Here is a 41310-nt window from a genome sequence, read left to right as displayed (position 1 = left end):
GGTCGGGTACTGCTCGATCAACGCCTTGTCGAGGCTCTCCATCGCGGCCTTGTTCGGCACTTTGTAGAGGATGTTCTGCGCGGCCCAGGCGTGGTTCTTGGCATCGAGGATGAAGTTGATGAACTTCATCGCCGCGTCCTGCTTCTCCGAGCTTTTCAGGACCACTATCGTGTCGATCCAGAGGTCGGAGCCTTCCTTCGGCACGACGAACTTGATGTCCTTGTTCTCGGTGATGCCGTAATTGCACCAGCCGTCCCAGGCATGCACCAGCGATGCCTCGCCGGAAACGAGCTTGGAATAGAAGGTCGTGTCGTCATAGGCGAGCAGGGTTTTCTTCGCCTCGATGAGCAGGTTTTTCACCTCCTCGAGCTTGGCCGGATCCTTCTCGTTGACCGAATAGCCCTTGGCGAGTTCGCCCGCCGCCATCAGCCAGCGGTCGGTCGCCAGCATGGTCGTCTTGCCCTTGATGGCATCGGCCGGCTGGAGCAGGTTCAGCCAGCTGTCCGGCGTATCCTTGACGAGATCGGAGCGATAGCAAAGCCCCGTCGTGCCCCAGGTATAGGGCACCGAGAAAGTGTTGCCGGGATCGTAGGCGAGCGTCGTCGCCTCCGGGTAGAGATTGGCAAGGTTCGGCACGGCGGCCTTGTCGATCGGTGCGGCGAGCCCCTGCCCGTTCAGGATTTCGGCGAAGGGCGAGGAAACGAAGACGACGTCATAGCCCTTGCCGCCGCTCGCCATCAGCTTGCCCATGACCTCCTCGTTGGTGGCATGGTTGACCACCTCGATTTCCAGCCCCGTCGCAGCCTTGAACTGCTCCGCGATATCGGGCGCCATGTAGCCGGCCCAGTTCGAGATGACGAGATCGGCGGCGGATGCCGTACCCGCCGCAAGGCATGCGGCAGCCAGCGCCGCGGCCGCGCAGGTCGCAGTCAGTCGGTTCTTCACGGTCACGGAAGACTCCCTTGTTTTACGTTGTTCCAACCTCTTCGACGGGCGCGCCGGTTCTCCGGTCTCATCCCCTGTCGGCAGGCAGTATTATTTAGAAAAAAAATACGTCAATAGGCCAAATGCATTTTTGTAGCCCGCGTATTTCCAGACTTGCGAAACCACGGCTCAAAGGGCAGCATGCACGGCAATGGAAGGCAGATGCGAACAATGACCCCCGAGCCGAAACGCCCCAATTTCCGCCATGTCGAATTGGCGCAAAAAATACTGGATGTCGCAGGCGAGCGCGGCATGGCACCAGGGGAGCGGCTGGCCGAGCAGGCGCTGGCTTCGCTCTGCAAGGTTTCAAGAACGCCGATCCGCAAGGCTTTGCAGATACTTGCCGAGCGCGACATGGTAACCTCGGATAGCGAGGGCGGTTATCTCCTGGCGGTCGATCCGGCCGCGACGGCGCGGCTCGAAGACATCGCGGACGGAGACAGCGACAGCGAGATCTATGCCGCGATCCTGCGCGACCTCGCCGCCGGACGCATTGCCGAAAACCAGACCATCGCCGCGCTTCAGCGGCGCTATGACGTCTCACGCCAGACGGTACAAAATGCTCTGATGAAACTGGCGGAGGAAAACCTCGCCGAACGCGGCGCGGGCCAGCAATGGCTGCTGAAGCACTTCGCGATCAGCGGCGATGCGGCGGCGAAAAGCTACGAGTTCCGTCTCGCGACCGAGCCGCTGGCGCTGACTTTGCCGGATTTCAAGCGCGACATGCCGGCAATGACGGCGGTGCGCCAGTCCATGCTGATCCTGCGCAGCATGAACGAGACCAATTTCGACCGCAAGCTCTTCGACCGGACGGACTACGATTTCCACCTGCTGATCGCCCGCTCCTGCGGCAATCCCTTCATGGCGGAAGCGCTCGCCAACCACCATCGCCGCCGCCGCGCCAGCCCGTCGGCCGGCCATGTCAATGCCTACAGGCTGATGCAGTCCAACCTCGAACATATCCAGATCCTCGAGCAGATCGAACGCGGCCAGATGGAGCTTGCCGCCGATCTGATGCGTGTGCATATACAGCTTTCCCAATCGCAGCGCCCCCGGCTCGCTGGCCGCGGCGTCCCCCCCGCCTTCAAGCTTGTCGTGCGTTAGTCCTCCATGGCGCCAGCAAAGACCATCGCCCTCTTCCCGGAAGCGAGCTACGGCGCCGCGCTCAACTGCGTCGGCATCGCCCAGGAATTGCGGCGTATGGGCCATCGCCCCGTCTTCCTCTGTCATCCCGGCTTTTCCGGCGTCTTCGCCGAATACGGCTTTGCCGAGTATCAGCTGACCGAAGCGGATGCCGCGCCGACGGACTGGACGGATTTCATCGAGCGCCATCAGGATGCCTTCCGTCAGACACCGCTCGACCAGCTCGAAAGTTATGTCGGCCCAACCTGGGAAGCGATCGTCGATACCGCGATGCGCGTGGAGGAGCCGCTGCGAAAGCTTCTCGCCCGGTTGAAGCCGGATGCGATCGTGCTCGACAACGTCGTGATGTTCCCGGCAATCGCCAATGCCGGCGTGCCCTGGATCCGTGTCGTCTCCTGCGCCGAGACGGAAATTCCCGACGAGACCATCCCGCCCTATCTCTCCGGCTGCGGCGACAACGAGCGCGCGGCCTGGGCCGTCTTTGCCGCTCGCTACGAGAAGACCGTCGCCCCCGCCCACCGGCGCTTTTCCGCCTTCCTCGCCGAATGTGGCCTCAAGGCGCCCACAGCTCCAACGTTCCTCGATCTGTCGCCCTGGCTAAACCTGCTGCTCGCGCCGGAAATCATCCGCCATGTGCGCCGCGCGCCGCTCGATCCACAAAACGTCGTTTTCCTCGATGGCTGCGTGCGTCACGAGGCGCCCTATACGCCGCCGCGTTTCGCCAGCCACAACGATGCCCCCCTCGTGCTGACGAGTTTCGGCTCGCTCGGCGCGATGGATGTGGCGATGACGAAGCGCATGATCGCCGCCTTCGCAAGGCTGCCCTATCGCTTCCTCGTCAATGCCGGGCACTGGCGCGAAGACTATCGCGACGTGCCCGACAATGTCTTCATCGACAGCTGGTTCCCGCAGCCCTCGGTGGTCGAGCAGGCGAGCCTGTTCATCCATCACGGCGGCAACAATTCCTTCTGCGAGGCGCTCTATTACGGCGTGCCGTCGCTCGTCATGCCCTATTGCTGGGACGGTCACGACAATGCCGCCCGCGCCGCCGAAACCGGAGTCGGCCGGCGGCTCGACCGCTACGACTGGAGCGATGCCGACCTCACGGCCGCCATCGAAGGCCTGCTCGGCGATCAGGCCATGCACAAGCGCCTCAAGGCAAATGCGGTGAAAATGCACAAGGCAGCGGGCGTTGCCCGCGCTGCGGAGGAAATCGTCAGGGTGCTGAGCGAGAGCCCGATCCGACAGAGAGACCGGAATGCGTGACCGGCTCTCCATCGGGAGGGCCTGCTGTCGCCCGTCAAGAGTGGCACGTTCGAGGTAGTCGCACCCGCCGCCGAAAGAGACCGTGCACCACGCCCCGGCCGGAAGCGTGCAAAAATGCTGCGCCGCATTTCCGAGATCGTCCTTGCGCGCAAGCCGGCGGGCGCTTTGTCCTTCGCGGGTTGCGACGCCATGCGTTCTGGGCCATAAAACGCTCCCCACCTGTCGAAGGCCAGCCGTCATCATGAGTGTTGCGGGCCGTGCGTGATCTCTCACGCCACGGCAAATCCCCCCGCGCTCCGGCTTGGCCCCGGCATGGGAAACGACAATGCGGACCGACAAAAAGGAGAACGCATCATGGGACACCTTGGCACGGCCTGGCGCAAGCGCGACTACCATCGTCAATGGCTCTGGCGGGAAGCGAACCGCCTGTTCGATTTCTTCCAGAACCGGGCCTTCAATCCGCTCGGCGGCTTCCACGAACTCGACGTCGAGGGACGACCGCTCAACGCCGGCAATCCGATCCGCGGCATCCATTCCACCGCACGCATGGTGCATTGCTTTGCCATCGGCAGCCTGCTCGGCCGGCCCGGCTCCGACGATATCGTCGATCACGGCATGAAGTACCTCTGGGAAAAGCACCGCGACCATGAGCGCGGCGGCTATCACTGGTCGCTCGACAATTCCGGCCTGCTCGATGCGAGCAAGCAGGGCTACGGCCACGCCTTCGTGCTTCTGGCCTCTTCCAGCGCCAAGCTCGCCGGCCATCCGGATGCCGACCGCATGATCGCCGACGTTACCGAGGTGCTGGAAAACCGCTTCTGGGAAGAGGAGCACGGCGCCATCGCCGAGGAATTCGAGGCCGACTGGTCGCCGGTCCCCGGCTATCGCGGCCAGAACTCCAACATGCATCTGACCGAAGCCCTGATGGCCGCCTTCGAGGCAACCGGCGAGAAAAGCTATCTCGACAAGGCGACAAGCATCGCCGATCTCGTCATCCGCCGCCGCGCGGGCGAAAACGGTTTCCGCGTGCCCGAGCATTTCGACGAGAACTGGGTGCTCGACAAGGATTATCGCGGCAACGAGATGTTCCGCCCGTCCGGCACCACGCCCGGCCACTGGCTAGAATGGGCCCGTCTCATCCTCCAACTCTACGCGCTGGGCGGCAAGAAGCACGACTGGATGCCGGAGGCCGCCAAGGCACTCTTCGCGCAGTCCATCGCGCTCGGCTGGGACAAGGAGAAGGGCGGCTTCTTCTATACGCTCGACTGGAACGACGAACCCGCAAAGCGCAACAAGCTGTGGTGGCCGATGGCCGAGGGCGTCGGTGCGGCGGCGTTCCTTGCCGAACATCTGCCGAGCGATTTCCACGAGACCTGGTATCGCAAGATCTGGGACGGCATTTCCCGCCATTTTCTGGATCAGGACCGCGGCGGCTGGCATGAAGAACTGACGGAAGATCTCGTGCCGAGCTACACCCTTTTCGCCGGCAAGGGCGACATCTATCATGCGCTCCAAGCCTGCCTGATCCCGCTCTATCCGGCAACGGGCAGTGTGACCAAGGGCATCATCGAAGCAGGTGGCCGCTAGGCCGCCTCTTCTGCCGCAAGGCTGGTCGGGAGAGACATGATCGACATACCGGAGCAGATCTCGACCGTCTGGATCGCCGCCGCCTCGGTGGCGTTCCTCATCAAGCATTTCCTGGCGGATTTTCTGATGCAGACCGACTGGATGGCGGCGGGCAAGGACCGGCCGAAGGGCTGGCTCCTGCCGCTGGCCGCCCATGCCGGCGTGCATGGCGCGATGACTGCGGCGCTTTTTCTCATCGTCGCGCCGCCGCTGGCCTGGCTCGGCCTCGCCGACATGCTGATCCATGGCGTCATCGATCGCCTCAAAAGCATTTCAACGCGCCGAAGCGCGCTGACGCCGCGCCAGACAGCCTTCTGGTGGCTGTTTGGCCTCGACCAGAGCCTGCATCATCTCACGCATATCGGCCTTGCGATCGTGCTCGCCGCGGCCGGCGCCGCCGCTTAATCCAACGCCTCGCGCAGCAGGAGATCGGTCAGCGCGAACTGGTCGGCAAACCAACGATCGGCCGCATGCCACATCAGCGGCGTCAGCTTGATATCATGGCCGCCACGCGCATCAGTCTCGACAAGCCCGCCATCGCGCGCCGCCTCGACGATCCGGCGCACATGGGTGCGCGAAACGCCCGTCTGCGTCGCCAGCCGCTGATAGCCGGTCGTCACGACAAAACCGTCATTTTCCTGCGCACCGCGCAGGATGAGCAGCATGATCATATAGCCGCAGTCATGCGCAAAAAACGGCGCGAGCGGCAGATGCCGGCGGATGAGGCGGCTGATATCGGGCAGATGCGCGAGCGTCGCGCGGCGCATCCCCTTGTGCAGCGCCGCATCCGGCGTTCCCTTGCGCCCTTCGGTGGGCGAAAGACCGAATGACGACAGCCCCTCCATGAGCAGGCCGAGCACCCTGGCATCACGCGCGAGAAGCGCGTTGCTCGGCACGAGCAGGCGGACGCGCCGGTCGGACGCATGGGGCTGCTGGGAAAGAAAACCATATTTGCGCAGGCACGAGACCTGCGCCTCGACGCGGTTGCGGCTGGCGATGCCGAGGTCCGTCACTTCCCGCTGAAGCCGGCCGAGCGTCAGCCAGGTAGCGGGCTGCGTGATGTCCTGTCTGGCATGGATCGCCAGCACTGCGAGGTAGCACAAAAACCGCCCCTCCTCGAGGATCAGCCGGTTGAAGAGATGATTTCCCTCATAAAGCGCCAGCTTGCCGGCAATCAGCCCGTCGCGGGCTTCGGCAAAGCCGGGCGCGCTCAGGAATCGATAGGCCGGCACGCGAAACGCGACCGAGCAATCCTCGAATGTGACCTGGTCCATGCCTGTTCCCCAATGCGAACCGGCGCGATGTTCCATTTCGGCGCGCCCGCAGGTCTGAAATAGACCCATTATTTTCCATGGGCTTCGAGTGGGCGCGACCTGTCAATCGTGGCAATTGTCAGACGACACGATATGAGACGTGGCGACAAAAGAATGATACGCAGTGCCAAACCATTTAAATCCCGTAGCCTTTTGCCTTTTCAGGAACCTTCGTCCGCTTTGCGGACTTGAGGGGTGTATACCCGCAGTCAACAATCGTGAGTCGCAATGAGTCCTGCCGACAAGCTGCCCTCCAACTCCGTTACCGCTAAGGCTGGCGCGGATGTACGTAGGGCAAGCCAGTTGTTTGCCGAAACCCTCGATCCGGTGTTTCGCACGACCTTGCTGACGCCCGAAAGGCTGGACGATTTCCATGCCGAACTTTCGACCTATTTTATGGGTCCGGCCCTGTTCTTCGCCGCCGACATGACCGGCACGACCTACACATTCTCGCGCGACATGCGCCGGATCGCCCGCACCGGGCTCGATCTGATTTTCGTGCAGGCGACACTCGACGGTAGCGACCTGCGCACCGTCAACGGCGAGACGATCCTGGTCGAAGCCGGCGACATCTCGCTTTTCGACCTGTCGCGGCCCATGCAGGCGGAGACGCGGCACTGCCGCAACCTGACACTCGTGCTGCCGCGCCACATGCTGTTCAGCAAGGACGTGCAGAACGACGCGCTGCACGGTCTCGTCCTGAAACGCTCGACCAGCACGGCACGCCTGATCGGCAGCCATCTCCGCGCGCTCTTCGACGATCTCTCCGACATCACCCAGGCCGAGGCACCGGCGATCGTCGCCGCGACGGCAGACCTCGTCACCAACCTGGTCGGGCAGCAGGTCAGCAACCGCAGCCAGCCCGCCCCCACCGTGCGGGGCGCCGTCATTATGGAGGTCCGCCGCTATATCGAGCAGAACATGGCCCGGCAGGATCTCGGTCCGGACCATCTCTGCAAGATGTTCGGCCTGTCGCGCGCCACGCTCTACCGGCTTTTCGAACCGGTTGGCGGCGTGACGGACTATATCCGCACACGCCGCCTGCGCGCGGCCTTCGACCTGTTGACGAATGACGGCAAGCGCACGGTGGGCGAGGTCGCCTATGCCTGCGGTTTTCCTGACATTTCCGCCTTCTCCCGCGCTTTCCGCCACCAGTTCGGCATGAGCCCGAGCGAGGTGCGCGAGACGGGCGATCGCGGTCCGCGCGCGCTGACCGCCACCGAACGGCAGACCGCCGCGTCGGTACATGACTGGCTGCGCATCGTCGGGTCCCTGTAAGCATCTTGCCGTTTGACAGCTGGCATCACATCAAACAATATGTGATCACATTTCTTGAGTGAACCAGCTGGAGATCGGGATGGAGAGGGCGAACCTGGAGGCGCGTGCCCACGCGCTTGTCGAGGCGGAAGCGGAAGTTTTTCGCGCGAAGCGGCCGCGTTGCGCGGCGGCGCATGACGAGGCGACATCCGGCTTCTTCGACGGGGTACCGCAGCACTGGATGCTCGACTGGCCGACCCCCTTCCCGCTCGTCGTGGATCAGGCCAGCGGCGTGGAACTCGTTGATCTCGACGGCAACCGCATCGTCGATGTCTGCCTTGGCGATACCGGCGCCATGTTCGGCCACGGGCCGGCACCCGTGCTCGAAGCGCTGAAGAACGCCGGCACGCGCGGCCTGACCACCATGCTGCCCTCCTCGGATGCGCAGATCGTGGGCCGCCTGTTGGTCGAGCGCTTCGGCCTGCCGCGCTGGCAGTTGGGGGCAACCGCCAGCGATGCCAACCGTTTCGCCATTCGCGTCGCCCGCGCCGTCACCGGCCGCGCCAAGCTCCTGGTCTTCGACGGCTGCTACCATGGCGCCGTGGATGATACGCTGGTCGACCTCGTCGACGGCAAGACCATTTCGCGCCGCAACCTGCTCGGCCAGGTGCGCGACCTCGGAGAGCTCACCGTCTCCATTCCCTTCAACGACGAAGCCGCGCTGGAAAAGGCGCTTGCCGCACACGACATTGCCTGCGTGCTCGCCGAACCGGTCATGACCAATTGCGGCATGATCCCGCCCGCCCCCGGCTTCCACGACGCGCTGCGCCGCCTGACCCGCGCCGCCGGCACGCTGCTTTTGATCGATGAGACGCATACGATCTCCACCGGCCTTGGCGGCTATTCGATGGTGCATGGGCTGGAGCCCGACCTCGTCGTCATGGGCAAGCCGATCGGCGGCGGGGTGCCCGTCAGCGTCTGGGGCATGACCCAGGCGATTTCCGACAAGCTGCATGTCATCCGCCGTGAGCAAAGCGGCCATGGCCATTCCGGCATCGGCACGACGCTGTCCGGCAGCGCGCTGCAGCTCGCCTGCCTGCGCGCCTGCCTCGAACATGTCATGACCGAGGACGCCTATCGCAAGATGCAGGCCAATGCCGATCGCATTGAAGCGGGTTTCAAGGCCGCGATTGCTGCCGCCGGTCTCGACTGGACCGTTTCGCGCGTCGGCGCGCGGTTGGAGGTCGTCTTCTCGCCCGTTCCGGTCACCAACGCTGCAGAGGCCCGCGCCGCCGCCTCCGATGTCATCGAGGCCGCGCTGCACCTCTCCATGCTGAACCTCGGCTATCTCCTGACGCCGTTCCACAACATGGTGCTGGTCAGCCCCGCCCTTTCGGAAGACCAGGCGGACGGGCTCGTCAATGCCTTCGCGACCGTCATCGGCCGCCTCGCGGAACGGAGGGCCGCCGCGTGAGCCGTGACCTCGCCACCCGCCCGCCGCAGGCCGCCGACATTGCCGAAGCCGAGGCCTTCCTTGCCGCACATCCGGAGATCACATCCTTCGATCTCGTGCTGATCGACCTCAACGGCATCGCCCGCGGAAAGATCATCCGCCGGCATGAGCTTCTGCCGATCTTCCGCTCCGGCCGGCATCTGCCCGGCTCCATTCTCGGTCTCGACGTAACCGGCGAGGATGTCGAGGAAACCGGCCTCGTCTGGGCGGATGGCGATGCCGACCGCCGCGCTTGGCCGATACCGGGTTCGCTGGTTCCCCTGCCCTGGACCTCGCCGCCGCGCGGCGAAGTCCGCCTCGCGCTTTTCGAACTCGACGGCACGCCGATGGCGGCCGATCCGCGCCATGCGCTGGCGCGTCAGGTGCAGCTGCTGGAAACCGATGGTTTCCACCCGGTTCTTGCCTATGAGCTGGAATTCTACCTGCTCGACCGCGAACGCACCGCCGATGGAAATTTCCAGCCGCTGCGCCTGCCGCTCTCGGGCGAAAGGCCTGACGGCATCCAGGTCTATGGTGTCACCGAACTCGACCGGCTGGAACCCTTCATCGACGCCGTCTATCGCGGCGCGGAGGCACAGGGCCTGCCTGTCGAGACGATGATTTCGGAATATGCCCAGGGCCAGTTCGAGCTGACCCTGCGCCATGGCAGTGCGTTGCGAGCTGCGGATGACATCGCCATGCTGAAGCGCCTCATGCGGGCGCTCGCCGTGCGCCATGGCATGATGGCCTGTTTCATGGCCAAGCCCTTCGCCGGCCGCGCCGGTTCCGGCATGCATGTCCATGCGAGCCTTGCCGATGGTACAGGCAACAACCTCTTCGCGGACCAGGGCGAAGCGCTGTCGCCGCTCCTGAAACAGGCCATCGCGGGCCTGCTCGAAACCATGCACGAGTCCATGCTGGTCTTCGCACCGCATTTCAATTCCTGGCGCCGCTTCTCTGCGCAGAGCTACGCGCCGACCACGCCGACCTGGGGCACCAACAACCGCAGCGTCGCCGTACGTGTCCCCGCCGGCTCGCCTGGTGGCCGGCATCTCGAACAGCGCGCCGCCGGCATCGATTCCAACCCCTATCTCGTCGGCGCAACCGTGCTGGCCGGCATGCGCAAGGGCCTCCTCGCCAAGGCCGATCCCGGCCCGGAGACCACGGCCTATGCCGAGGCCTCGGGCGACGACCTGCCGCCCGACTGGCGCGGCGCCATCGAGACGGCAACCCGCTCCGCCTTCCTCAAGGAAGCGCTCGGCGAGAAGCTGCATCACGTCTTCCTCGCCCTCAAGCGCGCGGAATACCGCCGCTTCGCCAGCGAGGTGACCGCGTTGGAACGCACGCTCTACGGTGAGATCGTCTGACCATGAAAACCTTCTATACCGCCGATCACCACCTGCATCACAGCGGCATGGAGCTTTCCTTCGGCCGCATCGTCGAAACCTTCGAAAAGCCGGTGCGCGCCGAAATCGTGCTGAAGCGCGTAAAGGACGTCGGTCTCGGTCCGGTGATCGAGCCGGCTTCCTACGATCGCGCCGCGATCGAGCGCATCCACACGCCTGACTACCTGGATTTCCTGGAAAGCGTCTTCGCCGAATGGCGCGCGACCGGGCGTGACGGCGAGGTCTGGCCCTATAGCTGGCGCCACCGCTCGATGCCGATGATAGACGCCCCACCCTCCGGGCTCGACGCACGCCTCTCCTACTATTCCTTTGACATGGCCGGTTCGATCACGCAGACAACGTGGCAGGCCGCCAAACGCGCCGCCGACACGGCGCTTGCCGGCGCGGACGCCGTGCTTTCGGGCGAGCGCGCCGCCTTCTCGCTCTGCCGCCCGCCAGGCCATCACGCGGGCCGCGATTTCTTTGGCGGCTATTGCTACCTCAACAATGCCGCCATCGCCGCCCAGCGCTTCCTCGACAACGGTCACGCCCGCGTCGCGATCTTCGACGTCGATTACCACCACGGCAACGGCACGCAGGAAATTTTCTACGACCGCGACGACGTGCTCTTGGCCAGCCTGCACGGCGACCCGGATTTCGAGTTCCCCTTCCATCTCGGCTATGCCCGCGAACACGGTGCCGGCAAGGGCGCAGGCTATAACCTCAACTACCCGCTACCCTCAGGTACGCCCTGGAGCGAATGGCAGGCCGCCTTCGAGGACGCCCACGAAAAGATCCGCGCCTACGCGCCAACCGCACTCGTCATCTCGCTGGGCGTCGACACGTTCAAGGACGACCCGATCTCCCAGTTCAAGCTGGAGAGCGAGCACTTCCTGGCGATCGGCCGCCGCATCGCCGATTTCGGCCTGCCGACGCTCTTCGTGATGGAAGGCGGCTATGCCGTCGAGGCGCTGGGCGTCAATGCGGTGAATGTGCTGCAGGGGTTTGAGGGCGCCTGACAATCAGAACGTATCAGGCCACTCGCGCGCACCATGCTGCACGAAGAGCACTTCGACACGCGTATCGATGACACGATACGCTACGATATAGGGCGTACCAGGCACCACAAGTTCCCGGGTTCCCTCGATCTCCCCGATGCGGCCAATAAAGGGATTGCCTGATAGCAGCCGTTCCGTGCGCCCATGGATATTCGCAACGACTTTGCCGGCGGCAGCGGAATTGCGTTCAGCAATATAGTCGCCGATTGCCTGCAATTCGCGGAGATAACGGCGGGTCCAGACGACGGGCGTCATCGGCAATCAGCGCGATGCGTATCTGTTGAGGACGGCGGCAATCTCTTCCTCAGCAGCGAAATCGCCCCGGTCCGCATCCGCAAGCCCGGCCTCGACGCCCTCGATCCACTTTTCCTGCCAGGCGAGCGACCGGCCATGCGCGAGTGCATCTTCAATGATCTGGCCGCGCGTCAAGGACGACCGCGCGGCAAGCGCATCGATGCGACGGTCGAGGTCATCGGATATGTCGTTTCGCTTGTCCATGCCGCATTCTGGCATGAAGCGCCCGGCATCGCCAGCCCGTCTCAAACGTCCTTCAGCAGGTTGTTACGCGACAGGTTCTTTACGTCGCGCTCGCCGCAGAGCGCCAGGGTGATGTCGAGTTCCTTGCGGATGATTTCGAGCGTGCGGCGCACGCCGGCCTTGCCGCCGGCGCCGAGGCCATAGAGGAAGGGGCGGCCGATATAGGTGCCCTTAGCACCGTAGCACAGCGCCTTCAGCACGTCCTGGCCGGAGCGGATACCGCCATCGAGATGCACTTCCATCCGGTCGCCGACGGCATCGACGATGCGCGGCAGCATGCTGATCGAGGAGGCGGCACCGTCGAGTTGACGGCCGCCGTGGTTGGAGACGATGATCGCGTCCGCGCCGCTGTCGAGCGACATGCGCGCGTCCTCCTCGTCAAGGATACCCTTGAGAATGAGCTTGCCGCCCCAGCGCTCACGGATCCACGCAATATCCTTCCAGGACAGCTGTGGGTCGAACTGTTCCGAGGTCCAGGAGGAGAGCGAGGAAAGGTCGCCGACCCCTTTGGCGTGACCGACGATATTGCCGAACGTGCGGCGCTTGGTGCCGAGCATGTCGAGGCACCAGAAAGGCCGCGTCGCCATTTGCCAGAGATGTTTCGGCGTGAAGCGCGGCGGGGCGGACAGGCCGTTGCGCAGGTCCTTGTGGCGCTGGCCGAGAATCTGCAGGTCGAGCGTCAAAACCAGCGCGGAGCAGCCGGCGGCCTTGGCGCGGTCGATGAGGTTGAGAACGAAATCCCGGTCCTGCATCACATAGAGCTGGAACCAGAAGGGTTTCGACGTGACGGAGCGCACATCCTCTATCGAGCAGATGCTCATCGTCGAGAGCGTGAAGGGCACGCCGAATTCCTCGGCCGCCTGGGCGGCCAGCATTTCGCCATCGGCATGCTGCATGCCGGTGAAGCCGGTCGGCGCAATGGCGACCGGCATCGAAACCTTCTCGCCGATCATCTCGCTGGCCAGCGACCGGTTGGTCATGTCGACGAGCACACGCTGGCGCAGCTTGATCTTGTGGAAGTCCTCTTCATTGGCGCGGTAGGTGCCTTCGGTCCAGGCGCCCGAATCCGCATATTCGAAGAACATTTTTGGCACGCGACGACGTGCCTGCTCTTTAAGGTCGCCGATCGTCAGGGCCTGCTCTACGCTCATTTCATCCTCACAAGTCGGGCCGCGGCCACGACATTCCGTCCATCGGGGATGTGAAATCTTTAAGAGCAGGATGATGAGGCGGCAAGGGTGCGCACGCACAATCCGTGATGAATGATCTATTTATCAATAAAAATATTCGCCGCTATACGTGAACGACGCTCTAAAACGGAAACGCCCTCCCGGCAGGAACGGAAGGGCGTGGAACAATCTGCAATCACCTTCACTTCGTGGCGTAGAACTTCGCCATGTCGGGCAGGCGCTTGGTGCGGATACTGGAGGCCTTACCGGCGGTGCGGAAGGCTTCGAAACGCTCGCGGCAAACGTCCTGCATGCGGGCGGTGGCCGGCTTCAGATAGGTGCGCGGGTCGAAATTGTCGGGCTTTTCCTTAAAGTTCTTGCGGATGGTGCCGGTCATGGCGAGACGCAGGTCGGTATCGATATTGACCTTGCGCACGCCGAGCGGGATCGCCTTCTGGATTTCGGCGACCGGAACGCCCCAGGTCTGCTTCATCTCGCCGCCATAGGCGGTGAAGAGGTCCTGCAGATCCTGCGGAACCGACGACGAACCGTGCATGACGAGATGCGTGTTCGGCAGCTTCTTGTTGATCTTGGCGATCGTCTCGATCGACAGGATGTCGCCATCCGGCGCGCGGGTGAACTTATAGGCGCCATGGCTCGTGCCGATGGCGACGGCAAGCGCGTCGACGCCGGTCTTGGAGACGAAGTCGAGCGCCTGGTCCGGGTCGGTCAGCAATTCATCGCGCGTCAGCTTGCCTTCGAAGCCGTGGCCGTCTTCCTTTTCGCCGGCGCCCGTTTCCAGGTTGCCGAGACAGCCAAGCTCGCCTTCGACCGAAACGCCGGCCGCATGGGCGATCTTCACGACTTCCGCCGTGACGTCGACATTGTATTCGTAGCTGGCGATCGACTTGCCGTCAGCGAGCAGCGAACCGTCCATCATGACGGAGGTGAAGCCGTTGGTGATGGCCGAAATGCAGGTCGAAGGCTGGTCGCCGTGGTCGAGATGCAGGCAGACCGGAATGTGCGGATATTCTTCGGCCGCACCCAGAATGAGGTGACGCAGGAACGCATCGCCCGCATAGGAGCGCGCACCGCGGCTGGCCTGCAGGATCACCGGGGAGTCCGTCGCATCCGCAGCGCGCATGACCGCCTGGACATATTCCAGGTTGTTTACGTTGAAGGCCGGCAGTGCGTAATCGTTTTCCGCTGCGTGGTCGAGCAATTGCCGCATGGTGATCAATGCCATTCCTGTCCTCCTTTAGGATGCTGATTTCACGGGTTGGCGGCACTATTCACAGAACAGTCCGCCATATGCAACAGCCCTCAAAGACCACAGTGTAAGGCAAATCGATTAAATGGCATAAGCGAAATAAATTTCCCGTGTACAGGGTAAAAATCCGACCCGCTCGCGCGGGCCGGATCCGGAAAATCCATCCATTTCAAATAAGTAGGACAATTGCCCGGCGACCGGGCAATCGCTGTCGGAGAAAATCTCAGTCGTCCTCGGCCGGTTCCGGCGCCTGGCAGCTGCCGCGCTCGCCCGAGATGATCTCGCGTTTGCCGACATGGTTTGCAGGGCCGACGAGGCCTTCCTTCTCCATGCGCTCGACCAGAGACGCGGCGCGGTTGTAGCCGACGGCGAGGCGGCGCTGGATGTAGGAGGTCGAGCACTTGCGGTCGCGCAGCACGACCTTGACCGCCTTCTCGTAGAGATCGTCGCCGTCTTCGGCCGCGATATCGCCCTTGTCGAAGACGGCACCGCCGGCAGCCGGCTTTTCCTCTTCCTCTTCCTCCTCGTCGGCCGTCACCGTCTCCAGATATTCCGGACGACCCTGGGCCTTGAGATGCAGCACGACCTTCTCGACTTCCTCGTCGGAGACGAAAGGCCCATGGACGCGCGAGATACGCCCGCCGCCTGCCATGTGCAGCATGTCGCCCTGGCCAAGCAGCTGTTCAGCACCCTGTTCGCCCAGGATGGTGCGGCTGTCGATCTTCGAGGTGACCTGGAAAGAGATGCGCGTCGGGAAGTTCGCCTTGATCGTGCCGGTGATGACATCGACCGAGGGACGCTGCGTCGCCATGATCAGGTGAATACCGGCCGCACGCGCCATCTGGGCGAGACGCTGGATCGCGCCTTCGATCTCCTTGCCGGCCACCATCATCAGGTCGGCCATCTCGTCGACGATGACGACGATATAGGGCATCGGATCGAGCGAGAGTTCCTGCTCCTCGTTGATCGCCTCGCCGGTTCCCTTGTCGAAACCGGTCTGCACGCTGATCGAGATCGTCTCGCCCTTGTCGCGGGCGGCCGCGACGCGGCTGTTGTAGCCGTCGATATTGCGCACGCCGAGGCGCGACATCTTGCGATAGCGGTCCTCCATCTCGCGCACCGCCCATTTCAGCGCCATGACGGCCTTCTTGGGATCGGTGACGACGGGGGTGAGCAGGTGCGGGATGCCGTCATAGATCGACAGTTCCAGCATCTTGGGATCGACCATGATCAGGCGGCACTCTTCCGGGCGGAAGCGATAGAGCAGCGACAGGATCATGGTGTTGATGGCAACCGACTTGCCCGAGCCGGTGGTGCCGGCGACGAGCAGGTGCGGCATCTTCGCGAGTTCCGCGATGACGGGTTCGCCACCGATGGTCTTGCCTAGGCACAGCGGCAGCTTGAAGCCGGTGCGGGCAAAATCCTGGCTTTCGATCATCTCGCGGAAATAGACCGTCTCGCGCGTCTGGTTCGGCAGTTCGATGCCGATGACATTGCGGCCGGGCACGACCGCGACACGGGCCGAAAGCGCCGACATGGACCGGGCGATATCGTCGGCAAGGCCGATGACGCGCGAGGACTTTACGCCGGGAGCCGGCTCGAATTCATAGAGCGTGACGACCGGACCGGGGCGGACATGGATGATCTCGCCGCGAACGCCGAAATCCTCCAGAACGCTTTCGAGAAGGCCGGCATTCTGCTCCAGCTGTTCCTGCGTCAGCACGAAGCCGACGGTGCGCGGCGGCTCCTGCAACAGGTCGCGCGGCGGATATTCGTAGGTATCGCCGGCCGGCGTCGCCATGGTGACCTGGAACGGTTTGGCGCGCGAGAGCACCGAGGACGGCATTTCGCGCGCGGGCTCGGCGGACGGAACCGGCGACACGGCGGCGGCCGGCGCCGGCTTGAACTCGAAAACCGGCAGGACGACCTCAGCGACCGGCTCGACGACGGGCGCCGGGACGACTGCGACCGGCTCGACCTTCACCTCGGGCACGATAACGGCGGGTTCGGCGACGATGGTGCGGGCCGTTGCCGGACGGCATTCGACGACGCGGAAGAGCGACGCGATGGAGGACGGCTCAGCGCGTATCTCGGCGACGGGCAACGGCGCGGGCGGGACGACGACCGGCGCCGGTGTCGGCAACGGCATGCGCACGACGGTGGCGGCCACGGCAGGCTTTACCCGGACCTCGGCTGCATCCTCGTCGGGGACGAACGTTTCCCAGAAGGCATGATCCGAGAGATTGGCAAAACGGGCAATGGCAGCGCGGACATCCGCCTTTACGGCGGGTTTTGCAGCGGCCGCGACGGGTGCGGCCATGCGCGGGACGATCGGTGCGCTCGGCTTGAACACCACGGTGGCATCGGCGGGCGTGCCGCTCGTGCCGGTATCGACTACGGCCTGAACGAGCGGCGGGGCGGGTTCGGCCGGTGCGGGGGCAGCGGCAGCGGCCTCCGCCTGCTGCTCCTCGGAGCGGCGGCGGCGATCATCGAGGGCCGCGCGCAGGCGCTGGAGCAGTTCAGCCTGGCTGAGCTGCGGCGTCAGGATGGGCTGGGCGGCCTCGACAGGCTTCTCGACCGTTTCAGCGGCCGGCTGGGCCTGCTGCGCCTCTTCGGCGGCGGCCTCCTCGATCTTCGCGGCAACCTTGTCGGGCGTGCGGGTGAAACGCACGTTAGGGGCCATGTAGAAATGGCTCTCCCAGCTGCCGTCAGAAAACTGGCCTGGATCATAGCTGCGCAGCGCCGGCGAGCGGAACCGCGGATGATAGGCCTCGTCGTTCGCCACCGGCTCATCCGCAGCGTGCCAATCCTCGATTTCCGGCACCATTTCCGGCAAAGCATTGTTTTCATAGGAAGAGTACGCCGATTGCTCGTCGTTCTGCTCTTCGGTTTCGAGGACGGGGTAGAAGTTTGTTCTGGAAATACGCATGAACCTGCACACTCGACGATCATTGCCGATAGGGATGCGTAGATGGTTAGGAAATGAAGGTTAACAATGTCTTTGGACGCGACCGAAATCGTCTCCCGAATCCTGTCTCACTCCACTCGTTTGCCCTCGCCATCGAAGAGGTGAAGCCTGTCCTGCGGCAGGTCGACGCGCACGACAGGGCCGGGAGTGAGCATGCGGCGATCCTGTGTAAAAATTTTCATCGGGATGCCATGGATCGTTACATGCATGATGATTCCGAAGCCCGTCGGCTCGATGAGATCGACCGTGGCCTCCAGCACGCCGGTATCGGCAAGAATCACATGCTCCGGACGGATGCCGAGCGTCGCCGCCGAGCCTGATTCGAGACCGCCGCGTTTGCGGATGGGCAGCGTCGTGCCGCTCGGCAACCTGATATCCGCGTGGTCGCCGGAAACGAGATAACGCCCCTCGAAGAAATTCATGCCGGGCGAACCGATGAAGCCGGCGACGAAGAGATTTACCGGCCGGTCATAGAGCTCGAGCGGCGAGCCGACCTGCTGGACGATGCCGCCATGCATGGCGACGATGCGGTCCGCCAGCGTCATCGCCTCGATCTGGTCGTGCGTGACGTAGATGGAGGTCGCCCGAAGATCGCCGTGCAGCTTCTTGATTTCGGCGCGCATCTGCTCACGCAGGCGGGCGTCGAGGTTGGAGAGCGGCTCGTCGAAGAGAAAGGCCTTCGGCTGGCGCACGATGGCGCGGCCCATGGCGACACGCTGGCGCTGGCCGCCGGACAGCGCCTTGGGGCGACGTTCCAGCAGGGGCTCGAGGCCGAGTTTTGCGGCGGCACTGCCGACGGCACTTGCGATCTTCTCCTTGGCGGAGCGGCGCAGGCGCAGGCTATAGCTCATATTGTCGGCGACGCTCATATGCGGATAGAGCGCGTAGGACTGGAACACCATGGCGATGTCACGGTCTTTTGGCGCGAGATCGTTGACCCGTTTGCCGTCGATCTGGATGTCGCCGGACGTAACCTCCTCCAACCCCGCGATCATGCGCAGCAGGGTGGACTTACCGCAGCCGGAAGGGCCGACCAGCACGATGAATTCGCCGTCTTGAATGGTGAGGTCGACGCCGTGCAGGACCGGGAAGGCGCCGAAGCTTTTGCGGACACTCTGGATATCGATGGAAGCCATGGGAGAACCTTTCAGCCTTTGACCGCGCCGGCCGTCAGGCCCTGCACGAGATAGCGCTGGATGAGCAGGAAGAAGAGGCAGGCCGGAATGAGCGCGAGCACGCCCGCCGCCATCATCTGCCCGAAATCGACCGAGAATTTCGAAACGAAGGTGAGAAGCCCGACCGGGAAGGTGGAGGCATCGTTGCCCGAGATCAGCATCAGCGCGAAGAGCAGTTCGCTCCAGGCGGCAGTGAAGACGAAGCCGAGCGTGGCGGCGATGCCGGGGAGCGTCAGCGGCAGGATGATCTGGCGGAAGGCGACGAACTGCGTCGCCCCGTCGATCATCGCCGCCTCCTCCAGATCCTTCGGAATGCCGTCGAAAAAGGACTGCATGAGGAAGGTGGCGAAGGGCACGTTGAAGGCGGTGTAGACGAGGACGAGGCCGGTGAGGCTGTTCGTCAGGCCGAGCGGCGAGAGCATCTTGAAGATCGGCGCCACCAGCATGACCAGCGGGAACATCTGCGTGACCAGCATGAGCGCGACGATCCAGTACTTTGCCCGGAAATTGAAGCGCGACAGCGCATAGCCGGCAAGCGAAGCGAGGATCGTCACCGTCACGGCCGTCGAGCCGGCAACGATGAGGCTGTTCTTGAAGAAAGTCGGAAAGGCGCTGTGCGCGATGACGAACGAATAGTGCTCGAACGTCGTGCGCGACGGCCACATGCGAACACCCTCGCTGTAGAGCAGGTCGTTCGGCGTCACCGACACCTTCAGGAGCCAGAACAGCGGAAAGAGCGCGAAGACGACATAGGCGAAGATCGCCAGGCGATGCAGGATGGTGAGGACGGGTTTGTTTCTCATATCCTCACCCCTTGTTGAGCAGCGTCTGCCGCAGCAGCACGATCAGCAGCGAATAGACGAGCAGGAGCACGAGCAGCACGAGAGCAATGGCAGAGGCATAGCCGAAATCGAGACGCTTGAAGGCCTGCGTGAAGATGTAGCTGGCGACGATCTGGGTGCGGTCCGCCGGGCCGCCATTGGTCATGACGACGATGAGATCGGCGAAATTGGAGATCCAGACGGTGCGCAGCAGGATGGTGATGGCGATAGTCGGCGCCAGGAACGGCAGCGTGATCGATATAAAGCGCTGCACCGGCCCCGCGCCGTCGATGCTTGCGGCTTCATAGAGATCGCGCGGGATTGCCTGCAGGGCGGCCAGCAGCGTGATGGCGAAGAACGGGATGCCCCACCAGACATTGGCGGCGATCGGCCCCCACATGGCGAGCTGCGGGTCGGACAGGATGTTGTTGGGCGCATCCAGCAGGCCGAGCGCGTAGAGCCAGTGCGGCAGCGGGCCGATGACGGGATTGAACAGCCAGGCCCAGTTGAGGCCGGCAAGGAAGCTCGGCACCGCCCAGGGCAGGAAGACGAGCGCCTGCACGAGACCGCGGCCGGCAAAGGGCTTGTCGAGTAGGAGCGCCAGGATGAGACCGAAGACGAATTGCAGGAAGACGGAGGCACCCGTCCACCACAGCGTGTTCCGCAGCGCCCGGAAGAAGGCCTGATCCTGCCCGAGCGCGCGGAAATGATCGAGCCCGATGAAGCCGCCGGAGAATGGGTTGAGTAGCTGGATATCGCGGAAGGCATAGGAAATGCCGAGCACCAGCGGCACCAGCATGACGCCGACGATCAGGACCAGCGCGGGCGCGCTGTAGAGATAGGGTTCCGACGCATCGGCGATCCGCTTGCGGAACGGTTTTGCGGCGTGCGATTGGGCAGCAAGGGTCATCGTCTCGCTTCCGTTAGGACATGCAATTCCGGACGCAAAACCGCTGCGCACTTTTGCTGGAATTGCTTGAGGTGGCGGGGCGTTTCAAAAGGGTGATGGCTGCGGGCGGAGCCTCGTGTCTCCGCCCGCAGGTTCCTCAAGCCTATTTCTTGGCGAGGAACTTCTGCTGTGCCTTGGTCAGGTAGTCGGCCCACTGGTTGGCGAGCTCCTCCGGCGTGATGTCGCCAAGTAGCGCCTCCTGCGAGGTCTTGATGACGAGGGAATCCTTGAAGAACGCGAATTCCTCAAGATGCGTCGGCATCACGGTCGGCACGGCGTCCTTGTCCTCAAGCTCGGCGAACCAGCCCTTGAACTGCTCGCTGGCATAGAAGGGATCTTTTTCCGCAGACGTGTGGACCGGAAGCGCGCCGGTGCGCTTGTTCCACTCGATATTTCCCTCGGGGGCTTCGAGCGTTTCGATCAGCTTCCAGGAGAGGTCCTTGCTGGCGCTGGAGGCGAGCATCGACCAGCCGGCAAAGCCGATCGTCGGGAATGTCTTGCCGGCCGGGCCCTTCGGCATGGTCATGATGCCGTATTCATCCGCCTTCATGCGCTCGGCAATGGCGATGAGCGCGTCCGGATCCTGGTCGAGGAAGGCGCAGGTGCCGGAATAGAAACCAGCGACGATCTCGTTGAAGCCCCAGTTGACGCTGTCCTTCGGCGCATATCCGTTCTTGTAGAGATCGACCACCCAGGTCAGGCCCTTGACCCAGCCCTCGCTGTTGAAGGTAGACGTTCCGTCCTCATTGAAGAACTTGTTGTCGCCGGCCATGGAGGCGCCGAACATCACCCAGCCGTTGAGGCCGCCCGGACCGCCGCGCAGGCAGTAACCGTATTTGCCCGGAAGGGCCGAAATCTTCTTGGAGGCTTCGGCAAACTCATCCATCGTCTTCGGCGGTTCGGAAACGCCGGCTTCGGCAAGCAGTTTCTTGTTGTAGAACATCGCGCGCAGATAGAAGCCGTAGGGCAGCATATAGGCGGTATCCTTGACATCGCGGCCGAGTTCCAGCGCACGCGGCGTCAAGCCGGCGGTATGCTCCCAGGTCTTCAGGTACGGCTCGAGGCTTTCCAGCATGCCGTTGTTGGCATAGAGAGACAGCCAAGTGTCTGGCATTTCCATGACGTCGGGTACTTCGCCGGCCGAGACCATGGTGGCGAACTTCTGGAACGCCTCGCCCCAGGGCAGCGAGATGATTTCGACCTTGGTGCCGGGGTTCGCGGCCTCGAACTTGCCGACGATGGATTTCAGCGTCTCGGTGCGCTCGGGGCTGGTGATCACCTCGACGAGCTTCAGCGTCGTATCGGCCAGCGCACTCGTCGCCATCAACGCGGTGAGCAGGGCTGCGGTCAAAAGTCTCTTCATGGTCGTTCCCTCTTTTCGTTTGCTTTGGATTTTGACGTCAGGTTTCGGTCGCGGCAGAGATCGCCGCTTCCAGATCACTCCACAGGGCCTCGGTTCCCTCCAGGCCGATATGAAGACGCACGGACCGCGCATCGATGCCGAATGTATGCGCGGAATTGGGTTGGGCCTTCTGCTCCAGCACGACCTCGCCCGGCACGATCAGGCTCTCGTGCCCACCCCAGGAGACGCCGAGCTTGAAGAGCTTGAGGTGGTCGGCGAAGGTCCTGATATCGATGCCCTCGCGGAAGACGAAGGAGAACAGGCCGGAGGTGCCGGTGAGGCCCGGCGGCAGGCGGTTGGCGAGCGCGGGATGGCAGACCTTCTCGACGATATCGAGCGCCTGCAGGCGCTTGGCGATCACCAGCCCCGACGCTTCATGCGCCTTCATGCGGATCGGCAGGGTGCGCAGGCCGCGGATCAACAGCCAGGCATCGAAGGGCGAGAGCTTGCCGCCGAGATAGGGATAGGCCTCCGAGCGGATGCGGCCGACCAGCTCCTTCGAGCCGGTGACGATGCCCGCGACCACATCGCTGTGGCCGCCGAGATATTTCGAGGCCGAATGCAGCACGAGATCGACGCCGAGCGACAGCGGCCTCTGAAAGATCGGGCTTGCCCAGCTGTTGTCGATGACGCTGACGGCCCCGTGACGTTTGGCGAGTGCCGCCAGGGCACCGACGTCATGCGCCTCCATCACCCAGCTCGTCGGGCTTTCGAGATAGAGCAGCTTGGCGCCCGGCAGGGCCTTGGCCACCGCCTCCTCGTCGCGCCCGTCGACATAGGTCACCTCGATCTTCATGCGCTTCAGATGCGTGCCGAACAGGCGGAAGGCATCCGGGTAGCAATGGCGCACGGCGACGATGCGGTCGCCGGGCTCGACGAAGGACAGCACCGTGGAGGAGATCGCCGCCATGCCGCTGGCAAAGCCCAGCGCGTCCTCGCCGCCCTCGAGCTTGGCCAGCATCTCCTCGAAAGCGCGCACCGTCGGGTTGAGGCCGCGCGTATAGATCGGGCGCAAGATCTCGCCGCGATAGGCCGCGACCATCTCGTCATAGCTGCCGAAGGTGAAGAGCGAGGTCTGTACGATGGGCGGAACCACCGCCTCGAAGGCATTCGCCTCGTCATGGGCGACGATGAGCGAGGCAAGGTCGAACGGAGTAGCTCCGCTGGTCATTTGGACATTTCCTTGATGTCTTCCTCGACGACGTCGAGGATCTTGAGCGTTTCGATGCGCGCGGTCTCGGGATCCTGCGCGGCGATCGCATTGAAGAGCGTGCGGTGGAACGGGAAGGAGCGGCGGGCGAAATCCTGCCGGTCGAAAGGTTCTTCCCAGAAGCGCTCGAAGGCATCGCGCATCTGTTCCAGAAGCTGCTTGAACAGCGGGTTGTGCGTGGCGTCGTAGATGGCGAGGTGGAAGGCGAGATCCTCGGGGCCGGACGTGCCCTTGGCGATGTGCACGCGCTCCATATCATTGAGCTTTTCCTCGATCACGACGAGGTCTTCGGCCGTGCGGCGCTTGGCTGCCACCATATTGGCCTCGCATTCGAGACCGCGGCGAACCTCCAGCGTCTGCAAGAGAATGTCGCGCAGATGCGCCGCATCGAAGGAGAGCGGCATATGCACGGTCGCCGTGGTGATCGGCTTCAGGAGATAGGTGCCGCTGCCCTTGCGGCTTTCGATGACGCCGAGCGCCTGAAAATGGCGGATCGCCTCGCGGATCGTCGAGCGCCCGACCACCAGCGCCGCCATCAACTCGCGTTCCGCGGGCAGCCGGTCCCCCGCCTTGAGGCGGGCCCGGTCGATATAGGAGGCCAATGCCTCCGTCACCTGCCGCGCGCGGTCGATGGGCGGCAACGGCGCGATCTGCGGCCTGCTGCTCGATTCTGACGGCATGACGCCAATTCCCCTGCTCCGTGTCAGCTTCTCAAATTGGTCTGACATCTTAGCATTATGCGGCGAACTCCTGCTGTCAAGAGGTTAATCATTCGTCAGCAGATCGATCATCCGTTAACGAACAAAAGGCCGATCCTTGCGGACCGGCCTTTGTTGAATTCGCGCGAATCTGCAGATCAGTCGGCCTTCGGTATCTCGAAGCCAAGGGTCCATTTGTCGCCGAGCAGACGATCGTATTGCGGCGGATCGAACCGCTCGAAGCCGCCGCCCGGATAGAGCGTCAGTTCGCCGAGCTTGATCCAGTCGTCGGCGGCATAGAGATCGATGCGCAAGAAATCGAATCCTTTGCCGATCGTCTGCGCGATGCGCATCATCTCGTCGAAGCGCGCCGGCCTCGGCACCTCGCCCGGATAGGGTGTCAGGTAATCGGGGTCATGGAACGGCAGGCGCTGCCAATCGGGCGTGTAATGGCAGGCGTAGCCCTTGCCGTCGATGCGCAGGTTCACCTCGATATGCGAGACGATGCCGTCGAAGGTGAAGAAGCGATAGTCCCAGGGCACGCCGCCATCGACCACCAGCATCGCCTCGATCAGAACCTGCGGCTTGACTTGGCTATAGGCCCATTCGCGATTGTAGTGCGCATGATCGAGCGCCAGCCAGCCCGGCACCGGATTGTCTTCGAGCAGCCGGCTTATGTCGTCCTGCGTATAGAGGAAACGGCCTTGAGCACTGGCATGGGTCGGCTTTACCACGGCCGGCAGCGGCACCGTCGACCAATCGACGGTCGCAAGATCGGTTCCGACCCAATAGCTCGGCGTGACATAGGCGGGGCCGAGCTTCTCTTCGACGAAGGGCTTCACGCCGGCCTTATCGACCAACGTGGCGTAGATCGGATTGCGATCGTAGAGTTTGCGTGCCTGCACCTTCTCACAGAAGGTCTTGGGGTCGTCGATATCGGGCCACTCGCCCTTGATCGACCAGTATTTAAGCTTCAGATAAGATTTATCCGGCAGCGGCGCGATCACGCGCCAGATCAGATGACGGAACATCTCCTTGAGTGTCCGCTGCTGGTAGCCGGGAACAAGGAAAGTTTCCTTGCGAACCGGGTTTTCCATGATCGCCCCCAAACACCTTTATTTTATCATAGCTCACCAATGACCGGCTTTATTTAATTCAAAGTTATCTTTTCGTGGCAAAAGGGCGAATGACCAGCGTTCTCGGCTCCTCCCTGCTCAACCTGGCAGCCACGCTCGTATCGCTGGTTGCCGGTTTTCTCGTCAGCGTCATCAACGCCCGCGTGCTCGGTCCCGCCGGCTCGGGCCTCGTCGCCTATGCCATGTGGGTCATCGTGTGCATGGCGGCCGTTGCCGACCGCGGCTTTCCGCAGATGGTGTTGCGTTCCGTCGCAGCGGCACGTGACGCAGGCCAGGACGCCTGGGCACCGATCGTGCGCCGCGCCTTTTCGGCCCTGCTGCCCTCCGTCACCCTCGCCTTCGTGATCATGCTGGCTTTCGGACTCTATCACAGGCTCTCGGGCGCTCCGGCTCCGTGGATCTGGATCGGCGCGAGCCTGCTCTTCCTCGCCTATGTGCTGGCCGCCTTTTCCGCGGCCGTCGCGCGCGGACGCGGCCATTTCGGTGAAGTCGCCGCGACCACCGCCGTCGGCAGCCTGCTCCAGGTCCCGGTCGTCTTCGCCGGCGCGGTCTTCGTCGGGCCGGGTGGCGCGCTGCTGGGCATGCTGACGCGCTACCTTCCGCAGGTCTTCAGTCTTTCCCATCATCTCGACCGCCGCACACCCTCCGCACCTGCAGCGTTGACACCCGAAATGCACCGCTACCGACGCAGCATGTGGACGACGGATGCAATCGACATCGTGCTTCTGACGCGTATCGAATTCCTCGTCGTGGGCTATTTCCTGGGCGATGCGGATGTGGGCTATTTTGCCGCCGCCGTCGTCTTCGCGGGATTGGTCGGCCAGCTGACGTTGCAGCTTTCGCCGGCCTTCCTCGTCGGCCTCGCCGCACGCACCGCCAGCGACGCCCCGCCGGATACGCTCTACCACAACAGCCTTCGGCTCACCGCCCTCTTCGTGATGCCGCTCGGCATTGGCGGCGCTGCGATCATATCGGAGCTCATTCCCATCGTCTTCGGCGAGGATTTCCGGCCGGCAGCCGGCGCTGCCGTACTTTTCATGCTGGCCTCCGTGCCTGCTGGGCTCGCCGTCGTGCCCTGGGCCTACCTGGCTGCACATGAACAAGGCGGCCGGCTGTTGCGCGTGACGCTCGTCTCCGCAACCCTTCTCTTCCTGCTGCTGGTCGTCGCCGTTCCCGCAGGCGGCATCCTCGGCGCGGGGGCTGCGCGTATCCTCTCGGAAGGCCTGACGCTTGGCCTTCTCCTGATGGCCGTCGGCGTCCATGGCGGTCCGACAGTTCCCTGGAAAGCCCTTTTCCGCACGCTCCTTGCAGCAAGTGCCTGCGGCCTCGCCGCCTTCGCGATGACGATCCTCCTGCCGGGCCTGATCGGCCTGCCGGTCGCCGTTATACTGGGTGCGCTCGTCTATGTCGGCGCAGCCCGGCTGTTCGGGCTGATTACCGCCGAGGAGGCGGATCGGATCGTCGACATGATCGAAGGGAAAGTACCTGGACGATTGCGACCGCTGGCCCGACGCCTTGTCGGCCTCCTCGCTGCAACGTCCAACTGATCCTGTTCAGGCAAAAACCGTGGCAAGCGTCTGCCGGGCCACGTCATCCCAGGTCAGGATACCGTCACGAAAGGCTTTGCGGTGCGGCAAGGTGAGGGCTGCATCGACAATCGCGCGCCAATCGTTTTCCCCGTCGAGCGAATAGGTGATCTCGTTGCCGCGCGAAACTGGGATGATGTCAGGCAAGAGGACCGGCAGGCGGCAGTAGCCGTATTGCAGGAGCTTGAGGCTCGATTCGGCGAGATAGACCTCGCTGCTGTTCACGCGATAGGGCGCCAGACCGATATCCGCATGGCGGATATAGGCCGCCAGCGTCTCGAAGGACTGTTCGCCATGCAGGCGGATATTGGCCGGCGCATCACCGCGCCAGCGAATGCCGAAGAGGTGCAAGGTGACCTCAGGCGCTACCGCCGCCATGGCGGCGACGGAGGCCTGATCGAACAGCATGTCGCCGACCGCGACCGCGTTGCGGCTGCCCTCGGGATAGGGTGAGACCTTCGCGCGATCGAACACGTCGCCTTCGATACCCTGCGGCACGAAATGCACCTTGCCGCCGGATGGCAGCATCTCGCCCAGCCGGCGCGAGGGAACGCAGACGCTGTCGAAAAGACCGATGCCCCGTGCCTCGACCGCCCGCAGATAGGGTGCGGCCCCGACACTCCGCAGCAGGTCGCGGCAGAAGTACAGGAGCTTTGCCCGCGGATTCAGGCGGCGCACGAGATTCAGGAAGACGACGGGTGTGCCGCTTTCGATCACCACGAGATCGGCGGCTTCTATCTCGTTACGCACGAAGGCGGGCAGGTGCCGGCCGTAGAGCGCAAAGAGCGGTTTTACCAGCGCATTGACGATCGGCTTCGCCGTGCTGAAAGCGTGAAGGGGCGGCAGATAGGCTCCGGCAAAGAGATGCGGCTCGATCGCGGCGTAACGGTTGCCCTGTTCGCGGCGCAACGCTTCGTAGCGATCCTTTTGCTTGAAGCGGCTCAGCGCACTGTGGCCTACCGTGGTGAAGAACACGTCGTTGCCAGCCGCCGCCCAGCGGCGTGCCACGAAATGGATGCTCGCTTTCCGGAAACCGTCCAAGAAGACATGCGACGACAGGATAACGATCTTCCTGCCGCCCGGGATCGGCTTCCCCGAGATCGACGTTTCGCGGTCGATGGAAAATGAGCGACTGTGATCCATGGCGAAAAGTTATACGCGATAGCCTTAATATTACTGGAATCAGGCGAGCTACTTTTCGTGCATTATCGGGTCAATCCGCCTGGGTGGCCGTACCGTCCTTGACCAGCACCTGCGCCGGCGCTTCGCCCGGAACATCAGGATTTCCTTCGGCCCGGTCCCTGTGCAGAGTCGCGCGGGCGAGCAGCATCAGCGTCACCGGCGTCGTGACGGTCACGAAGATGCCGATCAAAATCTCGTGAACGACAGGCCGGGTCGAAAGCACGGTGAAGAAGATCATCGAGGCCATGACAATGCCGCCGGTGCCCCAGCTGGTGCCGAGCGTCGGCGCATGGATGCGTTCATAGAAGGTCGGCAGGCGCACGAAGCCGATCGTGCCGATCAGCGTTAGGCCCGCACCGATGACGAGGAAGAAGGCGACGGCAAGGGCTGCCCAGGCCGGCAGATCGGCGGCATGTTCGATGCTGCTCATTCGATCACCTCCCCGCGCATCAGGAATTTGGCGAGCGCCACCGTGGCGACGAAGCCGAGCATGCCGATGACCAGCGACGCCTCGAAATAGATGACCTTGCCGGTGCGGATGCCGAAGACCATCAAAAGCAGCATCGAGTTCACATAGAGCGTGTCGAGCGCGAGAACGCGGTCCTGTGCGCGTGGACCGCGTGCCATGCGGAGCGCCGCCAGCGCCATCGCGAGGACTAGGCAGATCTGCGCAAACACCATGGCCCAGGAGAGGATCGTGTGGCTCATTCGAAAATCTCCATCAGCAGTGCCTCATAGCGGCCCTTGATCAGGGCCTGCCATTCCGCCTCGTCGACAAGGTCGAGAACGTGGATCAGCACGGTCCGGCTCAGCGAATTGTATTCCAGCCACGCCGTGCCCGGCGTACTCGTGACCACGACGGCCAGCACGGCGAGCGCCGTCGGGCTCTGCAGGTCGAGCGGCACGGTGATGAAACCGGACCGGAAGCGCCGTCCACGTCCCGCAACGAGTATCGAGGCGACGGCAAGGTTCGAGCGCACGATATCGTAGAGCACGATGCCGACGAGCTTCGGCAACAGGTACCATTTCGGCATGCGCGGTTTTGCCGGTCGCAATGAGGCCATGCCCCAGGAGGCGAAGACCGCGACGACACTGCCGAGAATGAGGTGCCCGAGCGTAAACCCATTGAGGGCGAGCCACATGATGACGAGCGAGGCACTGAGCAGCGGATAGGGCAGCATGTCAGATCCCTCCCCCGCCATCCGGCCCGCTCGCCTCCGCGACACCGGCACGGCGCGCATTGATCACGGCATTGATATAGGTGCCGGGCTGCTGCAGGTTGCGCACGGTCTCTTCCATATAGTGCATCGCCGGACCGGCCTTGATGGTGAGCGTCAAAGTCAGCGCGATCAGCAACATGACCGGCGCCATTTCCATGACCAGCACGCGCGGCACCGTGCCCTCCATCGAGGCCCAGAATGTGCGGATGCCGGCACGGGTCATCGAGATCAGCGCGGCGAGGCCCGACAAGATGAGCAGAGCGACGATCCACCAGACCGAGGCCGAGACCGGCTGATCCGCAGCGGCACCCGTGCCGATCATGCCCGTCAGCATGGCGAATTTCGCGACGAAGCCGGAAAGCGGCGGCAGGCCGGAGAGCAGTATTCCGCAGGCGGCGAAGCAGGTGCCGAGCACGGCGATGGTTCCCGGCATGGTCACACCGATCTCGACCTCCTGCTCCTCCTCGTCCGCGTCACCATAGGCTTCCATGGTAACCGCGAGAACCGAGGCGCCGGCATCCTGCCCGCGCTCGACCAGTTCGATCAGCATGAAGAAGGCACCGATCGTCAGCGTGGAGCTGACCATATAGAAGAGCGCACCCGCCGTAACCTCGCCGTTGCTGAGGCCGAGAACCGCCAGAAGCGTGCCGGAGGAGACCAACACCGAATAACTCGCCAAGCGGCCGAGCGCCTGGGAGGCGAGCACGCCGATCGTGCCGAAGGCGATCGTCGCCATGCCGCCATAGAGCAGCACGTTAAGGCCGAGACCCGCCGATTCTCCCTGCCCGAAGACCAACAGCGAGAGGCGCAGGATCACATAGATGCCAACCTTGCTCATGATGGCGAAGATGCCCGCGACCGGGGCGACGGCCGCGCTATAGGCGCCGGGCAGCCAGAAATTCAAGGGCCACATGCCGGCCTTGATAAGGAAGACGACGCCGAGAATGGCCGCTCCTGCCTCGAGCAGCATGCGCCGCTCGCCCTCGATTTCGCCGATGCGCAGCGCAAGGTCGGCCATGTTGAGCGTGCCGGCCGAGCCGTAGATCGCGCTGACGCCGATCAGGAAGCAGAGCGCGGCCGCGAGGTTGACGGCAATGTATTGCAGGCCCGCCTTGACGCGCATCGGGCCGGAGCCGTGCATCAGCAGACCATAGGAGGCGGCGAGCATCACTTCGAAGAAGACGAAGAGATTGAACAGGTCGCCGGTCAGGAAGGCACCGTTCAACCCCATCAGCAGGAACTGGAACAGCGAGTGGAAATGCGCACCGGCGGCATGCCAGCGAGCGAGCGCATAGACCAGCGCCGGAATGGCGAGGATCGCGGCGAGCACCAGCATCAGCGCCGAGAGCCGGTCAACGACCAGCACGATGCCGAAGGGGGCGGGCCAGTTGCCGAGGAGATAGACGCCGTCGAAAGCCTCGCCACTACCGTTCGCCAGCCGGAAGAGGTTGATGGCGACGGCCGCGAGCGCCAGCGTAGAGACGACGCTGATCATGGCTTTGACGACGCGCTGGCGCTCGTCGAAGAACAGAAGAAGCGCGCCCGCGATCAGCGGAATGACGATCGGCGCGATGATGAGGTGTTGCTGCCAGCCGCTCATTTCGGCTGCTCCCTGCCGTCGACATGGTCGGTGCCGGTCAGCCCGCGGGCGGCGAGCAGCACGACGAGGAACAGCGCCGTCGTCGCAAAGCCGATGACGATCGCCGTCAGCACCAGCGCCTGCGGCACGGGGTCCGTCAGCGTCGAGACGTCGACGCCCTCGCCGAGCAGCGGCGCGGCATTGGATTTCACGCCGCCGACGCCGAAGATGAAGAGATTGACGGCATAGGAAAGCAGCGACAGGCCTATGATGACCTGGTAGGTGCGCGGGCGCAGGATCAGCCAGACGCCCGAGCCGGTCATGATGCCGATACCGATTGCGAGAACGAGTTCCATCAGTTTTCCTCCGCCTTGGGGGCGTCGAGACCGCGGACCCGATGCATGCGTACGGATTGGTGGGCGAGCGCGATGAGGATCAGCACCGTCGCGCCGACGACGAGCGAGAAGACGCCGAGATCGAACAGCAGCGCGCTGGCCGCGGGCACCTTGCCGATGAACGGCACCTCTATGTATTGCGAGTGGGTGGTCAGGAACGGATAGCCGAGCAGCCAGGCGCCCATGCCGGTTGCCGCAGCCATGATGAGACCGAAGCCCATCCAGCGCAGCGGCAGGATGCGCAGGCGATCCTCCGCCCAGCGCACGCCGCCCGCCAGATATTGCAGCAGGAAGGCGATGGCCATAGTGATACCGGCGGCAAAGCCGCCGCCCGGCAGGTCATGGCCGCGCAGGAAGAGATAGACCGCGAAGGTCGCGATAACAGGGAACATCCACTGCATGATGACCGAAGGCACGAGCAGGTAGTCGCGCACCGTATCGCCTGCCGAACGCTCGGGGCGCTCCGCATCGAAGGCGTTCTGGATGCGTTGCTGTTCCGGCTTCTCGATGCTGTCGGGCGCCGGACGGAAACGGCGCAGCAGCGCAAAGACCGTGAGCGCCACGATGGCCAGCACCGCGATCTCGCCCATCGTGTCGAAGCCGCGGAAATCGACGAGGATGACGTTGACGACATTGCGCCCGCCGCCTTCGCTATAGGCCTTGTCGAGGAAGTAGCTGGCGATCGCATCCGGCACCGGCTGGGTCATGATGGCGTAGGAAAACAGGAACATGCCGAAGCCGCAGGAAAGCGCCAGCAGGAAATCGCGGAGGCGGCGGCTGCGCGCGGAAAACGACACGGCATTGTCGACTTTTTCCGCACGCTTCGGCAGCCAGCGCAGGCCAAGGAGCAGGAGAACCGTCGTGACGATCTCGACGACGAGCTGCGTGATGGCAAGGTCGGGCGCCGACAGCCAGACGAAGGTGATGCAGGTCGTGATACCGGCACCGCCGAGCAGGACGAGGGCCGCTAGGCGGTGATACTTCGCCTGGTAGGCCGCACCAAGCGCACAGAACGCGCCGATAGCCCAGACGGCGGCGAAGATCGGATCGATATCCTTGAACGCGAGCGGCTTCGGCGAGAAGCCCGCAAGATAGAGCGAGACGGCTCCGGCCAGGAAGCCGGCGGCGGCAACGAGGCGCAGCTGCGGCTGGAGGTGGCGCGTGCCGAGATTGCTTTCCAGCCAGCGCGCCCATTTCCAGGAGACGGTGACGAGAACGCGCTCGAAGATGCGCTGGCCACCGAGATGCCGGAAGAGCGGCGGCCCGTTGTCGCATTTGGCGAGATAGTCCTTCATCACGACATAGAGCGCCGCGCCGCCGACGAGCGCGATCAGGCTCATGATCAGCGGCGTGTTGATGCCGTGCCAGATGGCAAGGCTGTATTCCGGTGTGCGATCGCCGAGCACCGAAATGACGGCCGAATGCAGGAACGGGCCGATCGACAGGCTCGGAATGATGCCGACGACGAGGCAGGCCAGCACGAGGAACTCGATCGGGAAACGCATCCAGTGCGGCGGTTCGTGCGGCTTGGGCTTCGGCAGGTCCGTCGGCGGTGGACCGAAAAAGACCATATGGATGAAGCGCAGCGAATAGGCGACGGAGAAGGCGCCGGCGAGCGTGGCGACATAGGGCAGGATGCGGTCGAGCACGGAATCGGCGTGTGTCTCCACGGCTTCGGCAAAGAACATTTCCTTGGAAATGAAGCCGTTGAGCAGCGGCACGCCGGCCATGGCGGCGCTGGCCACCATGGCGAGCGTTCCCGTTATCGGCAGGTATTTGAGAAGCCCGCTCAATCGTCGCATGTCGCGCGTGCCGGTCTCGTGGTCGATGATGCCGGCGGCCATGAAGAGCGAGGCCTTGAACGTGGCGTGGTTCATCATGTGGAAGATCGCAGCGACTGCAGCCAGCGGACTGCCGAGGCTGAGGAGCGTCGTAATGAGGCCGAGATGGCTGATCGTCGAATAGGCGAGCAGGCCCTTCAGGTCCTGTTGGAACATGGCGAAGTAAGCGCCGAGAAGCAGTGTGCTGATGCCGGCGATGCCGAGCAGCATGAACCATTCATAGGTGCCCGACAGCGCCGGCCAGAACCGCACCAGCAGGAAGACGCCGGCCTTCACCATGGTCGCGGAATGCAGATAGGCCGAGACGGGCGTAGGCGCCGCCATGGCGTTCGGCAGCCAGAAATGGAACGGCACCTGCGCGCTCTTGGTCAGCGCGCCGATAAGGATGAGGACGAGCGCCGTGAGATAGAGCGGATGCGCCTTGATCAGGTCGCCCGAGGCTAGCACGACATCGAGATCGTAGCTGCCGACGATATGGCCGAGCACCAGCAGGCCGGCGAGCAGGCAGAAGCCGCCGATACCGGTGATGGTCAGCGCCATGCGCGCGCCGTCGCGGGCGGCGGCATTGTGATGCCAGTAGCTGATCAAAAGGAAGGAGAAGATGCTGGTCAGCTCCCAGAACACCGACAGCAGGATGATATTGCCCGACAGCACGATGCCGAGCATCGAGCCCATGAAGGCGAGCAGGAACGAGAAGAAGCGCGGAACCGGATCCTCCTCGGACATGTAGTAGCGCGCATAGAGAACGATGAGGAAACCGATGCCGGTGACGAGCATCGCAAAGAGCCAGGCGAACCCATCCATGCGCAGCGTGACGTTCAGCCCGAGCTGCGGCAGCCATTCCAGATCGAGCCGCACCTTGCTGCCATCGCGCACCGAGGGATAGAGCACCGCGGTTAGCACGAGGGCGACGAAGGTCACGGCGCCTGCCATGCGCGCGGCAAGGACGCGCGAATCGGTCCTCAGCAGAACGACCGCAGCCAGGCTTCCCGCGAAGGGAAGGCAGACCAGCAGGACGAGAATCATTTCACCTGTCATCGTTTGATCGATCGCTTTCGAACGTCAGAGCGTCTCTACAATGCCGTCAACCGGCATTATCGGCCAGCACCACCAGAAAGCCGCCCGATCGATGTCAGCGATCGACGCGGCCGTCAGGCGAAAACCATGGGAGGCGCACGCGCGCCCCGCGTCTCGATACCGCTCCTGCCGGTCGCGCCCGGCGAAAGCGTGGCAAAAGCGCCTCTTTCCAAGGTTCTTGAACGATACGCGAGTGCTCCCGGCAGACAGATAAAATCGTTGCCCCTGTTCGACAAGGAAACGGCTTTGGCGGCGCTGCTGCGTTTGCGGCACTCCCGCTCGTTCGTGAAAGAGGCGTATCCCGCAGGCTTCTGCGTGCCGTAACGAAGCACTTTTGCGGCATTGTTTGCGGCAGATGGCGCCGGCAGCGTGGTTATCAACAGAAGAAGGCAGGTGAACGCTGTGCAAAAGAGGCCGAGAGCCCGACGAACCGGTCGATGCTGCTGCCGTGTTGCTGTCAAACGCCCTGCCTCTCGATACCGTTGACCAGGTTGAATATTCTCTCATCCCGACAATACGTTGGCGCGATCGGCACTGTCCACCCGCAAGGGAAAACTTTTGCGAAATTCCGGCAATTTGTCGCCCTTCGCGCAAGGATTTCCTTGACCATTCCGCTTGCGGGAAAGGTTGTCGCAGGCTGCGCGCCTTGATGCTCTGCGCCTTTGGGCGCATTCTACCGGCGCGAATCGCATGTAGCAGACCTGCTCCGCAAGGCTCACGCCCGGGAGCGAAAGGTGCGTCGAATATCTGGACCTGCCGATGATCGGCCGCCCAGCGAGTTCCGTGTTCCGGTTTCTGCCCGCATCGTCTGCAGCATCCCGGCACGGCGTCAGTTCACTCTCAAACGGGGATACGCGATGACGGATGCACGCAAGGAATGGATCAGCAAACGGGCCTATTCGATCTGGGAGGAAGCCGGTCGTCCCCATGGCGAAGACAGCGCCCATTGGGAGCAGGCCGTGCGCGAGCGCGACGAATTCGAGCGGGTGGCCCTCGTGCCGGAGACCACGCCCGCGAAATCGGCAAAAAAGCCGCTGATCCAGATTTCGAAGGGCAAGGACGCCGAGGCTGCGAAGCCGAAGAAGAAAACCGCCGACGCCGAAAAACCGGCCGCTGCCGCCAAGGCGGTCGCGAAGGCGAAATCCGCCAAGGCGGCAAACAGCAAGCCGATCTGATCAAAGCGTCGCCGGCATCCCGCTGGCGATGGCTCCCGCAACGGATGTCGCGCTGGGTGATTTCGCTCTCCAGCGAGGGGATTTTTATCGTCGCCAAAACCGTGGCATCTTCCCCCTTGGAGAGAGGCGCAAAGCGCTCTATCTGATCGTCGACGCGATTTTCGGCGAGGATCCCTGTGCGCACGATCTACATGATGGCCGGCCTCTTCATGACGGCGCTCGGCATCGTCGGTGCGTTCCTGCCACTGCTGCCGACGACGCCGTTCCTGCTTGTCGCGGTCTGGTGCTTCTCCCGCTCTTCGCCTCGTCTCGAGCAATGGCTTCTGACCCACAGGACATTCGGCCCGCCGCTGACCAACTGGCAGCGCGAGGGCGCGATTTCCGGCCGCACCAAGGTCGTCGCCGTAAGCCTGATCGTCGCAAGCTATGGCTTCTTCTTCTATCGCACCCAGCCATCCGTTCTGCTCGCCGTCATCGTCGGCCTCGTTCTGGCCTGCAGCGCCGTTTTCATCCTCACCCGCCCGCTGCCGCAAGGAAACTGACACGATGACGGAAAAGAGGAAGCTACCCGTCATCGTCTGGTTTCGCCGCGACCTGCGTACGGACGACAACGCAGCCCTCTACGCCGCCGCCGACAGCGATCGGCCCGTCGTGGCGCTCTATATCCGCGAAGCGGCCGAGGAAACCGGCCCGCTCGGCGCGGCGCAAGGTTGGTGGCTGCATCATTCGCTGACGGCGCTCGGCAAATCGCTCAAGGGGCTGGGAACGCCGTTGATCCTGCGCAGCGGCGATGCGGGCAAGGTTCTGGACGATCTGTTCGAGGAAACCGGTGCCGAGACAGTCTACTGGAACCGGCGGCACAACCCTGCCGGCATCAAGATCGATACGGACATCAAGGCCTCCCTGAAGGCGCGGAGTCTCAATGCGAAAAGTTTTGCGGGCGAGTTGCTGCACGACCCGGCCCGCCTGCTGACCGGCGGGAAGAAACCCTACCGCGTCTATACACCTTTCTGGCGCGCCTTCGAGCGAGACGGCGAGCCGCAGGAGCCGATCGATGCACCGGAAAAGCTCCTCGCCCTGCATCCCGCGCCGAAATCCGAAACGCTCGACGACTGGAACCTGCTGCCGAGCCGGCCGGACTGGGCATCGTCATTCAGCGACGTCTGGACGCCGGGTGAAGGCGCGGCACGGGAGCGCCTCGAAACCTTCGTGGAGGGCGCCATCCGCGGTTATCAGGCCAAACGCGACAATCCGGCCATCGACGCCACCTCCCTGCTGTCGCCGCATCTGGCCATGGGCGAAATCTCGCCGGCGCGGGTCTGGCACGCGACGCGCGGCCTGAAAGCGCCGACGGACGACGTGGTCCATTTCCGCAAGGAGCTGGTCTGGCGGGAATTCTGCCATCACCAGCATTTCCACTTTCCGGCGCTGGCGGAGAAGAACTGGAACGACCGCTTCGATGCCTTTCCCTGGGAAGGCAGCGCGGCGCATTTCAAGGCATGGACGCGCGGGGAGACCGGTTATCCCATCGTGGACGCCGGCATGCGACAGCTCTGGCAACACGGCTTCATGCACAATCGCGTGCGCATGATTGCCGCCTCCTTCCTCATCAAGCACCTGATGATCGACTGGCGGCGCGGCGAACAATGGTTTCGCGATACGTTGGTCGATGCGGATGCGGCGTCGAATGCGGCGAACTGGCAATGGGTTGCCGGTTCCGGCGCCGACGCCTCTCCCTTCTTCCGCATCTTCAACCCGATCCTGCAGGGTGAGAAATTCGATCCTGATGGCACCTATGTCCGCCGTTTCGTGCCGGAACTCGAAAAGCTGGATGCCACCTTCATCCACAAACCCTTCGACGCGCCCGAAAGCGCGCTGAAGACGGCGGGCGTGGTGCTGGGCAAAACCTATCCCAAACCGCTCGTCGATCACGCCAAGGCGCGCGAGCGGGCCCTCAGCGCCTACAAGGCGCTGAAAGGCGATTAATCCAGACGCGCCAGCGCCGCCGTGAGCACAGACACGAAGGCTTCGCCCGCCTCCTCCAGCGCGCCGCTGTTGTCGATAACGACGGTGTCGGACGCGACCACGATTTCCGGCGCGGCGCGATCCAGCCGTTTTGCAATCGCCTCAGCGCTCTCGCGCCCGCGCGTAGCAAGGCGGGCGGCGAGAATGTCAGGCCGCGCGGTAACGACAACGACTTTCAGCCTGGGATAGGTTGCCGCGAAAGCCGGCAGCGCGGAGCGGCTGCCATTGGCGATCAGCGTCACGCCCCCGGCAAGATCATCGAGCGTTTCGCGCGGAATGCCGTAGGACAAGCCGTGCGCATCCCAGGACACGGCAAAGCCGCCCTCCGCCTTAACGCGGCGAAATCCATCGGCATCGATCGCCTGATGCGCCTCCCCGCCGGCATCCGCCGGGCGGGTGATGACGCGGCGCACGAATTTCACCCGTGCTTCATCGGCGAAGTGCCTCGCGGCATAGGACATGACGCTGTCCTTGCCCGCCCCGCTCGGCCCGACCACCACCACCATCGTGCCAGCCGCGACCGGCATGGTGACGATATCGCCTTCCATGCTCATGCCACCCGCTTGCCCTGCCGCCAGACCGAGCGCACGACCGGAACGCCGGAGGGACGGCGCACGCGCACGATATCGGCGCGCAGTCCTCTGGCGATCGCGCCGCGGTCATCGAGGCCGACCGTGCGGGCCGGCGTCGTTGAGACCATGGCGATCGACTTGGAGAGATCCATGCCTTCGTCGGCGAGGATGAAGGGCGCATGCATCAGGCTGAAGGGCACGTAGTCGGAGGAGAGCACGTCGAGCACGCCCATCTCGGCGAGGTCGCGTGCGGCGATGTTGCCGGAATGCGACTTGCCGCGCACGATGTTCGGCGCCCCCATCAATACGCTCATGCCCGCCCCATGCGAGGCCTTGGCAGCCTCGAAGCTCGTCGGAAACTCGGCAAGGCGGATGCCGTAGCCGATGGCTTCCTCGACATGCTCCAGCGTCGCGTCGTCATGGCTGGCGACCGAGATGTTGCGCGCCGCGCAGGAGGCGGCGATGGCATCGCGGTGCGGCTTGGCGTAACGGGCGGAGAGGTCCTGCTGGCGCTTGCAGAATTCGGCGAATTCCTCGTCCGAAAGGCCGCGCTTCTTCTGATAGTAGAGCACATATTGTTCCATCGTCTGGAACTGGCGCTGGCCGGGTGCGTGGTCCATCAGCGAGACGAGACGGACGAGCGGATCTTCCTCGAATTCCTCGTAGTGGTCGAGCACATTGTCGGTCGAAACCTCGCAGCGCAGGTGGATGAGGTGCTGCGCGCGCAGGCGGTCCTCGTTCTGCGCCTCGGCGATGGCATCGGCCATGGCGCGCATCTCGCCCTTCTCGAAGCCGCCATCGGCATCCGAGCCCATGCGCAGGCAATCGAAGACCGTGGTGATGCCTGACGTCACGACCTGCGCGTCATGCGACTGGATCGCCGCCGTCTTGCCCCAGCGTACGCCGGGACGCGGCGAATAGTGGGCTTCGAGGTGATCGGTGTGCAGTTCCACGAGGCCGGGGATCAGGAAGTCGCCTTCCATGTCCTCGCCGGCCTCCGAGTTGCCTTCGGAAATCTCGGCAATGAGGCCATCGCGCAGCACCAGCGTGCCGTCGAGGATCTGATCCTCCAGCACGATGCGGGCATTGGAAAGAACGGTTTCGCGGGTCATGTCAGGCGGTCTTTCTGTTGGCGGCTCCCCCCAGCGGGAAGAGCGAATGGACGGTGAAATCGGCGCCGCGCGAGGGTTCCCGGAAGAGCGCGAGGCCGTGGATCGGCAGCGGTCGGCCATGGAATTCGGCGAATTGATCGAGAAGCACGCTTTCGACGGCGTCGCGGCGCTCGGCCGGAACACGCCCCGTCAGCGTCATGTGGAAGCGGAACGCGTCGAACACATAGGGATAGCCCCATTGCACGAGGTTCTGGCGCTCGTCCGCGGTCAGTTCGTCCGGCTTGCGGCGCGCGATATCGGCGGAGCTCAACGGCGCGCGGAAACGCTCGAAGCGGCGCACAACCTCGCCGGCAAAGGCCTGGAGGGGATCGCAGTGATCGCCCGGCACCACGGCAAAGAAGGAGCCGAGACGGCCAATGACGACTTCGGGAATGTCGAAGGGTTCGACCTCCGAGACGAAGCGGCCGATCTCAGCGATCAGCTCGGCTTCACTGCGGCCCTCGGCCAGCGAAAACGGCGCCTTCAGCGTGGCGTGAAAACCGTAGCGGCGCGGATCGGCGGTCAGACCTGAAAGCGCCTCGGCGTCGAAACCATTCACGGCCGGCTGTTCCAGGCGCGCGCCGGTAAAGGCGTTGCGGCCGAGCCAGCGCTGGGCAACAAGGGTAAGCGGGTCGCTGGCGGGCGGGGTGAAATACAGGGCGTAACGCAAGGGCTCATTCCTACCGAAATCATTTGACGCCGCCTGGAAAGGCGACGCCGGAGCTTGAAAGGACCAGTGTGGCAGCATCATGCCGCCAGGACGACATCAATGCGACGGCTTGCCCATCAGGCGCGAGCGCAGCGCGTTGGAAATGCTGTCGAAGATGAACACGACGATAAGGATCAGCAGCACCATATAGGCGACGTTTTCCCAGTCGGAATTGGTGCGCATCGCCTCCCAGAGCTTCAGGCCGATGCCGCCGGCCCCGACCGCGCCGATGATCGTCGCGGAACGGGTGTTCGATTCCCAGAAATAAAGCGCCTGGGAGGCAAAAAGCGGCATGACCTGCGGCAGCACGCCATAGCGCTGCACGGCAACAGGTGCTGCACCGACAGACTTCACGCCCTCGCGCTGCTTGTCGTCGATATTCTCCAGCGCCTCGGAATAGAGTTTGCCGAGCGTGCCGGTATCCGTGAAGAAGATCGCGGACATGCCGGCGAGCGGTCCGGGGCCGAAGGCGCGGGTGAAGAACAGCGCCCAGATCAGCATGTCGACCGACCGCAGGAAATCGAAGAGCCGCTTCGTCAGCTGGTTGGACAGCCAGCTGCGCGTGATGTTGCGGGCGGCCATGAAGGCCAGCGGGAAGGCAAGCAGCATGGCAAAGAGCGTGCCGACGAAGGCCATCACGATGGTCTGGAGCAGCTTGGTCCAGACGTCGAGATGCTGCCACTCCGCATTGTAGAGGATGTTGTCCCAGGCAAGCGACAGGTTGGACTGTTTCGGGTCGATCCGGTCACCAGAGGTGATCAGCGAATAGACCTCCGCCGTCGACTTGCCATGGAACGGCGAGTTCGTATCGAACAGGAAATTCGCCCAGCCGAGGAAACGTTTGCGGATCGAGACATCGTCCGCCTCGATCTCGCCCCAGCCGGCAAAGCCGAAGGCGAGCGTGATCTTTTCGCCCGGCCGCTTCTGCGTCGCCCAGGCCGGCAGCGGGCCATCAACTTTCATAGCGCCCTTGTCGAGATCGACGACCAGCGTTTCGCCGGCATGCTGAACGATCACGCGATCCGGCACGACCTCGACGCTCGTCGAGGAATCAAGCGTGATTTTCGCACGCTTGACGACCTCCTCTTCGCGGGTCGTCGCCGTCGCCATGCCTTCTGCGGCCGCAGCGGAGCCGCCGAGAACGGCGCCCTCGCCCATGAAGCCCATGGAGGCTGGCTTCTTGGCCGTGGTGGCCGATGTACCAGCGGCCGGTGTGGTGCGGGTCATCGCGCCGCGTTCGATCTCCACCCAGTCGGGCTCGGCATTCGGCCCAAGCGGCGAAAAGCGCGGATAGGTGAGCTTCATGGCACCATCCGGCGCAATCGCTACTTCCGGGCGCACCTCGTAGGATACCCAATCGGCGAGATAGGTGCCGGCGATGTTCCAGTTCGCCGTGGTCAGCACATGGCCGATGGCGAAGAACCACCAGCAATAGAGCGCATAGAGCACGAAGCCGCCGGCAATGATGGCGACGCGGAAGCGCTGCCAGAACGAGCGGTGGAAGACGGCCGGGTGGCGTGCCGCGATCTCATCCATCTGTGCGGGATTGAGGGTCGTCATGGCGCACTCCTATTGGGCCAGCCGGAAGGCCTGGTCGCCGACAAGCTTGCGGCGCAGCCAAGCGGAAAACTGGTCGACGGCGATGATGGTGATGAGCAGCAGGAGTACGATGGCGAGCGTCTTGGCCTGATGGTTCTGGCCGATCGACAGGCGCAGCAGCTCGCCGATACCGCCGCCACCGACTGCGCCGATGATGGTGGAGGCGCGCACGTTGATCTCGAGGCGCAGCAGGAAATAGCTCATGAAGTTCGGCAGGACCTGCGGCACGATGCCGAACCACACGCGTTCGATCCAGCTTGCGCCGACGGCGCGAAGCCCCTCCTCCGCCTTCATGTCGGCGTTCTCGACGACTTCGAAGAACAGCTTGCCAAGCGCCCCG

39 protein-coding genes are annotated in these 41310 nt (G+C 63.6%); 13 read left to right on the top strand and 26 right to left on the bottom strand.

Going from position 1 to position 41310, the window contains the following annotated elements; genetic code table 11:
* Nucleotides 1–951: polyamine ABC transporter substrate-binding protein (locus tag ACOZKU_RS21100; protein WP_421580544.1), on the bottom strand; the 951-nt coding region annotated here is incomplete at its 3' end.
* Between the two features lie 195 nt (nucleotides 952–1146).
* On the opposite strand from ACOZKU_RS21100, the gene ACOZKU_RS21095 reads away from it, so the two are divergent.
* From ACOZKU_RS21095 to ACOZKU_RS21080, 4 genes are all read left to right on the top strand, one after another.
* Nucleotides 1147–2088, top strand: coding sequence for a GntR family transcriptional regulator (locus ACOZKU_RS21095; protein WP_421580543.1), 942 nt, complete (start codon nucleotides 1147–1149; stop codon nucleotides 2086–2088).
* A gap of 6 nt (nucleotides 2089–2094) precedes the next feature.
* Nucleotides 2095–3393, top strand: coding sequence for a glycosyltransferase (locus ACOZKU_RS21090; RefSeq protein WP_421580542.1), 1299 nt, complete (start codon nucleotides 2095–2097; stop codon nucleotides 3391–3393).
* A gap of 354 nt (nucleotides 3394–3747) precedes the next feature.
* Nucleotides 3748–4980, top strand: a complete 1233-nt coding sequence (locus ACOZKU_RS21085; protein WP_421580541.1) for an AGE family epimerase/isomerase — start codon at nucleotides 3748–3750, stop codon at nucleotides 4978–4980.
* Nucleotides 4981–5016: 36 nt separating this feature from the next.
* Nucleotides 5017–5424: a DUF3307 domain-containing protein gene (locus ACOZKU_RS21080; protein ID WP_421580540.1), complete on the top strand. Its 408-nt coding sequence runs from the start codon at nucleotides 5017–5019 to the stop codon at nucleotides 5422–5424.
* Here the strand turns inward: ACOZKU_RS21080 and ACOZKU_RS21075 are convergent.
* Nucleotides 5421–6293: a hypothetical protein gene (locus tag ACOZKU_RS21075; protein ID WP_421580539.1), complete on the bottom strand. Its 873-nt coding sequence runs from the start codon at nucleotides 6291–6293 to the stop codon at nucleotides 5421–5423. The genes ACOZKU_RS21080 and ACOZKU_RS21075 overlap by 4 nt on opposite strands.
* Nucleotides 6294–6560: 267 nt before the next feature.
* Here ACOZKU_RS21075 and ACOZKU_RS21070 point away from each other — a divergent pair, with 267 nt between their 5' ends.
* The 4 genes from ACOZKU_RS21070 (at nucleotide 6561) to ACOZKU_RS21055 (ending at nucleotide 11485) form a co-directional block, all read left to right on the top strand.
* A complete protein-coding gene (locus ACOZKU_RS21070; RefSeq protein WP_421580538.1) occupies nucleotides 6561–7610 on the top strand; it encodes a helix-turn-helix domain-containing protein in 1050 nt (349 codons plus the stop codon).
* A 79-nt stretch (nucleotides 7611–7689) separates the two neighbouring features.
* Complete coding sequence (locus ACOZKU_RS21065; RefSeq protein WP_421580537.1) at nucleotides 7690–9063, top strand: transaminase; 1374 nt, start codon at nucleotides 7690–7692, stop codon at nucleotides 9061–9063.
* The gene (locus ACOZKU_RS21060; RefSeq protein WP_421580536.1) at nucleotides 9060–10448 is read left to right on the top strand and encodes a glutamine synthetase family protein; all 1389 of its coding nucleotides are present in this window, start codon (nucleotides 9060–9062) and stop codon (nucleotides 10446–10448) included. Before ACOZKU_RS21065 ends, ACOZKU_RS21060 begins: the two co-directional genes overlap by 4 nt.
* A gap of 2 nt (nucleotides 10449–10450) precedes the next feature.
* Nucleotides 10451–11485: a histone deacetylase family protein gene (locus ACOZKU_RS21055; RefSeq protein ID WP_421580535.1), complete on the top strand. Its 1035-nt coding sequence runs from the start codon at nucleotides 10451–10453 to the stop codon at nucleotides 11483–11485.
* A gap of 3 nt (nucleotides 11486–11488) precedes the next feature.
* On the opposite strand, the gene ACOZKU_RS21050 is transcribed toward ACOZKU_RS21055, so the two are convergent.
* The 12 genes from ACOZKU_RS21050 to ACOZKU_RS20995 form a co-directional block, all read right to left on the bottom strand.
* Nucleotides 11489–11779, bottom strand: coding sequence for a type II toxin-antitoxin system RelE/ParE family toxin (locus ACOZKU_RS21050; protein ID WP_421580534.1), 291 nt, complete (start codon nucleotides 11777–11779; stop codon nucleotides 11489–11491).
* A 6-nt stretch (nucleotides 11780–11785) separates the two neighbouring features.
* A complete protein-coding gene (locus tag ACOZKU_RS21045) occupies nucleotides 11786–12022 on the bottom strand; it encodes a CopG family ribbon-helix-helix protein (RefSeq protein ID WP_421580533.1) in 237 nt (78 codons plus the stop codon).
* Between the two features lie 41 nt (nucleotides 12023–12063).
* Nucleotides 12064–13212, bottom strand: a complete 1149-nt coding sequence (locus ACOZKU_RS21040; RefSeq protein ID WP_421580532.1) for an alpha-hydroxy acid oxidase — start codon at nucleotides 13210–13212, stop codon at nucleotides 12064–12066.
* A 220-nt stretch (nucleotides 13213–13432) separates the two neighbouring features.
* On the bottom strand, nucleotides 13433–14476 hold the full coding sequence (gene fba / locus ACOZKU_RS21035) for a class II fructose-bisphosphate aldolase (protein ID WP_421580531.1): 1044 nt from the start codon (nucleotides 14474–14476) through the stop codon (nucleotides 13433–13435).
* 247 nt (nucleotides 14477–14723) lie between these two features.
* Nucleotides 14724–17429, bottom strand: coding sequence for a DNA translocase FtsK (locus ACOZKU_RS21030; RefSeq protein WP_421580530.1), 2706 nt, complete (start codon nucleotides 17427–17429; stop codon nucleotides 14724–14726).
* A 107-nt stretch (nucleotides 17430–17536) separates the two neighbouring features.
* A complete protein-coding gene (locus ACOZKU_RS21025; RefSeq protein ID WP_421580529.1) occupies nucleotides 17537–18604 on the bottom strand; it encodes an ABC transporter ATP-binding protein in 1068 nt (355 codons plus the stop codon).
* Nucleotides 18605–18615: 11 nt separating this feature from the next.
* Nucleotides 18616–19446: a carbohydrate ABC transporter permease gene (locus ACOZKU_RS21020; RefSeq protein ID WP_421580528.1), complete on the bottom strand. Its 831-nt coding sequence runs from the start codon at nucleotides 19444–19446 to the stop codon at nucleotides 18616–18618.
* Nucleotides 19447–19450: 4 nt separating this feature from the next.
* Nucleotides 19451–20374 (bottom strand): carbohydrate ABC transporter permease, encoded by a 924-nt coding sequence (locus ACOZKU_RS21015; protein ID WP_421580527.1) that lies wholly within the window; start codon nucleotides 20372–20374, stop codon nucleotides 19451–19453.
* Between the two features lie 142 nt (nucleotides 20375–20516).
* Entirely contained in the window at nucleotides 20517–21776 is a 1260-nt protein-coding gene (locus tag ACOZKU_RS21010; RefSeq protein ID WP_421580526.1) for an ABC transporter substrate-binding protein, read from the bottom strand.
* A 37-nt stretch (nucleotides 21777–21813) separates the two neighbouring features.
* The gene (locus tag ACOZKU_RS21005; RefSeq protein ID WP_421580525.1) at nucleotides 21814–22986 is read right to left on the bottom strand and encodes a PLP-dependent transferase; all 1173 of its coding nucleotides are present in this window, start codon (nucleotides 22984–22986) and stop codon (nucleotides 21814–21816) included.
* Nucleotides 22983–23705, bottom strand: coding sequence for a FadR/GntR family transcriptional regulator (locus ACOZKU_RS21000; RefSeq protein ID WP_421580524.1), 723 nt, complete (start codon nucleotides 23703–23705; stop codon nucleotides 22983–22985). The genes ACOZKU_RS21005 and ACOZKU_RS21000 overlap by 4 nt, the downstream gene beginning before the upstream one ends.
* Nucleotides 23706–23881: 176 nt before the next feature.
* Complete coding sequence (locus ACOZKU_RS20995) at nucleotides 23882–24820, bottom strand: ATP-grasp fold amidoligase family protein (protein WP_421580523.1); 939 nt, start codon at nucleotides 24818–24820, stop codon at nucleotides 23882–23884.
* Between the two features lie 89 nt (nucleotides 24821–24909).
* On the opposite strand from ACOZKU_RS20995, the gene ACOZKU_RS20990 reads away from it, so the two are divergent.
* The gene (locus tag ACOZKU_RS20990) at nucleotides 24910–26406 is read left to right on the top strand and encodes a lipopolysaccharide biosynthesis protein (RefSeq protein ID WP_421580522.1); all 1497 of its coding nucleotides are present in this window, start codon (nucleotides 24910–24912) and stop codon (nucleotides 26404–26406) included.
* Nucleotides 26407–26412: 6 nt separating this feature from the next.
* Here ACOZKU_RS20990 and ACOZKU_RS20985 read toward each other — a convergent pair whose 3' ends face one another.
* The 7 genes from ACOZKU_RS20985 to ACOZKU_RS20955 all read right to left on the bottom strand — a co-directional run bounded on the left by ACOZKU_RS20985 (nucleotide 26413) and on the right by ACOZKU_RS20955 (nucleotide 33700).
* Complete coding sequence (locus tag ACOZKU_RS20985; RefSeq protein ID WP_421580521.1) at nucleotides 26413–27588, bottom strand: polysaccharide biosynthesis protein GumK; 1176 nt, start codon at nucleotides 27586–27588, stop codon at nucleotides 26413–26415.
* 70 nt (nucleotides 27589–27658) lie between these two features.
* On the bottom strand, nucleotides 27659–28057 hold the full coding sequence (gene mnhG / locus ACOZKU_RS20980; RefSeq protein ID WP_421580520.1) for a monovalent cation/H(+) antiporter subunit G: 399 nt from the start codon (nucleotides 28055–28057) through the stop codon (nucleotides 27659–27661).
* Entirely contained in the window at nucleotides 28054–28335 is a 282-nt protein-coding gene (locus tag ACOZKU_RS20975) for a K+/H+ antiporter subunit F (protein WP_117370307.1), read from the bottom strand. The genes mnhG and ACOZKU_RS20975 overlap by 4 nt, the downstream gene beginning before the upstream one ends.
* Nucleotides 28332–28808, bottom strand: coding sequence for a Na+/H+ antiporter subunit E (locus tag ACOZKU_RS20970; protein ID WP_421580519.1), 477 nt, complete (start codon nucleotides 28806–28808; stop codon nucleotides 28332–28334). Before ACOZKU_RS20970 ends, ACOZKU_RS20975 begins: the two co-directional genes overlap by 4 nt.
* 1 nt (nucleotide 28809) lies before the next feature.
* Nucleotides 28810–30447: a monovalent cation/H+ antiporter subunit D gene (locus tag ACOZKU_RS20965; RefSeq protein WP_421580518.1), complete on the bottom strand. Its 1638-nt coding sequence runs from the start codon at nucleotides 30445–30447 to the stop codon at nucleotides 28810–28812.
* Nucleotides 30444–30782: a Na+/H+ antiporter subunit C gene (locus ACOZKU_RS20960; protein ID WP_117370310.1), complete on the bottom strand. Its 339-nt coding sequence runs from the start codon at nucleotides 30780–30782 to the stop codon at nucleotides 30444–30446. The genes ACOZKU_RS20965 and ACOZKU_RS20960 overlap by 4 nt, the downstream gene beginning before the upstream one ends.
* Nucleotides 30782–33700, bottom strand: coding sequence for a monovalent cation/H+ antiporter subunit A (locus ACOZKU_RS20955; protein ID WP_421580517.1), 2919 nt, complete (start codon nucleotides 33698–33700; stop codon nucleotides 30782–30784). Before ACOZKU_RS20955 ends, ACOZKU_RS20960 begins: the two co-directional genes overlap by 1 nt.
* A gap of 126 nt (nucleotides 33701–33826) precedes the next feature.
* On the opposite strand from ACOZKU_RS20955, the gene ACOZKU_RS20950 reads away from it, so the two are divergent.
* The 4 genes from ACOZKU_RS20950 to ACOZKU_RS20935 all read left to right on the top strand — a co-directional run bounded on the left by ACOZKU_RS20950 (nucleotide 33827) and on the right by ACOZKU_RS20935 (nucleotide 36900).
* On the top strand, nucleotides 33827–34063 hold the full coding sequence (locus tag ACOZKU_RS20950; RefSeq protein ID WP_421580516.1) for a hypothetical protein: 237 nt from the start codon (nucleotides 33827–33829) through the stop codon (nucleotides 34061–34063).
* A 533-nt stretch (nucleotides 34064–34596) separates the two neighbouring features.
* Nucleotides 34597–34914, top strand: a complete 318-nt coding sequence (locus ACOZKU_RS20945) for a DUF2934 domain-containing protein (RefSeq protein ID WP_421580515.1) — start codon at nucleotides 34597–34599, stop codon at nucleotides 34912–34914.
* A gap of 176 nt (nucleotides 34915–35090) precedes the next feature.
* Nucleotides 35091–35456: a YbaN family protein gene (locus ACOZKU_RS20940; RefSeq protein ID WP_421580514.1), complete on the top strand. Its 366-nt coding sequence runs from the start codon at nucleotides 35091–35093 to the stop codon at nucleotides 35454–35456.
* Between the two features lie 4 nt (nucleotides 35457–35460).
* On the top strand, nucleotides 35461–36900 hold the full coding sequence (locus tag ACOZKU_RS20935) for a cryptochrome/photolyase family protein (protein WP_421580513.1): 1440 nt from the start codon (nucleotides 35461–35463) through the stop codon (nucleotides 36898–36900).
* Here the strand turns inward: ACOZKU_RS20935 and phnN are convergent.
* From phnN to ACOZKU_RS20910, 5 genes are all read right to left on the bottom strand, one after another.
* On the bottom strand, nucleotides 36897–37493 hold the full coding sequence (phnN, locus tag ACOZKU_RS20930) for a phosphonate metabolism protein/1,5-bisphosphokinase (PRPP-forming) PhnN (protein ID WP_421580512.1): 597 nt from the start codon (nucleotides 37491–37493) through the stop codon (nucleotides 36897–36899). The two genes, ACOZKU_RS20935 and phnN, sit on opposite strands and share 4 nt — an antisense overlap.
* Entirely contained in the window at nucleotides 37490–38623 is a 1134-nt protein-coding gene (locus ACOZKU_RS20925; RefSeq protein ID WP_421580511.1) for an alpha-D-ribose 1-methylphosphonate 5-triphosphate diphosphatase, read from the bottom strand. The genes phnN and ACOZKU_RS20925 overlap by 4 nt, the downstream gene beginning before the upstream one ends.
* A 1-nt stretch (nucleotide 38624) precedes the next feature.
* Nucleotides 38625–39332: a DUF1045 domain-containing protein gene (locus ACOZKU_RS20920; RefSeq protein ID WP_421580510.1), complete on the bottom strand. Its 708-nt coding sequence runs from the start codon at nucleotides 39330–39332 to the stop codon at nucleotides 38625–38627.
* 96 nt (nucleotides 39333–39428) lie between these two features.
* Nucleotides 39429–40931, bottom strand: a complete 1503-nt coding sequence (gene phnE, locus ACOZKU_RS20915) for a phosphonate ABC transporter, permease protein PhnE (protein ID WP_421580509.1) — start codon at nucleotides 40929–40931, stop codon at nucleotides 39429–39431.
* Between the two features lie 9 nt (nucleotides 40932–40940).
* The coding region (locus ACOZKU_RS20910) for a PhnE/PtxC family ABC transporter permease (RefSeq protein WP_421580508.1) at nucleotides 40941–41310 on the bottom strand (370 nt) is incomplete at its 5' end.

The sequence above is a fragment of the Shinella sp. M31 genome (assembly GCF_049199205.1).
GTDB lineage: Bacteria > Pseudomonadota > Alphaproteobacteria > Rhizobiales > Rhizobiaceae > Shinella.
This window is presented reverse-complemented; position numbering and strand designations above follow the sequence as displayed.

Bases quoted from the DNA above. Each gene is read 5' to 3' on its own strand.
- ACOZKU_RS20985 (WP_421580521.1), bottom strand. From the start codon at position 27,588: ATGGATCACAGTCGCTCATTTTCCATCGACCGCGAAACGTCGATCTCG.
- fba (WP_421580531.1), bottom strand. From the start codon at position 14,476: ATGGCATTGATCACCATGCGGCAATTGCTCGACCACGCAGCGGAAAAC.
- ACOZKU_RS21090 (WP_421580542.1), top strand. From the start codon at position 2,095: ATGGCGCCAGCAAAGACCATCGCCCTCTTCCCGGAAGCGAGCTACGGC.
- ACOZKU_RS21030 (WP_421580530.1), bottom strand. From the start codon at position 17,429: ATGCGTATTTCCAGAACAAACTTCTACCCCGTCCTCGAAACCGAAGAG.
- mnhG (WP_421580520.1), bottom strand. From the start codon at position 28,057: ATGAGCAGCATCGAACATGCCGCCGATCTGCCGGCCTGGGCAGCCCTT.
- ACOZKU_RS20945 (WP_421580515.1), top strand. From the start codon at position 34,597: ATGACGGATGCACGCAAGGAATGGATCAGCAAACGGGCCTATTCGATC.
- ACOZKU_RS21065 (WP_421580537.1), top strand. From the start codon at position 7,690: ATGGAGAGGGCGAACCTGGAGGCGCGTGCCCACGCGCTTGTCGAGGCG.
- ACOZKU_RS20970 (WP_421580519.1), bottom strand. From the start codon at position 28,808: ATGCTGCCCTATCCGCTGCTCAGTGCCTCGCTCGTCATCATGTGGCTC.
- ACOZKU_RS20965 (WP_421580518.1), bottom strand. From the start codon at position 30,447: ATGAGCGGCTGGCAGCAACACCTCATCATCGCGCCGATCGTCATTCCG.
- ACOZKU_RS20995 (WP_421580523.1), bottom strand. From the start codon at position 24,820: ATGGAAAACCCGGTTCGCAAGGAAACTTTCCTTGTTCCCGGCTACCAG.
- ACOZKU_RS20935 (WP_421580513.1), top strand. From the start codon at position 35,461: ATGACGGAAAAGAGGAAGCTACCCGTCATCGTCTGGTTTCGCCGCGAC.
- ACOZKU_RS20925 (WP_421580511.1), bottom strand. From the start codon at position 38,623: ATGACCCGCGAAACCGTTCTTTCCAATGCCCGCATCGTGCTGGAGGAT.
- ACOZKU_RS21050 (WP_421580534.1), bottom strand. From the start codon at position 11,779: ATGACGCCCGTCGTCTGGACCCGCCGTTATCTCCGCGAATTGCAGGCA.
- ACOZKU_RS20990 (WP_421580522.1), top strand. From the start codon at position 24,910: ATGACCAGCGTTCTCGGCTCCTCCCTGCTCAACCTGGCAGCCACGCTC.
- ACOZKU_RS21045 (WP_421580533.1), bottom strand. From the start codon at position 12,022: ATGGACAAGCGAAACGACATATCCGATGACCTCGACCGTCGCATCGAT.
- ACOZKU_RS21025 (WP_421580529.1), bottom strand. From the start codon at position 18,604: ATGGCTTCCATCGATATCCAGAGTGTCCGCAAAAGCTTCGGCGCCTTC.
- ACOZKU_RS21040 (WP_421580532.1), bottom strand. From the start codon at position 13,212: ATGAGCGTAGAGCAGGCCCTGACGATCGGCGACCTTAAAGAGCAGGCA.
- ACOZKU_RS20955 (WP_421580517.1), bottom strand. From the start codon at position 33,700: ATGACAGGTGAAATGATTCTCGTCCTGCTGGTCTGCCTTCCCTTCGCG.
- ACOZKU_RS21085 (WP_421580541.1), top strand. From the start codon at position 3,748: ATGGGACACCTTGGCACGGCCTGGCGCAAGCGCGACTACCATCGTCAA.
- ACOZKU_RS21055 (WP_421580535.1), top strand. From the start codon at position 10,451: ATGAAAACCTTCTATACCGCCGATCACCACCTGCATCACAGCGGCATG.
- ACOZKU_RS21020 (WP_421580528.1), bottom strand. From the start codon at position 19,446: ATGAGAAACAAACCCGTCCTCACCATCCTGCATCGCCTGGCGATCTTC.
- ACOZKU_RS20950 (WP_421580516.1), top strand. From the start codon at position 33,827: ATGGGAGGCGCACGCGCGCCCCGCGTCTCGATACCGCTCCTGCCGGTC.
- ACOZKU_RS20975 (WP_117370307.1), bottom strand. From the start codon at position 28,335: ATGAGCCACACGATCCTCTCCTGGGCCATGGTGTTTGCGCAGATCTGC.
- ACOZKU_RS21010 (WP_421580526.1), bottom strand. From the start codon at position 21,776: ATGAAGAGACTTTTGACCGCAGCCCTGCTCACCGCGTTGATGGCGACG.
- ACOZKU_RS21080 (WP_421580540.1), top strand. From the start codon at position 5,017: ATGATCGACATACCGGAGCAGATCTCGACCGTCTGGATCGCCGCCGCC.
- ACOZKU_RS21005 (WP_421580525.1), bottom strand. From the start codon at position 22,986: ATGACCAGCGGAGCTACTCCGTTCGACCTTGCCTCGCTCATCGTCGCC.
- phnN (WP_421580512.1), bottom strand. From the start codon at position 37,493: ATGAGCATGGAAGGCGATATCGTCACCATGCCGGTCGCGGCTGGCACG.
- phnE (WP_421580509.1), bottom strand. From the start codon at position 40,931: ATGACGACCCTCAATCCCGCACAGATGGATGAGATCGCGGCACGCCAC.
- ACOZKU_RS21015 (WP_421580527.1), bottom strand. From the start codon at position 20,374: ATGACCCTTGCTGCCCAATCGCACGCCGCAAAACCGTTCCGCAAGCGG.
- ACOZKU_RS21070 (WP_421580538.1), top strand. From the start codon at position 6,561: ATGAGTCCTGCCGACAAGCTGCCCTCCAACTCCGTTACCGCTAAGGCT.
- ACOZKU_RS21000 (WP_421580524.1), bottom strand. From the start codon at position 23,705: ATGCCGTCAGAATCGAGCAGCAGGCCGCAGATCGCGCCGTTGCCGCCC.
- ACOZKU_RS20960 (WP_117370310.1), bottom strand. From the start codon at position 30,782: ATGGAACTCGTTCTCGCAATCGGTATCGGCATCATGACCGGCTCGGGC.
- ACOZKU_RS21075 (WP_421580539.1), bottom strand. From the start codon at position 6,293: ATGGACCAGGTCACATTCGAGGATTGCTCGGTCGCGTTTCGCGTGCCG.
- ACOZKU_RS21095 (WP_421580543.1), top strand. From the start codon at position 1,147: ATGCGAACAATGACCCCCGAGCCGAAACGCCCCAATTTCCGCCATGTC.